At 69.0% G+C, this 57,671-nt stretch carries 45 protein-coding genes and 1 riboswitch (2 of these 46 running past the window's edge); of the genes, 22 read left to right on the top strand and 23 right to left on the bottom strand.

All coding sequences use genetic code 11. From position 1 onward, the window contains the following. Both MLE42_RS06970 and MLE42_RS06965 read left to right on the top strand, forming a co-directional pair. Positions 1-373, top strand: partial view of a quinol:electron acceptor oxidoreductase subunit ActD gene (locus tag MLE42_RS06970; protein WP_243287162.1) — the final stretch only. Its footprint begins 812 nt before the window's first position; 373 of the gene's 1,185 nt are visible here — the last part of the coding sequence; its start codon lies off the left edge, out of view; it ends in the stop codon at positions 371-373. After that, on the top strand, positions 370-1,512 hold the full coding sequence (locus tag MLE42_RS06965) for a hypothetical protein (RefSeq protein ID WP_243287161.1): 1,143 nt from the start codon (positions 370-372) through the stop codon (positions 1,510-1,512). Before MLE42_RS06970 ends, MLE42_RS06965 begins: the two co-directional genes overlap by 4 nt. 186 nt (positions 1,513-1,698) lie before the next feature. Here MLE42_RS06965 and MLE42_RS06960 read toward each other — a convergent pair whose 3' ends face one another. The 10 genes from MLE42_RS06960 to MLE42_RS06915 form a co-directional block, all read right to left on the bottom strand. Beyond that, positions 1,699-1,914, bottom strand: a complete 216-nt coding sequence (locus MLE42_RS06960; RefSeq protein WP_243287160.1) for a DUF6755 family protein — start codon at positions 1,912-1,914, stop codon at positions 1,699-1,701. Further along, positions 1,911-2,471 (bottom strand): QcrA and Rieske domain-containing protein, encoded by a 561-nt coding sequence (locus tag MLE42_RS06955; RefSeq protein ID WP_243287159.1) that lies wholly within the window; start codon positions 2,469-2,471, stop codon positions 1,911-1,913. Before MLE42_RS06955 ends, MLE42_RS06960 begins: the two co-directional genes overlap by 4 nt. Then, positions 2,471-3,052: a 4Fe-4S dicluster domain-containing protein gene (locus MLE42_RS06950; protein WP_243287158.1), complete on the bottom strand. Its 582-nt coding sequence runs from the start codon at positions 3,050-3,052 to the stop codon at positions 2,471-2,473. The genes MLE42_RS06955 and MLE42_RS06950 overlap by 1 nt, the downstream gene beginning before the upstream one ends. Continuing rightward, complete coding sequence (locus MLE42_RS06945) at positions 3,052-5,313, bottom strand: molybdopterin oxidoreductase family protein (RefSeq protein WP_243287157.1); 2,262 nt, start codon at positions 5,311-5,313, stop codon at positions 3,052-3,054. Before MLE42_RS06945 ends, MLE42_RS06950 begins: the two co-directional genes overlap by 1 nt. 2 nt (positions 5,314-5,315) lie before the next feature. Further along, positions 5,316-6,440 carry a hypothetical protein gene (locus tag MLE42_RS06940; protein WP_243287156.1) on the bottom strand — a complete coding sequence of 375 codons (1,125 nt, stop codon included), beginning with the start codon at positions 6,438-6,440 and terminating at the stop codon, positions 5,316-5,318. Between the two features lie 104 nt (positions 6,441-6,544). Beyond that, a complete protein-coding gene (locus MLE42_RS06935; RefSeq protein WP_243287155.1) occupies positions 6,545-6,991 on the bottom strand; it encodes an RrF2 family transcriptional regulator in 447 nt (148 codons plus the stop codon). Positions 6,992-7,062: 71 nt separating this feature from the next. Then, a complete protein-coding gene (locus MLE42_RS16065) occupies positions 7,063-7,830 on the bottom strand; it encodes a YwiC-like family protein (RefSeq protein ID WP_275975765.1) in 768 nt (255 codons plus the stop codon). Between the two features lie 63 nt (positions 7,831-7,893). Next, complete coding sequence (locus MLE42_RS06925) at positions 7,894-10,032, bottom strand: acetate--CoA ligase family protein (protein WP_243287154.1); 2,139 nt, start codon at positions 10,030-10,032, stop codon at positions 7,894-7,896. 1 nt (position 10,033) lies between these two features. Further along, entirely contained in the window at positions 10,034-10,633 is a 600-nt protein-coding gene (locus tag MLE42_RS06920) for an indolepyruvate oxidoreductase subunit beta (protein ID WP_243287153.1), read from the bottom strand. Beyond that, entirely contained in the window at positions 10,630-12,291 is a 1,662-nt protein-coding gene (locus MLE42_RS06915; RefSeq protein WP_243287152.1) for a thiamine pyrophosphate-dependent enzyme, read from the bottom strand. Before MLE42_RS06915 ends, MLE42_RS06920 begins: the two co-directional genes overlap by 4 nt. Before the next feature lie 530 nt (positions 12,292-12,821). Here MLE42_RS06915 and MLE42_RS06910 point away from each other — a divergent pair. The 8 genes from MLE42_RS06910 (at position 12,822) to MLE42_RS06875 (ending at position 25,508) form a co-directional block, all read left to right on the top strand. Beyond that, the gene (locus tag MLE42_RS06910) at positions 12,822-14,204 is read left to right on the top strand and encodes a hypothetical protein (RefSeq protein ID WP_243287151.1); all 1,383 of its coding nucleotides are present in this window, start codon (positions 12,822-12,824) and stop codon (positions 14,202-14,204) included. Continuing rightward, entirely contained in the window at positions 14,204-14,677 is a 474-nt protein-coding gene (locus MLE42_RS06905) for a hypothetical protein (RefSeq protein WP_243287150.1), read from the top strand. The genes MLE42_RS06910 and MLE42_RS06905 overlap by 1 nt, the downstream gene beginning before the upstream one ends. Before the next feature lie 29 nt (positions 14,678-14,706). Beyond that, a complete protein-coding gene (locus MLE42_RS06900) occupies positions 14,707-15,360 on the top strand; it encodes a hypothetical protein (protein ID WP_243287149.1) in 654 nt (217 codons plus the stop codon). 86 nt (positions 15,361-15,446) lie between these two features. Beyond that, positions 15,447-18,113: an OmcA/MtrC family decaheme c-type cytochrome gene (locus MLE42_RS06895; protein ID WP_243287148.1), complete on the top strand. Its 2,667-nt coding sequence runs from the start codon at positions 15,447-15,449 to the stop codon at positions 18,111-18,113. Between the two features lie 167 nt (positions 18,114-18,280). Next, positions 18,281-18,694 (top strand): ComEA family DNA-binding protein, encoded by a 414-nt coding sequence (locus MLE42_RS06890; protein ID WP_243287147.1) that lies wholly within the window; start codon positions 18,281-18,283, stop codon positions 18,692-18,694. A gap of 325 nt (positions 18,695-19,019) precedes the next feature. Next, entirely contained in the window at positions 19,020-21,722 is a 2,703-nt protein-coding gene (locus tag MLE42_RS06885; RefSeq protein WP_243287146.1) for an OmcA/MtrC family decaheme c-type cytochrome, read from the top strand. Between the two features lie 491 nt (positions 21,723-22,213). Then, on the top strand, positions 22,214-24,790 hold the full coding sequence (locus MLE42_RS06880) for an OmcA/MtrC family decaheme c-type cytochrome (RefSeq protein WP_243287145.1): 2,577 nt from the start codon (positions 22,214-22,216) through the stop codon (positions 24,788-24,790). A gap of 235 nt (positions 24,791-25,025) precedes the next feature. Further along, positions 25,026-25,508 carry an RrF2 family transcriptional regulator gene (locus tag MLE42_RS06875; protein WP_243287144.1) on the top strand — a complete coding sequence of 161 codons (483 nt, stop codon included), beginning with the start codon at positions 25,026-25,028 and terminating at the stop codon, positions 25,506-25,508. 31 nt (positions 25,509-25,539) lie between these two features. On the opposite strand, the gene MLE42_RS06870 is transcribed toward MLE42_RS06875, so the two are convergent. From MLE42_RS06870 to gltA, 4 genes are all read right to left on the bottom strand, one after another. After that, positions 25,540-26,085: an RrF2 family transcriptional regulator gene (locus MLE42_RS06870; protein ID WP_243287143.1), complete on the bottom strand. Its 546-nt coding sequence runs from the start codon at positions 26,083-26,085 to the stop codon at positions 25,540-25,542. Positions 26,086-26,225: 140 nt separating this feature from the next. After that, positions 26,226-27,218 (bottom strand): dihydroorotate dehydrogenase-like protein, encoded by a 993-nt coding sequence (locus tag MLE42_RS06865; RefSeq protein ID WP_243287142.1) that lies wholly within the window; start codon positions 27,216-27,218, stop codon positions 26,226-26,228. Positions 27,219-27,229: 11 nt separating this feature from the next. Then, complete coding sequence (gene nifJ / locus MLE42_RS06860; protein ID WP_243287141.1) at positions 27,230-30,790, bottom strand: pyruvate:ferredoxin (flavodoxin) oxidoreductase; 3,561 nt, start codon at positions 30,788-30,790, stop codon at positions 27,230-27,232. A gap of 150 nt (positions 30,791-30,940) precedes the next feature. Then, the gene (gltA, locus tag MLE42_RS06855; RefSeq protein ID WP_243287140.1) at positions 30,941-33,718 is read right to left on the bottom strand and encodes an NADPH-dependent glutamate synthase; all 2,778 of its coding nucleotides are present in this window, start codon (positions 33,716-33,718) and stop codon (positions 30,941-30,943) included. A 448-nt stretch (positions 33,719-34,166) separates the two neighbouring features. Here gltA and MLE42_RS06850 point away from each other — a divergent pair, with 448 nt between their 5' ends. From MLE42_RS06850 to MLE42_RS06840, 3 genes are all read left to right on the top strand, one after another. Next, a complete protein-coding gene (locus MLE42_RS06850) occupies positions 34,167-34,613 on the top strand; it encodes a hypothetical protein (protein WP_243287139.1) in 447 nt (148 codons plus the stop codon). A 316-nt stretch (positions 34,614-34,929) separates the two neighbouring features. Then, complete coding sequence (gene pheA / locus MLE42_RS06845) at positions 34,930-36,027, top strand: prephenate dehydratase (RefSeq protein ID WP_243287138.1); 1,098 nt, start codon at positions 34,930-34,932, stop codon at positions 36,025-36,027. Then, positions 36,024-37,352, top strand: coding sequence for a 3-deoxy-7-phosphoheptulonate synthase class II (locus MLE42_RS06840; protein WP_243287137.1), 1,329 nt, complete (start codon positions 36,024-36,026; stop codon positions 37,350-37,352). The genes pheA and MLE42_RS06840 overlap by 4 nt, the downstream gene beginning before the upstream one ends. A gap of 2 nt (positions 37,353-37,354) precedes the next feature. Here the strand turns inward: MLE42_RS06840 and MLE42_RS06835 are convergent, their stop codons facing one another. Beyond that, entirely contained in the window at positions 37,355-38,341 is a 987-nt protein-coding gene (locus MLE42_RS06835) for an isoaspartyl peptidase/L-asparaginase (RefSeq protein ID WP_243287136.1), read from the bottom strand. A 34-nt stretch (positions 38,342-38,375) separates the two neighbouring features. Next, positions 38,376-39,380 carry a GTP 3',8-cyclase MoaA gene (moaA, locus tag MLE42_RS06830; RefSeq protein ID WP_243287135.1) on the bottom strand — a complete coding sequence of 335 codons (1,005 nt, stop codon included), beginning with the start codon at positions 39,378-39,380 and terminating at the stop codon, positions 38,376-38,378. Between the two features lie 59 nt (positions 39,381-39,439). On the opposite strand from moaA, the gene MLE42_RS06825 reads away from it, so the two are divergent. After that, positions 39,440-40,696 (top strand): DUF1444 domain-containing protein, encoded by a 1,257-nt coding sequence (locus MLE42_RS06825; RefSeq protein WP_243287134.1) that lies wholly within the window; start codon positions 39,440-39,442, stop codon positions 40,694-40,696. A 217-nt stretch (positions 40,697-40,913) separates the two neighbouring features. Here MLE42_RS06825 and recA read toward each other — a convergent pair whose 3' ends face one another. Together recA and MLE42_RS06815 are read right to left on the bottom strand one after the other, a co-directional pair. Continuing rightward, positions 40,914-41,975 carry a recombinase RecA gene (gene recA / locus MLE42_RS06820; RefSeq protein ID WP_243287133.1) on the bottom strand — a complete coding sequence of 354 codons (1,062 nt, stop codon included), beginning with the start codon at positions 41,973-41,975 and terminating at the stop codon, positions 40,914-40,916. A 96-nt stretch (positions 41,976-42,071) separates the two neighbouring features. Then, positions 42,072-43,199 (bottom strand): glycosyltransferase family A protein, encoded by a 1,128-nt coding sequence (locus tag MLE42_RS06815; protein ID WP_243287132.1) that lies wholly within the window; start codon positions 43,197-43,199, stop codon positions 42,072-42,074. A 68-nt stretch (positions 43,200-43,267) separates the two neighbouring features. Between MLE42_RS06815 and MLE42_RS06810 the strand changes: the two genes are divergently transcribed. The 3 genes from MLE42_RS06810 (at position 43,268) to MLE42_RS06800 (ending at position 46,243) form a co-directional block, all read left to right on the top strand. Next, positions 43,268-43,900 (top strand): GNAT family N-acetyltransferase, encoded by a 633-nt coding sequence (locus MLE42_RS06810; protein WP_243287131.1) that lies wholly within the window; start codon positions 43,268-43,270, stop codon positions 43,898-43,900. Positions 43,901-43,912: 12 nt separating this feature from the next. Beyond that, entirely contained in the window at positions 43,913-44,878 is a 966-nt protein-coding gene (locus tag MLE42_RS06805) for a carbon-nitrogen hydrolase family protein (protein WP_243287130.1), read from the top strand. Between the two features lie 102 nt (positions 44,879-44,980). Beyond that, a complete protein-coding gene (locus MLE42_RS06800) occupies positions 44,981-46,243 on the top strand; it encodes a cation:proton antiporter (RefSeq protein WP_243287129.1) in 1,263 nt (420 codons plus the stop codon). A 66-nt stretch (positions 46,244-46,309) separates the two neighbouring features. Here the strand turns inward: MLE42_RS06800 and MLE42_RS06795 are convergent, their stop codons facing one another. From MLE42_RS06795 to MLE42_RS06780, 4 genes are read right to left on the bottom strand one after another with little or no spacing between them, the layout of a single operon-like run. Beyond that, the gene (locus MLE42_RS06795; protein ID WP_243287128.1) at positions 46,310-47,035 is read right to left on the bottom strand and encodes an ABC transporter ATP-binding protein; all 726 of its coding nucleotides are present in this window, start codon (positions 47,033-47,035) and stop codon (positions 46,310-46,312) included. Positions 47,036-47,090: 55 nt separating this feature from the next. Next, positions 47,091-48,077, bottom strand: a complete 987-nt coding sequence (locus MLE42_RS06790; RefSeq protein ID WP_243287127.1) for a FecCD family ABC transporter permease — start codon at positions 48,075-48,077, stop codon at positions 47,091-47,093. Continuing rightward, on the bottom strand, positions 48,074-48,928 hold the full coding sequence (locus MLE42_RS06785; RefSeq protein WP_243287126.1) for an ABC transporter substrate-binding protein: 855 nt from the start codon (positions 48,926-48,928) through the stop codon (positions 48,074-48,076). Before MLE42_RS06785 ends, MLE42_RS06790 begins: the two co-directional genes overlap by 4 nt. Beyond that, positions 48,928-50,955 (bottom strand): TonB-dependent receptor plug domain-containing protein, encoded by a 2,028-nt coding sequence (locus MLE42_RS06780; protein WP_243287125.1) that lies wholly within the window; start codon positions 50,953-50,955, stop codon positions 48,928-48,930. Before MLE42_RS06780 ends, MLE42_RS06785 begins: the two co-directional genes overlap by 1 nt. 66 nt (positions 50,956-51,021) lie before the next feature. Beyond that, a riboswitch (cobalamin riboswitch) is annotated at positions 51,022-51,220 on the bottom strand. 47 nt (positions 51,221-51,267) lie between these two features. On the opposite strand from MLE42_RS06780, the gene mtnP reads away from it, so the two are divergent. The 4 genes from mtnP to MLE42_RS06760 are packed head-to-tail and all read left to right on the top strand — an operon-like array spanning position 51,268 to position 54,432. Next, a complete protein-coding gene (mtnP, locus tag MLE42_RS06775) occupies positions 51,268-52,143 on the top strand; it encodes an S-methyl-5'-thioadenosine phosphorylase (RefSeq protein ID WP_243287124.1) in 876 nt (291 codons plus the stop codon). Then, positions 52,140-52,571 carry a hypothetical protein gene (locus MLE42_RS06770; RefSeq protein WP_243287123.1) on the top strand — a complete coding sequence of 144 codons (432 nt, stop codon included), beginning with the start codon at positions 52,140-52,142 and terminating at the stop codon, positions 52,569-52,571. Before mtnP ends, MLE42_RS06770 begins: the two co-directional genes overlap by 4 nt. Before the next feature lie 53 nt (positions 52,572-52,624). Further along, a complete protein-coding gene (locus tag MLE42_RS06765; RefSeq protein ID WP_243287122.1) occupies positions 52,625-53,452 on the top strand; it encodes a M23 family metallopeptidase in 828 nt (275 codons plus the stop codon). Next, positions 53,452-54,432, top strand: coding sequence for a DUF2268 domain-containing putative Zn-dependent protease (locus MLE42_RS06760; RefSeq protein WP_243287121.1), 981 nt, complete (start codon positions 53,452-53,454; stop codon positions 54,430-54,432). The genes MLE42_RS06765 and MLE42_RS06760 overlap by 1 nt, the downstream gene beginning before the upstream one ends. Positions 54,433-54,453: 21 nt before the next feature. Here the strand turns inward: MLE42_RS06760 and MLE42_RS06755 are convergent, their stop codons facing one another. Continuing rightward, a complete protein-coding gene (locus MLE42_RS06755; RefSeq protein ID WP_243287120.1) occupies positions 54,454-55,368 on the bottom strand; it encodes a DMT family transporter in 915 nt (304 codons plus the stop codon). 187 nt (positions 55,369-55,555) lie between these two features. On the opposite strand from MLE42_RS06755, the gene mgtA reads away from it, so the two are divergent. After that, positions 55,556-57,671: the 5' portion of a magnesium-translocating P-type ATPase gene (gene mgtA, locus MLE42_RS06750; RefSeq protein ID WP_243287119.1), read on the top strand. Its footprint extends 425 nt past the window's final position; only the first 2,116 of its 2,541 coding nucleotides appear in the window; its start codon is at positions 55,556-55,558; the stop codon falls past the right edge of the window.

Here is a 57,671-nt window from a genome sequence, read left to right as displayed (position 1 = left end):
GGCCGAGGCGGAGCGCGCCGGCCGCGAACTGCAGAACCCCTACCAGCCCACCCAGGCCCGCTTCAACCGCGGCAAGCTCGTCTTCGAGCGGGTCTGTGCCACCTGCCACGGCCGGGAAGGCGACAACAACGGCAGCGTGATCGTCGCGCGGGGGGCTTTCGCGCCCACGGTGCTCGTCTCTCCCGTGGTGCGGGACATGCCGGACGGACGCATCTTCCACGTTGCCACCTTCGGCGGCCCCATGAAGATGAAGGGCTACGGCGACCTCCTCAGCCGCGAGGACCGCTGGCAGGTGGTGCTCTACATCCGGGAGCTGCAGAAGGCCGCGAAGCCGGCCGCTGTGCCCGCCCAAGCCACGGGAGCCCAGCCATGAGCGAGACCTTCACCGTTCCCGCCCGGGACCTCACCAAGTCCGGCATCCCCACTCTGGCCGACATCGGCGAGCGCCTGCGGGGCGGCGCCTGGGCCTTCGTGCTGCTCGGCGCCGGGCTGCTGGGCCTGGGCCTCGCGCTCCAGGCGGAGCGGGGCTGGGGCAACCTGCTGCTCACGGCCTTCAACCTGGCCTGCGTGGGCCTGGGAGGGCTCTTCCTGCTGGCCATCCAGTCCATCACCGGGGCCCGCTGGAGCGATCCCATCCTCAAGGCCCACCGGGCCATGCCGGCCCTCCTGCCCGTGGCGGGGGTCCTCATGCTCCTGCTCGCCTTCGGGGCCACCACCCTCTACCCCTGGGCCCGGCCGGACGCGGCCTCCCACGAGGCGCTGCACGGCCGCCTGGGATGGTTGAACCCGCCCTTCTTCTTCGGCCGGGTGGCGCTCTTCTTCGCGGCCTGGATCTGGACGGGGCGCCGGCTCACCCGCCAGGGGAAGGGTGCAGCCCCCTTCATCCTCGTCTTCGGGCTCACCTTCTCCCTGGCCAACTTCGACTGGCTGATGTCGCTGGAGCCCGTGTGGTCCAGCACCATCCTGGCCATCTACGGCTTCTCTGGGATGTTCCTCCAGGGCATCGCCATCGTCACCTTCAGCGCCATCGTGCTGAGGCGCGTGGGGCTGCTCCCGGCGGTGTCGAAGGCCCAGAACCACGACCTGGGCAAGCTGCTCTTCGCCTTCAGCTGCTTCTGGGCCTACATCTTCCTCAGCCAGTTCCTGCTCATCTGGTACGCCAACCTGCCCGAGGAGACGGGCCCCATGCGGCTGCTGCTGCAGGGCCGCTGGATACCCCTCTTCTACCTGAACCTGATCCTGAACTTCGGCCTGCCCTTCGTGCTGCTGCTCGGGCGGAAGGCCAAGACCAGCGAGACGGTGTTGCTGGCCACCTGCGCCATTCTCCTGACGGGCCGCTGGCTCGACCTCTACCTCCAGATCATGCCGCCGGTGCTCCACGGCCTGCCCCCGGCCTTCGGCCCCGCCGAGCTGGGCGGCATCCTCCTCCAGCTGGGCCTCGGCCACCTGGCCTGCTGGCCCGTCTTCATGGAGGACGCCAACCCGGCCCAGGAGCTGCCCCAGGGTGGGTAAGGCCGCATCGTTCATCCGATGGAACCGGATTGAAGACACCACTCACGCGGAGGGTCGCAGAGGGAACAGAGGATGCGGAGAAAGCGCCCCATTCAAGGGGTTCTTCTTGGCATCCTCCGGTTTCCCTGCGCCCCTCCGCGGGAGTTTTTTTGTCTGCCTTCCCGCCTGTTGAGCCTTGGCCGGTATCTACTCCTTGGGCCCGTACTCCACGGTGCTGCGGAAGGCCAGGAAGAGGCTGATGGCGCTGAGGGCCAGGGAGACGAAGAAGGCACCGGGGAGGACGCTGCGCTGGCCGTCGAGGACGGCGCCCAGCACGGTCTCGAAGAGGTAGAGCTGGATCACCAGCAGCACGAGGATGACGCCCAGGGCGGCAGGGGAGATGCGGACGCGGGGCGTGTTCATGCGGTCACCTCCGAGGTCTCGCGGGGGCATGCGGCGCGGTGGTCCAGAGTCTCCAGGGTGGGCTTGGGCAGCTCGCCCACGGCCCAGAGGGTGCCGTCAGGGCGGACTTCCAGGGCGATGGCGGCGAGGGGCCGGCTGGGGGGGCCCTGCACGGGGAAGCCGCGGTCCGGCTCGAAGAAGCCGCGATGGCAGGGGCACTCCAGGCGCTCGCCAGCGTAGCGGACGGCGCAGCCCAGGTGGGTGCAGGTCTGCCGGTAGGCCCGCAGCTCGCCCTTGGGGGTGCGCAGCAGGATGCAGGCGTCGTGGGCATCGCGGAACTTGAAGAGGCGGCTCTGGCCGGGCAGCAGATCCACGGCTAGGCCCAGGGCCACGGGCAGTTCCGCCTGCTTGGTCTCGGGATCGGAGGCACCCTCCAGGGGCTTCTTCCGCCACCACAGGTAGCCGATGCCGGCGGTGAACCCGGCGCTCACCACGGCCAGGAAGCGGGCAAACTCGCGGCGGGAGAAGTGGCCCTCTTCGGCCAGTTCGAGGGGGAAGGCGCGGCGCCACCAGGTCATCAGAGGCCTCCGTCAATGAGCAAAGCCGCGTCCAGGTGCAGTGGCGTGTCCGGATCGGGCACCATGATGGCGTTCTTCGTCTTCACCCGCACGCTGCCGATGAGGAAGTCGCGCAGGGGCTTGTTGTGGCGCATGTTGGCCACCTCGTCCTTGCGGACGAAGAGCAGGGCCTGGCTGGGGCAGACGGTGGCGCACATGGGCTTGTGGCCCACAGAGGTGCGGTCGTAGCAGAGGTCGCACTTGAGCATCTGCTCCAGGCCTGAGAAGACGATGGGCACGCCGAAGGGGCAGCTCAGCTCGCAGTTCTGGCAGCCGATGCAGCGGGGCTTCTGCGCCGCGTGCACCACGCCGTCCTCGCTGCGCTTGATGGCGTCCGAGGGGCACACCTGGGCGCAGATGGGATCCTCGCAGTGCATGCAGACCGTGGGCACGGTCTGGGGGCTGTCGAAGCGGTCCATCTCGTCCAGGTGGATCATGGAGCGGCCGCGGTGGGTGCCGCACTCGGCGCAGGCGCCCACGCAGGAGCGGCAGCCGATGCAGCGCTGCGGATCGATGAAGAAGCCGTAGTCCTGGGGCACCATCAGAACACCTGCTCAGGCATCTGGGACTGGGTGCTGCGGGCCTCGTAGGCCATCCGCTGCAGCTCCGCCAGCTCGGGGGAGAACTGGTCCTTGGTGGTCTTCTTGAGCCGCACGGCGCTCACCTTGAACTCGGGGATCTTCGACACGGGATCCAGGTGCCGTGCCGTGAGGCGGTTGGCGGAGAGGGCGCCGGCCCAGTGGTAGGGGATGAACACGGTGTCGGGGCGGATGGTCTTCACCACTTTGGCCGGCAGCACCATGGAGCCCCGCCGCGAGGTGATCTCCACGGCGTCGCCTTCCGCCAGCCCGTACTTCTCCGCCAGGCGCGGGTGGATCTCCAGGTAGGGGTGCGGGCACTGCTCTACCAGGAAGCCGATGCGGCGCGTCTGGGTGCCGCTCAGGTAGTGGAAGACCACGCGGCCCGAGGTGAGCCAGATGGGATACTCGTCATCCACCACCTCCATGGGCGGGCGCCAGGGCGTGGGGATGAACTTCGCCTTGCCGTCGGGGTGGAAGAACTGGCCGCCTTCGAAGAGGCGGGGCGTGCCGGGGTGGTCTTCGGTGGGGCAGGGCCAGAACACGCCCATGTTCTTGACGATCTTCTCGTAGGTGATGCCCGCATAGTCCGCGGTACCGCCCTTGGAGGCCACCCGCAGCTCGTTGAAGATGGCCTCGGGGCTGGTGAAGTGGTCGAAGTACTTCCCGCGGCCCAGGCGCCTGGCCAGCTCCACCATGATCTGCCAGTCGGGACGGGCATCGCCGGGGCAGTCCACGGCCTTGTTGATCTTGATGACGCGGCCCTCGGCGCTGGTGGTGGTGCCCTCGTCCTCCTCCTGAAGGGCCGAGGGCAGCACGATGTCGGCATGCTGGGCGCTCTCGCTGAGGAAGAAATCCAGGCAGACGAAGAACTCCAGCTTGCTGAGGGCCTCGCGGGTGAACTGCGAGTCCGGCAGCGAGACCAGCGGGTTGAAGCAGAGCAGCAGCAGGCCCTTGATCTCACCGGCGTGGATGGCGTTCATGATCTCCTGGGCGCTCTGGCCCACGCCGGGGAGTTCCTCGTCCGTGCAGCCCCAGACGGAGCAGATGTACTTCCGGTGCTCGGGGTTGCTGATGTCGCGGTTGCCCGGCAGCTGGTCGCACTTGTGGCCGTGCTCGCGGCCGCCCTGGCCGTTGCCCTGGCCGGTGATGGTGCCGTAGCCACAGCCAGGGCGCCCGATGCGGCCCGTGGCCAGCACCATGTTGATGCAGCCCAGCACGTTCTCCACGCCCTTGCTCTGGTGCTCGATGCCCCGGGCGTGGAGCAGGAAGCTGGTCCTGGCCTCGCCCCAGATTCGGGCGGCCTTCTCGATGGCGTCCACGGGCAGGCCGGTGATCTGGCTGGTCCACTCCGGCGTGCAGTCCTTCACGGCCTCGACGGCCTGCTCGAAGCCGCTGGTGTGGGCGTTCACGAAGTCCCAGTCGATGAGCTTCCACTTGTTCAGCAGGTGCAGGATGCCGTTGGTGAGGGCCGTGTCCGTGCCGGGTTTCAGGGGCAGCACCAGATCGGCGGTGCGGGCCAGGGGTGTGATGCGCGGGTCCACCACGATGAGCAGGGCGCCGCGGTCGCGGGCCCGCCAGATGTAGTCGGTGGTGATGGGCGAGCACTCGGCCACGTTGGAGCCCGCCACCCAGATCACCTCGGCCAGCTCGATGTCCGCCCAGGAGTTGGCGGCGCGGTCCACGCCGAAGGCCTTCTTGTTGCCCGCGCCGGCGCTCACCATGCAGAGGCGGCCGTTGTAGTCGAGGTTCTTCGTCTGCAGGCCCAGGCGCGCGAACTTGCCGGCCAGGTAGCTCTTCTCGTTGGTGAGGGACACGCCGGACAGCACGGCGAAGGCGTCCTTGCCGTGCTGCTGCTGGATGCGCTGGATCTCGGCCACGGTGCGGTCCATGGCCTCGTTCCAGCCCATGGGCTCGAAGCCGTGCTCCGTGCGCTTCAGGGCCTTCGTGAGGCGGTCCGGGTGGTTGCCCTGGAGGTAGCGCTTCACGCCCTTGGGGCAGAGCTTCCCCTGGTTGAAGGGGAACTCCTCCCAGGGATCGAAGCCGATGACCTTGTTGTCCTTCACCTTGAGCTTGATGCCGCACTGCTGGCCGCAAAAGCAGCAGTGGGTCTCCACCACCTTGTCGGGGGTGGGATCGGACAGCCAGCCCCCCGGCGGGGCCAGGTTGAGGTGGGGGCCGAACTGGGCGCGGAGCTGGTCCTGGGAAAGGGGAAGCGTGCTCATGATCAAGCCTTCAGCGAGGTGGCGTCAGGAATGGGTTCGGCGTGGACCGGGATGGTGGCGAAGGGATCGAAGGCTCCGTGCAGGCGCTCGCCCTGGGCCTTGGCCACCAGGCGCCGCTTGCACCTGGGGCACAGGTCCAGGTGGTGGACCCCACCTTCGCCTTGGACGCTGTGTCGGGCGCCATCCAGCTCGAGCACCTTCCACAGCTCGCCGAGATCGCGGCGCTGGTTGGCCCGGATGAAGGGCGTGCCGCAGCCCTTGCAGGCCAGGCGACCCTCGGCCTCGCCTTCGGCCTTGTAGATCGTCACACCCAGCTGGGCGGGCCGCTGCACCACGTGGAAGAGCTTGCCGAAGGGCAGGCCCAGCAGCAGGAGGATGACCGTCAGCTCGTGGAGGAAGGCCAGGGTGGCGAAGTTGCGGCCCTGGAGCCACTTCTCCGAGGCGGTGAGCATCAGGCCCGTCATGCTCACGGCGATGAGGAGCACCAGGGGCAGCAGATCCAGGTCGAAGCGCTGGGTGGCGGTGTCCCCTTCGTCCTGCTTGCGGCGGATGAGGCTCAGCACGCAGCCGGCGATGACCATGACCGCCGCCAGATCCAGGATGTGGAAGCTGCAGAAGGCGATGAAGCTGTCGAGGGGGAAGGAGCCCGCGGGGAAGCCCAGCACCCAGGCCTGGTAGCGGGTGGCGTCCAGGCCCTCGCTGGTGAAGCGCACCCAGCCGAAGACCAGGGGGATGGTCACGGCGAAGCCCAGCAGGCAGCCCCAGGCCAGGAGGGCGTGGGCGCCCCAGCGCTTGATGGAGCGCTTCTCGATGAAGCGCTGGAGGAGGATCTGGTCCAGGGCCAGCAGGACCATCTTCGGCAGGGCCTTGAAGACCCGGGGCGAGAGCAGGGTCCGGAGCGTGTGCCGGAAGTACATCCGCGTGGCGGGCCGCTCGATCCAGGAGACGTAGCGGTAGGCCACGCCGAAGCAGGCGAAGAGGGTGGCCAGCAGGTAGCCCAGGAGGGCCGGATCCAGCCAGCGCCCGCCCCGGCTGCCCAGGGCCACGGCCACGCCGAGGGCCAGGGTGGCGAGGGCGGCTCCCAGCAGGGGACGGGGCTCAAGGTCGAGTTCGGCGAAGACACTCATGGCGGGGACTCCGAGGCGTCAGGCGGATCGCATGGAAAAGGACCGGAGAGTCCTAATTTAGGGCAAAACAATAGCGGTTCAAGGCTTGAGATCCGGGGCGGGGCTCAGGGTCTTTCGCAGGGAGGGCGGTCCTTCGCTTCCTTCTGGTGGCGGAGGTCCATGAGCTGCAGGTCGCGGATGGTGGCCTCGGTCATGGAGGCGGCCACCTGGGCCTTCACGGCCCCCCAGGCCTCGTGCAGAGGGCAGGGGTGGTCGCCGCCGCAGGTGGGGAAGCCCATGATGCAGCCGTCCATGGAGTTCGGGCCCTCCAGGGCCACGACCACCTCGCCCACGGTGATGCGATGGGAAGGCCGCAGCAGGCGGAAGCCGCCCTTGGGACCCCGCACGGATTCGAGGATCTCCGCCTGCACCAGGCCCTGGAGGATCTTCGCCAGGTAGGGGCCGGGGAGCTCGAGGCGCGCCGACAGGTCCTTGGCCAGGCAGAAGCTCCCGTCTTCGGGGAGTGCGGCGAGGGCCCGGAGGGCGTAGCCCGTGGCGGTCGAGAAAATCATTCCGGAATATTACTTCCGATTTGATGGGTGTGGCAGGGGATTCGGGAGTCCGGCCCTAGTTGTGACCGAGATCAGAGCAGGGCCCGCCAGAGGAGCAGCAGGCCCAGCACGCTCAAGCCGCCCTCCCGCCACCCCAGGGTGCGGGCCGGGGTGGGCCGATAGGGGACCAAGGCGCGCAGGTAGAGCAGGCCCGCCCAGCCGGTCCAGACCAGCCCGGCGACGCCACGGGGGGCCAGCAGGAGGGCGGAGACCCCGATCAGCAGCAGGTGGAGGACATGGACGGGGACCCGGCGCCGGTCCAACTCCCCCTGGGCCAGGTGGTGGGCATGGCCCAGAAGCCGCCGCACGTGGGCCAGGTTGGCGCCGCCCACCAGCGTGACCAGCAGCCAGGCCCGGCCGGCCTCGGGGAGGGAACTCCCGCCGGCCGTGAGGATGGCGGCAGCCAGACCCGCGAAGGCGCCCTGGGCCGCCAGCTCCACGGCCAGGGAACGGACGGCCCGCTGGAGGTCGGCTCGGAGGGCGAGGAAGACCAAGGGGGCCGCGAGGGCGAGGGGGATCAGGATTCGTGGGCCCGAAAGCCAGAGCGCGAGCCCTCCGAAGGCCGCTGCGAAGCCTCCAAACATCAGAAGGGCGCGGATTTGAAGGATATCCCGCTGGCCGTTGAGCACCCGCCGGAGGGGCGGCCGGGCCAGGAAGAAGGCCAGGGCTGCCAAGCCCAGGCAGAGCCCGGCCAGGCTGGGCCGGACCAGAAGTCCCAGCACCAGTGGGAACCCGAGCATGAACCAGCTCCCGTGCTCGGCGGGTAGGAGGGTGCGCAAGGGGGGGAGGATTCGGGACATTTCGGCCCTTTCAGGTCCGAAATAGAGTCTGACCCCAGATGCCCCTTCTGGCCATGCCGAAGGTCACAGCTCTGACGCGATCAGCCGCAGTCCCTCCAGGGCCTCCTCCATGGTGAGGAAGACGGGCAGGCCGGCCTCGCGCAGGCCCTGGCGGTAGGCGTCGTAGATGGCGCCGCCCTCCACCGCCACGCCCACCCACTTGCCGCTTTCGCGGGCCAGGTCGGCCAGGGCCTTCGCGAAGGGGCCGAAGTCCGCCGGATCGGCGGTGCCCAGGCGGCGGGTGAGGGGCACCAGGCCCACCACCACGGCATCGGCCTCGGAGGCCAGGAGCAGGCGCGCGCCGGCCAGGTAGGCGGCCTCGTCGGCCATGGGCGTGAGGTCCAGGGGCAGGCGGGCGCTCACGAGGCCCGTGAGGCCGTGGGCCTCGATGGCGGCCGTGAGGGCCGCTGTCTCGGCCTCGGTGAGCTTCGCCCCCCGAAAGGGGCCAGTCAGCAGGTCGGCGGAGGCCACGGACTCGAAGCCCGCATTGGTCACGATGGCCACGCGGCGGGGCGTCCCCTCGGCGTAGGCGGCCAGCCAGGAGAGGGCGGCGTCGAAGGCCTCGATGCGCTCGGCCAGCATGGCGCCCGCCTGGCGCAGCACGCTGGCCTGCAGGGCGTGGTCGCCCGCCAGGGCTCCGGTGTGGCTGCTGGCGGCGGCCATGCCCTCCTGGCTGCGCCCGCCCTTGTAGAGCAGGACGCGGCGGCCCGCGGCGCGAAGCTGCTTGGCGGCTTCGGCCGTGGCCTGGAGGTCACCGGGGGCGAAGCCCTCCAGGTAGGCGCCCACCACCTTCACCGCCGGGTCCGAGCCGAAGCCCGCCAGGAAGTCGGAGCAGCGCAGGTCCATCTGGTTGCCGATGGCCACGGCGGCGCGGAGGCCCAGCTCGGGGCGGCGGCTCAGGCGGGTGATGAGGAAGGCGCCGCTCTGGCTCACCAGGGCCGCGTGGCCGGAGTGGGGCCGCAGGGGCAGCTTCTCGTCGGGGATGAACAGGGTGTTCAGGTCCAGGTCCGGACTGTAGAGCCCGAGGCCGTTGGGCCCCACCAGGGCGGGGGTCCACTTCCCGGCGCGGCGGTGCTCGTCGAGACAGGCCACCAGCCGCTTGCCGAGGCCCTCGCAGTCGGCGCCGTCGCCCAGGCCGCCGGCCACCACGTAGACGACGGTGGCGCCGCCTCCCTGCCGGCAGAGCTGCTCCACCACCTCCAGGGTCAGGGGCGCGGGCAGGGAGAGGATGAGCTGGTCCGTGGGGGCCGCAGCCAGGTCGGCGACCGAGCCGAGGCAGGGCAGGCCCAGGAATTCAGTGGCGCCGGGCTTGATGAGGCGGATGGCTCCGGCCGGGAGGCTCGAGCGCTGGACGTTCTCCAGGATGATCCGGCCCACGGTGCCCTCCCGGCTGGACACGCCGGCGATGACCAGGTCCCGGGGCGCCACCAGGGCCCGGTACCAGGCCGGATCCGGCGTGGCGGGCGGTTCGGCCGGGCCCGCCTCGAGGGTGCCCACGCCGTCCAGGGCCGTGGGCAGGCCTTCACTGTCCAGCACCACGGGGTTGAGCTCCAGCAGGGTGACGCCTTCGCGGGCCAGGCCCTCGGCCGCTTTCCACAGCCCCTGGAGGAAGGCCAGGAGCTTCGCTTCGTCCGTGAGGGCCTCGGCGCCCCGCTGGCGGCCCAGCCAGGTGCGGCCCAGCCAGTGCTCGCGCAGGTCCGCCAGAGCCTGCTCCGGCGTGCAGAGGCCCAGGGGCCAGATCATGGGCGGGGCCAGGGCGGCCCAGGCGTCGGCCTGGAGGCCGCCGATGCCGCAAACCACCAGCCAGCCCGCCTCGGGATCCCGCTTCAGGGAGACCAGGGCCTCCGTGGGCAGGCCGGCCAGACGCTTGAAGGCGACCTTCTCGCACACCAGCCCGCCGATCCAGGGATGGCCGGAGACGCGCTGTTTCATGGCGGCCGCTTCGGCCTTCAGGTCCTCCAGCTCGAAGGGCCCGAAGTGGACGGCGCCCTGGTCGGACTTGTGCCAGAGCTGGTCCGCGATGCCCTTGAGGACGATGGGCTCGCCGGGGGCGAAGGGCAGGGGCCCGGCCTCCAGGAAGCCGTGGCGGGGGACCCGCAGGCCCGCGGCGGCGAGCAGGCCATAGGCCCGCCCCTCGTGGAGGAATCCCGTGGTCGTGTGCATGTCAGGCTCCCACTGGGTCGTGGATCAGGCCGCGGCCGGCCTCGAAGGCCTCGAGGTTCTTCTCGGTGACGCGCGCGCCCTTGGCTTCGAAGCGCTGGGCGATGACCTCGCGCCAGACGCCGTCCTCGATGGGCAGGAACCGGGAGGCCATGCCCAGCAGGGCCATGCCGGCGGCCTGGCGGTGGTTGAGGCGCCGGGCCAGGTCCTCGGTGTCCACGAGGTGGGCGCCGCGCACGGCCTTGAGGGCCGCATAGACATCGTCCAGGGGCGGGTAGCCCGCCATGTCCATCTGAGGCTCCTCGGAGACGGCCAGGTGCCCGTCCATGCGCAGCATCGACACGTAGCGCAGGGCCTCCAGGGGCTCGAGGGCGATGAGCAGGTCGGCGCCGCCCTCATCGAGGATGGGCGAGGTGAGGGGTACCTTCGAGTAGCAGACCTGGGCGTGGACGCTGCCGCCCCGCTGGCTCATGCCGTGGATCTCGGACTGCAGGGCGTGGAGGCCGCTGCGGCGCAGGGCCTCCAGCAGGATCTGCGCGAGGGAGAGCACGCCCTGGCCGCCGACGCCGGACAGGACGATGCCGTGGATGCGGGACTCGCTCATGGACGGACCTCCGTGCCGCAGCAGGCCATCTCCTGCCGGGCCTTCTCCTCCCGGTCGTGCTCCTTCAGCACGCCCCGGCGGATGGACTGGATGCACTCGCGACGGAACACCACCACCGAAGGGCCGGGGTGTCGCAGGGCCGCCTCCATGGCGGCCACGTTGGCCTCATGCTGCTTCGGGACGGGCAGCAGCACCTGGAGCTGGTCCTCCGCGATGCCCATGCCGCGCACCATGCGCTCCACCTGGTCGAGGGCCTGACTGGGCTGCTGGCCCGTCATGCCCACCACGCGGTTGTCGAGGATGACCACCGTGACGTTCACGCCGGCGTCCGCCGCGGTGAGCAGGGCGGGCAGGCCGCTGTGGCCGAAGGTGGAATCGCCGATGACCGCCACCGCGGGAGTCTGCCCCGCCAGGGCGGCGCCCACGGCCATGCTGATGCTGGCGCCCATCTCCACCACCGCGTGGATGGCGGCCATGGGCTCTTGGGCGGCCAGGGTGTAGCAGCCGATGTCCCCGAACACGCGGGCATCCCCGGCGCCCACGTTGGCCAGGGCCTGCTGCACGGCCCCGTAGGCGTCCACGTGGCCGCACCCGTCGCAGAAGCGGGGGGCGCGCACGGGCAGCTCCAGGCTGATGGCCGCCTTCCCCGTGGGGGGCTCCAGGCCCAGGGCCTTCTTCAAGAGACGGGGGGACAGCTCCCCGGTCCGGGGCAGGGTCCCGTCCAGACGGCCGCGGACGGCGGCCGTGCCGCGGAGGCCCAGGCGGTCCTCCAGCACCGGGTAGTCCTCCTCGAAGACCAGCACCTCATCCACCTGGCCGAGGAAGGCCTGCTCCAAGGCGGGGTCCACGGGATAGGCGGCGATCTCCAGGCGGGGCAGGGCGGAGAGCCCGGGGTTCTCGTGCAGCAGCTGGCCGAAGTAGGCCCGCCCCATGCCGGCCAGGGCCACGCCACGGCGGACGGTGCCGGGGACCAGACGGTTGAGGGGGGTGGTCTCGGCCATGAGGCGGGGCTGCTTGTCGAGCAGGTCCACATAGCGGCGGCGGGCATTGGAGGGGATGAGCACCCAGTCCTGGATGGTGGCTTCGGGCGCCAGGCCGAGGCTGGTGGGAGTTTGCGTGGCCCGGCGGGTCAGGGCGGCCCGGCAGTGGGCCAGACGCGTGACGATGCGGAGCATCACGGGCACCTGGAGGGCCTCGGACAGCTCGAAGGCCCGGAAGGTGAAGTCATAACATTCCTGGACCGTGGAAGGTTCCAGGCAGGGCAGCCAGGCGAACTCCGCGAGGCGGCGGCTGTCCTGCTCGTTCTGGCTGCTGTGCATGCCCGGGTCGTCCGCCACCAGGAGGACCAGGCCGCCCCGGACGCCCGTCAGAGCCGAGTTGGCGAAAGCGTCCATGGCCACGTTCAGACCCACGTGCTTCATGGTCACCAGGGCGCGGTGCCCGGTGTAGCTCAGGCCCAGGGCCAGGTCGTAGGCCACCTTCTCATTGGCCGCCCACTGGGCCACCCGGCCGTCCCGGGCGCCATGGATGAGCAGCTCGACGGCTTCGAACCCCTCTGTGGATGGCGTGCCCGGGTAACCGAACGCGCCCTTGATGCCGGCATCGAAGGCGGCGCATCCCACCGCCTCCACCCCCAGCGCGAGGGTGCTCTGGATCATGAAAACCTCCAACCTTTTCCAAGCCGGAAGTATGCAGAATCGCGCCAGTGCCCAGGGTCACAGGGAGCGTGGTCCGACCAGAACCGCAGACCGGGTTCCCGGGAACAAATGCCCGGCCCTCGTTTTCCGCGAACCAGGGGTTCCCATGCCAGAAATCAGGCCTCGAAGGCGGGAACCTTCCTCCAGTGGCAAAGGTCACAACTTTGTCTGCTGAGGGTAAATCTGTTGAAACCGAAATCCTTTCAAAGTCTCCTTTTTGGAGATCATTTATGACGTAAATAATTAATTTTAGATTGCTTATTGAGATGCGAAAATTGCCAATAAATGTCATAATTAACCATACATTCATAAATGAATCGAGCATTTTCACCCTTGAGGTAGCCAGAGTGGGGACTATAGTTTTGTTTCTGACGCCAGGATCAGCTTTCACCTGCGTCCCAGCTCGCGCTGGCAGGCTTTTCCCAAGATTCCGCTCCTGTTTCTTCTGCCATTCCACCCCGGTCCATTCACGCCACCGCATGAGGCGAATCATGAAGCCACGAACCCAAGTGGTCCTGCTTGCCACACTGATGTCTGCCACGGCCTGGGGCCAGGAGGTGAGCCTCTACGGCACCACCATGGCCCAGATGTGGAAGCAGGAGACGCCGGGCTTTGACAAGGCCACCTTCACCCCGGCCACCCAGTACCTGGGCATCGATGCCACCAAGCTGGGCACCGACAACCTCTCCCTGCACCTCTTCGGCTGGGGCCGGACGGATCTCAGCGACGCGAGCAACTTCGATGGTTCGAAGTCCGGCGGCTATCTGAACTACGGCTACCTCCAGTACCGCTTCGACCAGGCCAACGCCGAGGTCAAGGCCGGGCGCTTCACCGCCAACCAGGCCACCGGCTTCGAGCAGGTGGACGGCGTCAGCGTCCGGACTGATCTGCGGGGCGGCTTCTCTGTGTCGGCCTTCGGAGGGAAGCCTGTCTACTACAAGACGGTGGATCCCCGGAACCAGTCGGACTACGAATTCCAGGGCGATTTCATCTTCGGGACCCGGTTCGCCTGGCGCATGCCGAAGGTCGGCGAGATCGGCGTGTCCTACCTGCAGGATGGGACGAAGGCGGCCAAGGATCTCGACATCCCGTCCCCCATCGATTACACGCGGAAGCAGCTGGGCGTGGATGTCCGGATCACCCCGGCCTCCGTCTTCGACCTCCGCGGCCGGACCATCTTCGACGTGGCCAGCCATCCGGATCAGCTTCCGGGCACCCGCGAACGGTCCCGCATCGCCGAGCACGACTACACCGCCACCGTGAAGCTCGGCGGGCAGGTCACCGTGACCGGGAACTACGCGGAGCGGAACTTCTTCGCCTACTTCGCCGGGACCAACCTCCCCTCCCTCTTCCGCCAGGACGACAACGACATGTTCCGCGGCTTCGGGGGCAGCATCACCTGGAACGCCCCCACGGGCGTCCAGCTGGTGGCCGACTACCGCCACATGCACCGCGAGACCTTCGGCGACGTGAACCGCGCCGGCGGTGAGATCCGGTGGTCCACCAGCGAGCGGACCTTCCTCGGCGGCATCGGCGCCCACTGGGTGAACGCCGCCAACACCAAGTTCGTGGATCCCGCCACCCCCTACCGGAGCCTCAGCCACAAGGAGGCCCGCATCTGGGGCATGGTCAACCGGGGCAAGCTCTCCGCCAGCCTGGACGGCATTCTCCAGCGCTACGAGAACGACAACCCCTACCTCGTCGGAATCCGGAACCTCTATGAAGTGGTGGGCTCGCTCGGGTACCAGGCCACCTCGAACGTGAAGGTGTCCGGCGACGTCAGCTACGGAAGCACCGCCGTCGCCAAGCACGAGACCCGCGGTCTGCTGCGGGCCGAGTACCGGTTCGGCTTTGCCAAGAAGGGAGGCCGCTAATGGCCCGGAAGACCGTATTCCAGATCATCGGCATCGCCCTGGGGCTCGGCGTCCTGATGGCGTGCAGCCTCATCTCGCCTGAGGCGAGCTTCGCGGCGACCCACCCCCAGGAACTGGGCGCGGGCCGTCCCATCTGCTCCGAATGCCACAGCAACGACCTGGCCAAGGGCGCGCAAAAGCCCTTCGCCGCCTTCGACCACACGCCCACCTTCGTGAAGGACCACCGCTTCCAGGCGAACCAGGATTCCAACACCTGCGCCGCCTGCCATGCCCAGTCCTTCTGCGCGGACTGCCACGGCGGCAAGGTCCCCATGAAGCCCGCCACCCGCTTCAGCGACCGGCCCGACCGGGAATCGCCGCACCGGGGCGACTTCATGACCCAGCACCGCATCGAAGGGAAGATGGATCCGTCCAGCTGCTACGCCTGCCACGGCCGAGCCAACAACGACAAGTGCGCAGCCTGCCACCGGTAGAGATCCGCATCGCGTCCAAGGGGAACACCATGAGCCGAATGAAACTGATGGTCGGAAGCTGCTTCGCGATGGCCCTCGCGCTCCTCGCCTGGGGATGCGCCGGGACCGCCGGGAAGGCCGCTCCGTTCAACGCCACCACGGGGCAGCACCCCGCCAACTGGCTGCAGATCCACTGGTCCGAGTACGTCAAGGCGCCTGACCAGTGCCGGAGCTGCCACGGCTCCACCTCGGATCCGGCCCAGGCTGGCGGCATCTCCAAGGTGAGCTGCTTCAGCTGCCACACCAGCGGCGTGAACCACCCCGCCGGCTGGGCTGACGCCAGTCAGCACGGCCGCCTCGGAGCCCAGGCCGTTCCGGCCGTGACCCAGGTGATCGGCGGGACCGTGGTCAACGGCTCCGGCTTCGCCTACTGCACCAAGTGCCACGGCCCCAACTACACCGACGGCCTCGCCATCTCCTGCAAGTCCTGCCACACCAAGGCGCCGCATCCCGACGCCCCCTGGCGCGGCCCCACGTTCACGTCGCCCAGCCACGTGAACACCGACGATCGGAATGCCCCGGCGTGTGCCCAGTGCCATGCCAATGGCGCCAACTCCTCGCTGAAGCCCGTGACCCCGGCCCCTGCCGGCACCGCGCCCGGCTGCTTCAACAACACCCTGTGCCACGGCACGAGCTTTCAGTAAGGAGGTGCCTATCCAGCCAAGCCGACAGACACCTTCATCCACCGTCCACCCAACCGCAGTTTGACTCCCCATAAGGAGAATGCAGCATGCAACACCGACCTTTGAAACAGCTCTGCGGCCTCATCGCCACCGCAGCCGTCGCCCTGGTGCTGATCGGCTGTAACGGCAAGACGGGCCCCGCCGGTGCGAACGGCACCAACGGCACCAACGGCACCAATGGCACCAACGGTACCAATGGCACCAACGCCGTCATTACCGTGAACGCCGCCCAGCTCACCCCCGATCAGTGGGGTCAGCTGTCCCTCAACGGCACCGTCACCAGCGTGACCATGGGCACCACGCCCGTCGTGAACTTCACGGTCACCGACAGCAAGGGCACCCCCGTCAGTGGTCTCGGTTTCACCACCAAGACCTCCACGGCCCTGGTCCCCAGCTATGCCAACTTCGCCTTCAGCATCGCGAAGCTTGTGCCCGGCACCGACGGCAGCCCCAGCAAGTGGGTGAACTACATCGTCACCACGATGCCCACCACGACGACCGCCGCGGCTCCTTCCAAGCCCAGCACCGACAACACGGGCACCCTGGTCGACAACGGCGACGGTTCCTACAAGTACACCTTCTACCGCGACATCACCGCGGCCCAGGCGTTCCTGAACAACTACACCTACGACGCCACGAAGAACCAGGTCCGTGATGATCTCGGCGACGTGACCTACCAGCCGAATCTGGTCCATCGCGTCAGCATCCAGATCGGCGGCAACGCCCGCGGCACCAGCACCAACACGCCCGATGGCTCCAACACCGGCATCACCGGCGTGCCCATCCTGAATCCGGCGAACATCACCTACGATTTCGTGCCCGCCACCGGCGCCGCTCCCGCGGCCACGGACGTGCAGCGCAACATCGTGGACATGTCCTCCTGCAACTCTTGCCACACCCGCCTCGAAGTCCACGGCGGCAACCGTGTCGATCCCCGCTACTGCGTGGTCTGCCACACCGACCAGCGCAAGTACGGCAACCCCGAGGCCACCACGACGGCCACGGGCTACACCGGCAACACCTACAAGATCAACGGCCTGGGCGTGGCGGACTTCCCCGCCTTCATCCACCGCCTCCACGCGGGTGAGTTCCTCCAGAAGACCGGCTACCTCTACGCCGGGATCCCCTTCAACGAGACCACCTACCCGCAGGACCTCCGGAACTGCAGCAAGTGCCACACCGCTTCCATCGCTGCCACCCCCCAGGGTGACGCCTGGAAGACCAATCCCAGCCGCATGGCCTGTGGCGCCTGCCACGACGGCATCGACTGGGTGGCCGGCACCAACCACGCCGGTGGCCCTCAGACCAGCGACCTGAAGTGCACGAGCTGCCACGGCGCCGACGTGATGCAGGTCATCCACACCCCGATGGTCGTGCCCAACCCGGGCTATGTCGCCGGCAGCCACACCAACGGTTCCTACATCGCCGACTACAAGAACATCCTGCCTGATGGTGCCCACAAGATCACCTACGATCTGAAGAGCGTCACCCTGACCGCCACCGGACAGCCGGTCCTCACCTTCCGCTTCATGAAGGACGGCACCGCGGTGGCCTTCAACCCCGCGCCTGCTGCGGCCGACGCCACCGCCGAGCTGATGACTGGCTACATCGGCAGCCCGAACGCCTATGTGGCCTTTGGCGTGGCCCAGGACGGCATCAACACTCCGGCCGACTGGAACGCGACGCTCAGCGCCACCATCCGGAACGTCTGGAACAAGACCGCCACGGCCGCGACCATGGTCGGCCCCGACTCGAACGGCTACTACACCCTGACCTTCGCGGCGTCGGTTCCTGCGACCGCCACCCAGATCACCGCCGGCATCGGCTACAACTACAGCTACGGCAACCCGCCGCTCACCCAGATCGACCTGCCCGCCTTCCCGTACTCCGGAGGCACCACCGGCACCGGCGGTCTGAGTGTGCCCGCGCCCAACGTGGCCAAGCTCGTCAGCGGCACTCTGCCTGCCGGCTTCACCGCCCAGAGCGCCCGCCGCGCCATCGTCAGCAACCAGAAGTGCAACGACTGCCACGCCGTCCTGGGCGTGTTCACCGACAAGACCTACCACGCCGGTGAGCGCAACGACGCCCCCACTTGCACCTTCTGCCACAACGTCAACCGCGTGAACAGCGGCTGGGGCGTGAACATCAAGGATGCGATCCACTCCATCCACGCCGCCGACAAGCGGGTGAACAAGTTCTCGTGGGAAGTCTCCGCGGGCGACACGTACTGGAACGTCACCTACCCGGCCATCCTGAACAACTGCGAAGCCTGCCACGTGCCCGGCTCGTACGACTTCAGCAACAGCACCAACGCGGCCGCCATTCCCAACCTGCTGTGGACCACCGTCGCCACCGGCACGACTCCGACCCCCGTCAACGCCATCGTGACGGGCAACGAGACCGTTCCCGGCGTCTACTGGTCGCCCTTCGCGGCCGCCTACGGCTCCGGTTATGTCTTCGGCAGCGGCTTCTCCTACGCCGCCAGCACCCAGGCGATCACCAACGCGGCACCCACCACGCTGGTGAACAGCCCGATCACCTCGGCCTGCTCCAACTGCCACGACACGCCGGCTGCCATCGCCCACTTCAAGGGCAACGGCGGTGCGTTCTATGAGGCTCGCGCCACCGCGCTCCTCAAGGTCGAGCAGTGCATGGTCTGCCACGGCTCCGGCCGCACGGCTGACATCAAGGCCGTCCACATGAACTTCAAGTAATGTCCCTGCCGGGGCGCGGTTCCGCGCCCCGGCGACCAGCACCTGCGAAGAACGAGGACCCGGATGCCTTCCAGCTCCGGGTCCTCGTTCTGATCAATCCGGCCGATCCGGCCGATGGACTATACTGCCGCGCAGGCCGGATCCCGGCCCCGGCCCATGAGGTTCCCATGAAGACTCCCCTCCTGAAGATGGCCCTGGCCACCCTAGCCACTCTGGTCCTGCTGGCTCCCGCCACCCCCCTGCGGGCCCAGGAGACCGAGCCGCCGCGAAAGGCTGAATCCAAGAGCGCCAAGGCCGCCAGGGAAGCCAAAGCCAAGACCAATGCGGCCAAGGTCAAGGCCCGGACCAAGGCCAAGGCCGAAGCGGAGGCGAAGGCCATCGACATCAACAGCGCCACCAAGGACCAGCTGAAGGCCCTTCCGGGCATCACGGACGCCTATGCCGACAAGATCATCGCGGGCCGTCCCTACCTCTCCAAGGCCTTCCTGGTGACGAAGAACGTCCTGCCGAACGACCTCTTCCAGACCCTCCGGAAGCGCATCGTGGCCCGGCAGCCCGGGGTGAAACCCCAGACGCGTTAGGCTCAGGCACCACCCCCAGCCAGGCCCCCGGGATCGTCCCGGGGGCTTTTTCATGCGGGGACTTTCCGAAGTCGGTCCATTGTCACGGATCGTGTGACAGAGGTCACAAGGTCGGTTGACTTCATAAATTACCGGTGGATCCTCATTGACGAAATCCTGATGGAGTTGCTGCTCAGGAGGTGTGTGCTCCCCATGCCACAGACCACCGGCCATGCACTGACCGCGACCCTCCCCTATCCGGAGGATGGCGGTCAGTACATGCCCGGCTGAACCCTCCCGGCAGCTCATCCATTCACACATCCGATTCCCTCAAGGAGGATGAACCATGCAACACCGGCCCCTGAAACACCTCTGTGGCGCCATCGCGGCCACCACCCTGCTCCTGGCGCTGATCGCCTGTGACGGCAAGACGGGTCCGGCCGGTGCCAACGGCACCAACGGCACCAACGGCGCGAACGGTACCAACGGTACGAACGGCACCAACGCCGTCATCACCGTGAATGCCGCCCAGCTGACCAGCGACCAGTGGGCCCAGCTGACCCTCAAAGGCACGGTCAACAGCGTCACCATGGGCAGTGCGCCCGTGGTGAACTTCACCATCACGGACGGTGTGGGCACTCCCGTGAGTGGCCTCGCCGCCAAGGCGGCGAGCGGGAACTACACCAACTTCGCCTTCGCCATCTCCAAGCTGGTGCCGGGGACCAACGGCAGTCCCAGCCGCTGGGTCTGCTACAACGTGGTGACCACCCCGGCCGAGGGCCAGGCGGCCGTACCTGGTTTCACTGAGCCTGAGAACAACGGGACCCTGAAGGACAACCTGGACGGCACCTATACCTATACCTTCGCCCTGGACCTCACGAAGGCCAAGGACTACGTGGACGGGGCCGTCTATGACGCCAGCCACCTCAAGTCCGATCTCGACGACCTGACCTACGATCCGACCCTGACCCACCGCATGATGGTGACCGCGGGCGGGGCCCAGCCAGGTACCACCACTCAGGTGCTCAGCTCGGCGAACCTCTACTACGACTTCATCCCCTCCACCGGGAAGCCGGTCGCGGCCACCGATACGGAGCGGGTGATCGTGGATACGGCCTCCTGCAATGCCTGCCACACCAAGCTGTCCATGCACGCCAACTTCTTCCCGGCCATCACCGACACCCACCTTTGCGTGGTGTGCCACACGGATCAGCTGAAGTACGCCAGCGGCGATTCCCTGCCGTCCTCCGGCAACGTCCTGCTGGCCAATGGCGTCTACGGCAGCACCCAGAAGCTGCAGGGCATGGCCCTGGCCAACTTCCCCAACATGGTCCATCACATCCACACGGGCGACCTCCTCTACTACCAGGGCTACAACCAGTTCCTGCCCTACAACGAGGTCACCTACCCGCAGGACCTGCGGAACTGCACGAAGTGCCACACGCAGACCACCACCACGCCCCAGGGCGACAACTGGACCGCTGTACCCAGCCGCCTGGCTTGCGGCGGGTGCCATGATTCCATCATCTGGGTCAGCGGTGTCAACCATGCAGGGGGCGCACAGACGAACGACCAGAAGTGCGTCAGCTGCCACGGCGCCTCTCAGATGCAGGTGATCCATACGCCGGTGGTGGTGCCCAATGCCAACAACGGCTGGCTCGTCTCCGGGGGCAACAACAACACCAACGCGTCCTACGTGGCCGGCTACACGGGCATCCTGCCCAGCGGCGCCCACATCGTGACCTGGGATTTCAAGTCCGTCAGCCTGAATGCCAGCAGGCAGCCGGTCTTCGTCTTCCGGTTCCTGGAGGACGGCCTCCGGAAGGACTTCAAGACCTTCGTGGACACCACCACCACGCCGGAATTCTGGGACAACTACGCGGGTGGGCCGAGCGTCTACCTGGCCTTCTCCGTGCCCCAGGACGGCATCGCGACTCCGGCCGACTGGAACGCCACGGTCAGCACCTATGTCAAGAACATCTGGCGGGGGGACGGCAAGGACCAGTACGGGAACGCCCTCGCGGCCACCCAGGCCGGGACTCTTGCCGGACCTGACACCGATGGCTACTACACCTTGACCATGACGGGTGTGGCCATCCCCGCCACGGCCATCAACCTCACCGGCGGCATCGGCTACACCTACGGCCTGAGCTCCACCCAGCCCCTGACCCAGACCAACGTGGCGGGCTACGCCTACATGCCCCTGCAGGTGACCTTCAACACGACCACCAGCAAGTGGGTCCAGGTCCTGGGCACCGGCCAGGGCGGTGTGAGCGTCCCGGCGCCCAACGTCATCAAGCAGGTGAGCGGAAGTGCGGCCCGTCGCGCCATCGTCAGCAACCAGAAGTGCAACGACTGCCACGCCACGCTGGGCATCTTCACCGAGAAGGTGTACCACGCGGGCCAGCGCAACGACGCGCCGACCTGCACCTTCTGCCACAACGTGAACCGCGTGAACAGCGGGTGGGGCGTGAACATCAAGGATGCGGTCCATGCCATCCACGCCGCCGACAAGCGGGCCAACAAGTACTCGTGGGAAGTCTCCGCGGGCGACTACTACTGGGAGGTCACCTACCCGGCCATCCTGAACAACTGCGAGGCCTGCCACGTGCCCGGCTCCTACGATTTCAGGAACAGCGCCAGCCAGGCGGCCCTGCCCAACCTGCTGTGGACGACCGTCGCCACCGGCACCATGCCTGCGACGATCAACTACGTGAAGGGCGATGGCACGGATGTCCTTCCGGGCACCTACTACTCGCCGTTCGTGACGGCCGGCACCGCCTATGGCTCGGGCTTCGCGACCAACTTCGCGACCGGTAGCGCCACGCCTTATACGGACGCGGCCCCGACCACCCTGGTGAGCTCGCCGATCACCGCGGCCTGCTCCAGCTGCCACGACTCAACGGCGGAGATCGCCCACTTCCGGGGCAACGGCGGGGCCTTCTATGAACCCCGCGCCACGGCGCTCCTCAAGGTGGAGCAGTGCATGGTCTGTCACGGCCCCGGCCGTACGGCCGACATCAAGGCTGTCCACATGACGTTCAAGTGACGCGAGGGACCAGGGCCTCGGTCCTGGTCCGCCGTCCCACCCCTTCCGGGACCCGGCGCCTTCAGGCTCCGGGTCCCGGTTTTCCGATGGCCGGCCGGGAAAGGGCGCGTTTGAGTCTCAGCGGAAGGTTGGAAAATCTGCTGCCGTGGAGGTCCACTATGCAGCTTATTGCTACATGGGAAGAGATCTATGGTTTCGGTGAGCTCCATTTAATTTTCCAAACAGGAATCAGGCGGTGACTCGAGTCACAAGGGTGGTTGACTCATTAAATTACCGTTAGATCATCATTGACGAATCCCTGACGGAACATTCCTACCGGGAGGTGTGTGGTGTCCGTGTCACAGGCCATCGCCCGTGCGGGGCACGCCCTTCCCGGGAGGCGTTCTCCAGTGTTCGTGCTCGCAGGAGGCGACGACTGCGCTGATACGACGGAATCCCTCTCCAACCCCTACCCCACAACGCAGCTCGACTCCCTGAAAGGAGCATGAAGCATGCAACAGAGACCTCTGAAACAGCTCTGCGGAGCTCTCGTCACGGCCGCGGCGCTTCTGGCGCTCATCGCCTGCGACGGCAAGACAGGTCCTGCCGGCGCGAACGGCCTCAACGGCACGAACGGCACGAACGGCACGAACGGCACGAACGGCACCAATGCCGTTCCGCTTGTCGACATCGCCAAGCTGGCGCCGGAGCAGTGGGCCGCCCTCAAGCCGGTGGGCCAGATCACCGGTGTCACCATGGGCGCCGCCCCGGTGGTGAGCTTCAAGCTCACGGACGCCGCCGGCACGCCCATCGTGGGCCTCGGCGCGGCCACTTCGAAGAGCTCCACCGCCGTGGCGGCCAGCTATCCCAACCTGGCCTTCGCCATCGCGAAGCTGGTGCCCGAGGATGCCACCACCAAGGCCCCCAGCAAGTGGGTCAGCTACATCGTGACCAGCACTCCGACCACGACCGCCGCGGCCGCTCCCACACGGCCCACCACCGACAACACCGGCACCCTGGTGGACAACGGCGACGGCACCTATCAGTACACCTTCTACCGTGACATCACCAAGGTCCAGGCGGCCCTGGACGCGGCGACCTATACGGCTCCCAGCGCCAAGGCCGACCTTGGTGATGTGACCTACGCGCCCACCCTCGTCCACCGCATCGCCCTGCAGTTCTCCGGCAACGCGCGCGGCACCGGCAGCAACACGGCCGACGGCGTGACGCTCACCCCGGGTGTCGCGTTGGAGAACCCCATCAACGTGATCTATGACTTCGTGCCTTCCACCGGCGCCGCTGTGGCGGCCGGCACGGACATCCGCGATGTCGTCTCCATCAACCGCTGCAACGAGTGCCACGGCAAGCTGGCCTTCCATGGCGGCGGCCGCGTCGAAGCCCGCTACTGCGTGGTCTGCCACACGGACCAGCGCAAGTTCGGCCGCGCCGAAGCCACCACCACGGCCACCGGGTACACCGGCAGCACCTACAAGGTCAACGGCGCCGCCGCTGGCGACTTCCCCACGATGGTGCACCAGATCCACATGGGCAAGGAGCTGACCAAGACCGGCTACAACTACGCGAACGTGCTCTACAACAACATCGGCTACTCCATCCTCGATGGCGGCCAGAAGATGTGCCTGAAGTGCCACTCGAATGTTCCGCAGTCCACCAACTGGAACACCAAGCCGACCCGGCTGGCCTGCGGCTCCTGTCACGATCAGGTGGACTTCGCCACCGGCGTGAACCACATGCCCGGGACCAACGTCCCCGTGACCGACGACCAGGCCTGCACCATCTGCCACACGTCGGACGCGATCACGACCTATCACATGGCCAACAACGTGACGCCCAACAATCCGTCGATCCCCGCCGGGCTCAAGAACGTCACCTACGAGATCAAGTCCGCCGCGGCCACCGACACGACCGCGACCGTGGTCTTCAAGGTCAAGGTGGACGGCGCCGACGCGACCTTCCTGGCCCCCGCGGCCGGCATGGCCAACCCCCTGGACGGCTTCACGGGCTCCCCCAGCTTCCTGCTGGCCTACGCCCAGCCCCAGGACGGCGTGGCCGCCCCCGCCGACTACAACAACCTCGGCAGCGGCTCCTCCAACTTCCAGCCCATCAGCGTCTCCATCGCCAACCTGCTGGATCCCAACTACGCCGCCACCCGCGGGACCCTCTCCGGCCCCGATGCCAGCGGCTACTACACCGCCAACCTGGTGGGCACGAAGATCTTCCCCGTCGGGGCGAAGATGCGGTCCGTGTCCCTGCAGGGCTACTTCACCCAGATCATCTCCACGGGTAACGTCGCCCGCCACGCCATCTCGGTCATCAAGACCGTGACCGGCGACACCGCCCGTCGCACCGTCATCGATTCCGCCAAGTGCGCCAAGTGCCACGAGTGGTTCGAAGGCCACGGCGGCAACCGCGTCTACGAAGTCCAGGTCTGCGTCCAGTGCCACGTGCCCGGCCTGACCACCAGCGGCCGCGGCATCTCGGACACTGCCATCCAGGCTTATGCCTTCACGGCCGCGGACCAGGCCATCCTCACCGCCTGGCAGTTCGACAAGACCCTGCCGAACGCCGCCCTGGCGCTTCCGCAGGTCACCAACAACTTCAAGGACATGATCCACGGCCTGCACGCCGGGAAGGATCGCAACGACTCCATCAAGATCGCCCGCGATCGGACGCCGTCCGCGATCAACCTCATCGACGGGGCGAACATCGGCTTCCCTGGCATCCTGAACAACTGCCAGAGCTGCCATACCCCCACCGGCTACAGCGGCGTGCCCGCCAACGCCCTGGCCTCCCGCCAGGAAGCGGACAACGGCGTGTTCCTCAACGGCACCAACCGGACCCCGGCGGACGCCAAGGCCGCGCTGGCCACCAACAACGCCAATGACCTGGTGACCACGCCCTTCACGGCCGCCTGCGTCAGCTGCCACGACAGCGCCATCGCCAAGGCCCATATGAACCAGCAGGGCGGGCAGGTCCTGGTGCTCCGCAGCGGCCTCAACCTGGCCGGGGAGTCCTGCGGCACCTGCCACGGGGCCGGCGCCACCTTCGACCCCGCCAAGGTGCACTAGCCAGCCACCACAGCCTGGAAGGGGCGGGACTCCCCGTCCCTTCCACCACCTCCTTCGACCCGGAATCCGCCAAGGATCCGGGTCGAATTCTTACGAAGGGGGGTGAGATGGGTCTGTGTTTTTTTACAATCTCCATCCAGATGGTGACGAAGATCACAAGGGTGGTTGACTCGTTAGATTACCGACGGATCCTCATTGATGAGGCCTCAAGACAACCCTCTCTATGGAGGTGCGTGTGCTCCCCTTGTCACAGACCACCGGTTACGCGCTGCGCGCCATGCGATGCCTCCAGGAGCCCGGTGGGCAACCGGTCCTGGTGGAATCCGTGGCGGACTACACCGGCATCCCGAGATCCTACCTCTCGAAGCTTGTCCACAAGCTCGCCAAGAAGGGGCTGGTGACCGCCCGCCGCGGCCATCACGGCGGCGTCGTCCTGGCCAAGCCCTCGGCCGAGATCACGCTGGAGGACCTCTCCGAGGCCATCGACGGCGTGGCCTGGCGCAAGCGCTGCCTGATGGGGCTGGCCGGATGCACGGAGGAGACGCCCTGCGTGCTCCACGATTACTGGAAGCAGACCTTGCAGGAGATCCTGGTGCGGCTGCGCTCCGTCACCCTGGCGGACATGGCCCGTCATCAGGATCCGGGCGTGGAGCGCTTCCGCGCCGACCATGGCTTCCTGACCACGGTCGAGGCGGAGCGGGATCACGCTCACGCCTGAAGATCAGGGGCGGACGATCAGGATCGAGTGATCAGGCCTTCTTCGCGGTGGCCTTCGCGGCCGCGGGCTTGCGGGCAGGCGCCTTCGCCCCGGCCGGCTTGGCGGCCTTCTTGGGCTTGGGCTTGAGCTTCTTCTCCGGGAGCGCATCCGCCAGACGCCAGGTGCGGCTCTGCTGCTCGAAGGCGCGGATCTCCTCCAGGGAGATGTCCTTCAGGCAGCGATGGATGTGGTCGCGCTCGGACTTCCAGAAGGTGTGGGCGGGGCAGGCCCGCTCGTCGCTGCACTCTTTGAAGCCCAGCAGGCACTGGTTCCGCCACTCGGAGCCATCCACGGCCTCGGCGATAAGGTCCAGGGTGATCTCCTTGGCGGGCAGGGCCAGCACCACGCCGCCCTTGTTTCCGCGCTTGGCCAGCACCAGGCCCACCTTGGCGAGCTTGTGGATCATCTTGGAGAGGTAGGGCCGGGGGAAGCCCGTGCGGGCCGCCACGTCCACCACCAGCGTGGGCTTGCCACCGGGATCCTCGAGGCAGCTCATGGCCAGGACTGCGTAACCGGAGGACTGGGACAGTGGGAGCATGGTCACCTACACGGAAATGGAAGATGATTCGATCAAGAATGATAGACGATCTTCAGGTCAATCACATCCAAAGAGTGTGATTTCTTTCACAATGGACAAGGCCCCCGGTTCTCCGGGGGCCTTGTGGGTAAAAGAAGGCATTAAGCCTTCCAGCCATTGAGAATTCGCATGTAGTTCGCGCGGGTGAAGGCCTGGGTGCTGGGGCACTTCTGGAGGCTCATGCTGCCGCGGGCCTGGGCCAGGGACTCGTATTCGTGTTCGTCCAGCCACTCCTCCAGGGCGGCGCGGGACTGGGCCAGCCGCTCGGGGCCATGGATGAGGAGGGCGGAGACCATCTGGACGGCATCCGCGCCCGCCATGACGGCCTTGAGGGCGCCGATGCCATCGTGGACGCCGCCGGTGACCGCGAGGCTGCCCTTCACGTGGCTGCGCAGCACGGCCAGCCAGCGAAGCCGCAACAGCAGCTCCTCGGGACTGGACAGCTGGAGGTTCGGCTCGGCGGTCAGCTCCTCCACATTGATGTCGGGCTGGAAGAAGCGGTTGAAGAGCACCAGTCCGTCGGCGCCCGCGGCCTCCAGCTCGCCGGCGAAGTGGGCCAGGGAGGAGAAGAAGGGCGAGAGCTTCACGGCGACGGGGATCTTCACCTGGGACTTCACGACCCGGATCACGTCGAGGGTGCGCTTCTCCACCTCGGCGGCGGATTCCCTGGGATCCGTGGCCAGGTAGTAGACGTTCAGCTCCAGGGCGTCCGCGCCGGCCTGTTCCATGAGCCGGCTGTAGTGCAGCCAGCCCGCGGGGGTGGTGCCGTTCAAGGATGCGATGACCGGGACCGAGACTGCCGCCTTGATGCGGTGGATCTGCTCAAGGTACTTCTCAGGCCCCAGGCGGAAGTCGTCGGGCTGCGGGAAGTAGGACAGGGCCTCAGCGCTGGAATGCGAGCTGAGCTGCATGTCCATGATGGTGCCCTCTTCCTCGCGGGTGATCTGCTCCTCGAAGAGCGAGTGCATCACGATGGCGGAGGCACCGGCATCTTCGAGGCGCTTGACCATGCCCATGTCGTCGACCATGGGCGAGGCGCCCGCCATCAACGGATGGGCCAGCTTGAGGCCGAGGTAGGTGGTGGAGAGGTTCATGGATTCCCCCTTCAGCTTTCCTTGCCCTTGATGGAGAGCTTCGCGAGCTGTTCATAGACCGAGAAGCGGTTGCTGGTGTCGTGCTGCGACTGGGCGAGCAGCTTCTTGAAGTGTTCGGGGTTCTGCTGCTCAATCATGCGGTAGCGGGTCTCGTTGCGCACGTACTGGCCGAGCTCGATCTTGGGCGCGCCCGAGTCCATCTGGAGCGGGGTCTCGCCCTTGTCCATGCGACGGGGGTCGAAGCGGAACAGCGGCCAGTGGCCGGAGTCCACCGCCAGCTTCTGCTGGTCGGCGCCGTGGGCCAGGTCGTAGCCGTGGGCGATGCAGTGGCTGTAGGCGAGGATGAGGCTGGGGCCGTTGTAGGACTCGGCCTCCTGGAAGGCCTTCACGGTCTGCATGTCGCGGGAGCCGAAGGCCACCTTGGCCACGTAGATGCCGCCGTAGGTCATGGCGATCATGCCCAGGTCCTTCTTGGGCATGGCCTTGCCGGCCATGGCGAACTTGGCGCCGGCGCCCATGGGCGTGGACTTGGAGGCCTGGCCGCCCGTGTTGGAGTAGACCTCGGTGTCGAGCACCAGGACGTTCACGTTGCGGCCGGAGGCGAGGACGTGGTCGAGGCCGCCGTAGCCGATGTCATAGGCCCAGCCGTCGCCGCCCACGATCCAGACGCTCTTGTTGACCAGGTAGTCGGCCAGGTCGTAGAGCATCTTGGCCTCGGGCTCCTTGAGGCCCGCCAGCTTCTGCTTGAGGGCTTCCACCCGCCCGCGCTGGGCCTTGATGCCGGCCTCGGTGGTCTGGTCGGCGGTGGCGATGCCCGTGATGAGCTCGTCGCCGAGCTTCGCCGCCAGGCGGTGCATCAGCTCCAGGGCGAACTCCTGGTGCTTGTCTACGGAGAGGCGCAGGCCCAGGCCGAATTCCGCGTTGTCCTCGAAGAGGCTGTTGGCCCAGGCGGGGCCGCGGCCGTCCTTGTTCACGGTGTAAGGCGTGGTGGGCAGGTTGCCGCCGTAGATGCTGGAGCAGCCCGTGGCGTTGGCGATGAGCGTGCGGTCGCCGAAGAGCTGGGTGAGCAGCTTGATGTAGGGCGTCTCGCCGCAGCCGGAGCAGGCGCCGGAGAACTCGAAGAGCGGCTCCAGGAACTGGGTGCCCTTCACGTCCAGCTTGACCGTGGTGCGGTCAGCCTCGGGCAGGTCGAGGAAGAACTTGAAGTTCGCCGCCTCGGGTTCGCGCAGCGGGGCCTGGGGCACCATGTCGATGGCCTTGTGCTTGGGGTTGCTCTTGTCCTTCGCGGGGCAGACCTCCACGCAGAGGGTACAGCCCGTGCAGTCCTCAGGGGCCACCTGGATGGTGTACTTCTGGCCCTTGTACTCGGGACCCTTGTAATCCACACCCTTGAAGGTGGCCGGCGCGCCCTCCAGCTCGGAGGGATCGTAGACCTTGGCGCGGATGGCGGCGTGGGGGCAGGCCATCGCGCACTTGTTGCACTGGATGCAGATGGAGGCGTCCCACTCGGGGATCTCCAGCGCGATGTTGCGCTTCTCCCACTTGGTGGTGCCCACGGGCCAGGTGCCGTCCACGGGGAAGGCGCTGACGGGCAGCAGGTCGCCCTTGCCCTCCATCATCACGGCGGTAACGCGCTTGACGAAGTCCGGGGCCTCGTCGGCCACCATGGGCGGCCGCTTGCGGGTGGCGGTCACCTTGCCGGGCACCGTCACCTGGTGCAGGTGGGCCAGGGTCTCGTCCACGGCCACGAAGTTCTTCTGGACGATGGCGTCGCCCTTCTTGCCGTAGGTCTTCTTGATGGCCTTCTTGATCTGCTCGATGGCCTCCTCGCGGGGCAGCACGCCGGAGATGGCGAAGAAGCAGGTCTGCATGATGGTGTTGATGCGCACGCCCATGCCGGTGTTCTTGGCCACTTCATAGGCGTCGATCACGTAGAGCTTGAGGTTCTTCTCGACGATGGCCGACTGCACTTCCACGGGCAGGGTGTCCCAGACCGTCTCGGCGCTGTGGGGCGTGTTCAGGAGGAAGGTGGCGCCCTCGACGGCGGTCTCGAGCATCTCGTACTTGTCGAGGAAGCTGGTCTGGTGGCAGGCGATGAAGTTGGCCTTGGTCACCAGGTAGGCGCTCTTGATGGGGCGGGGCCCGAAGCGCAGGTGGCTGATGGTGATGGCGCCGGACTTCTTGGAGTCGTAGACGAAGTAGCCCTGGCCGAAGTTCGGGGTCTCCTCGGCGATGATCTTGATGGAGTTCTTGTTGGCGCCCACCGTGCCGTCAGCGCCCAGGCCGTAGAAGAGGGCGCGGGTCACGTCGGCGGGTTCCACGTCGAAGCTGGCGTCGTAGGTGAGTGAGCTGTGGCTGATGTCGTCCATGATGCCGACGGTGAAGTGGTTCTTCGGCGCATCCTTGGCCAGGTTCTCGTAGATGCCCTTGACCATGGCCGGGGTGAACTCCTTGGAGGAGAGGCCGTAGCGGCCGCCGATCACCATGGGATCCAGCTTGGTGTGGCCCAGCTCCCGGCCCTCGCGGAGGGCGGCGATCACGTCCAGGTGCAGGGGATCGGCGGGGGCGCCGGGCTCCTTGCAGCGGTCCAGGACGGCGATCTTCTTCACGGAGGCGGGCAGGGCGCGGACGAACTCGGGGATGGCGAAGGGCCTGAAGAGGCGGACCTTGAGCACGCCGACCTTCTCGCCCTGCTTCATGGCCCACTCGACGTACTCGTGGGTGACGTCGCAGCTCGAGCCCATGGTCACGATCACGCGCTCAGCCTCGGGATGGCCGAAGTAGTCGTAGAGGCGGTACTGGCGGCCGGTGAGGGCGGCGAAGCGGTCCATCTCCTGCTGCACGATGGCCGGGAAGGCCGCGTAGTAGGGCGTGCAGGCCTCGCGGGCCTGGAAGAAGGTGTCGGGGTTCTGGGCGGTGCCGCGGATCATCGGGTGATCGGGCGTCAGGGCCATCTTGCGGAACTCGGCCACCAGCTCGTCGGGCACCATGTGGCGCAGGTCCTCGTCATTGAGGATCTCGATCTTGGCGACCTCGTGGCTGGTGCGGAAGCCGTCGAAGAAGTGGAGGATGGGCACCCGGCTGCGCAGCGTGGCGGCGTGGCAGATGGCCGCGAAGTCGTGGGCCTGCTGGACGCTCTCGGAGCTCAGCATGGCGAAACCGGTCTGGCGGCAGGCCATCACGTCCGAGTGGTCGCCGAAGATGCTGAGGGCATGGGCGGCCAGGGTGCGGGCGGTGACGTGCATGCAGAAGGGCGTCAGCTCGCCGGCGATCTTGTACATGTTCGGGATCATCAGGAGCAGGCCCTGGGACGCCGTGAAGGTCGTCGTGAGGCTGCCGGCCTGGAGGGCGCCGTGGACGGCGCCGGCGGCGCCGCCTTCGGACTGCATCTCGATGACCGAGGGAATGGTCTTCCAGACGTTGGTCTTCCCCTGGGAGCTCCACTCGTCCGCCCACTCGCCCATGTTCGAGGAGGGCGTGATGGGATAGATGGCGATGACTTCGCTGAGGCGATGGGCGACCGAGGCGGTGGCCTCGTTCCCATCCAGGGTCTTCATGACTCGCTGGCTCATGGTTTCGCTCCTTCCGGGGTGGTACGCGGGGCGTATTCGAGAACAGATCTCACGACAGGTAATGCAGTGGAGAAGGGGGCCGGTACAGACGACACGGCAGGCTCATCATATCTGATGGCTGGGTCAATTTCATCACAGTTGGTCCGGTGGTCAGACCGCAGGCTGGGGTGCTCCCACGAGGCGGCGGTGGATGGCGGCGGCGGCCCGGCGGCCCTGACCCATGGCCAGGATCACGGTGGCGCCGCCGGTGATGACGTCCCCGCCGGCGAAGACGCCGGGGAGGGAGGTCTCGCCGGTTTCGTTGTCGACGACAACAACGCCGCCCTTGAGGGTCTTGAGGCCCTTGTCGGTCTGGGCGATGAGGGGGTTCACATCGAAGCCCAGGGCCACCACCAGGGTGTCGCAGGGGATCATGATGCGCTCGTCGGTCATCTTGGGGCTGCGGCGGCCGTCAGGGCCGGGCTCGCCCAGCTCCATGACCGCGCACTCGGCGTGGGTCATCCAGCCCTTGTCGTTGCCGTGGAGCTGCACCGGTGTGGTGAGGTACTTGAATTCCACCCCCTCCTCCATGGCGTGCTCCAGCTCCTCCTTGCGGGCGGTGGATTCCTTCACCGTGCGGCGGTAGACCACCGTGACCTTCTCCGCGCCCATGCGGCGGGCGGCGCGGGAGGCATCCATGGCCGTGTTGCCGGCGCCGACGATGATGACGTTCTTGCCGACGGTCACCGGCGTGCCGTACTCCGGGAAGAGGTCGGCGCGCATGAGGTTGATGCGGGTGAGGAACTCGTTGGCGGTGTAGACGCCCTTGTACTCCTCGCCCGGGATGCCCATCATCTTGGGCAGGCCGGCGCCGGTGCCCATGAAGATGGCGTCGTGGTCCTTGCGCAGGTCATCGAGGGTCATGCTGCGGCCCACGAGGGTGTTCATGATGAACTTCACGCCCAGGCGGCGGAGGGTCCCCACTTCCTGGTCCACGATCTTGTTGGGCAGGCGGAATTCGGGGATGCCGTAGAGCATCACGCCGCCCGGCTTGTGGAGGGCGTCGTAGACCGTGACCTGGTGGCCCTTCTTGATGAGCTCGCCGGCCACCGTGAGGCCCGCGGGGCCCGCGCCGATGACGGCCACCTTCTTGCCCGTGGGGGCCTCGACCGGGGGCAGCTCGTCCGAGCCCAGCATGGAGTCGGAGGCATAGCGCTCCAGGCGGCCGATGGAGACGGGCAGGCCCTTGATGCCCACCACGCACTTGATCTCGCACTGCTTCTCCTGCGGGCAGACGCGGCCGCAGACGGAACCCAGCGAGGAGCTCTCCTTGATGATGCGGGCGGCGCCCTGTGGATCCTCGTGGACGATCTCCATGAGGAAGGCGGGGATGTTGATGTTGACCGGGCAGCCCTCGATGCAGGCGGGGTGCTTGCACTGGATGCAGCGGGCGGCCTCGAGCCGGGCCTGCTCGGGTGACAGCCCCAGGCTCACCTCGTCGAAGTTGCACACGCGCAGCTCAGGCGGCTGGCAGGCCATCTCCTGGCGGGGGATCTTCATCTTCTGGCTGGGCTTGATGGTGTTCAGATCCAGGTTCTGCCAGTCCAGCTCGGTGACGGGCTCGTTCAGGTACTTGGAGTAGTCCACGGGGCCCGTGGCGGCCACGCGGCCGATCTTGCACTCGGAGGGATCGCAGGCGTCGTGCTCCTCCGCCTTGTACCAGTCCTGGCGCATGCGGAGCATGTTGAAGTCCACCTGGTGGCCGTCGAAGTCGGGGCCGTCGAAGCAGGCGAACTTGGTCTGGCCGCCCACGCTGACGCGGCAGCCGCCGCACATGCCCGTGCCGTCCACCATGAGCGCATTGAGGCTCACCAGGGTGAAGATGCCGTGGGGCTTGGTCAGGTCCGAGACGGCCCGCATCATGGGCAGGGGGCCCACGGCCACCACCTGGGCGACCTTCTCGCGGGCGATGATGTCCTTGAGGGCGTCGGTCACCAGGCCCTGGCGGCCCAGGGTGCCGTCGTCCGTGGTGACGATGAGCTCGGCGGAGGCGGCGCCCAGCTCGTCGGCCAGCAGCACGCGCTCCTTGCTGCGGCCGCCCAGGATGGTGATGACCCGGCGGCCCTGGGCGTGGAGTTCTTCGGCGGCGGGCAGGATGGCGGCGGAGCCGTAGCCGCCCGCCATCAGCACGATGGTGCCCTCCTCCATCAGCTCCGTCGGCGTGCCCATGGGGCCAGCCACGGCGAAGAGGCGGTCGCCGGCGCTGAGCCTGCCCATGGCCTTCGTGGTGGCGCCCACCTCCTGCATGATGAAGTGGATGTAGCCCTTCTTCGCGTCGCCACCCGCCAGGGTGAGGGGGATGCGCTCGCTCTCGGGGAAGGGGGCCACCATGAAGAACTGGCCGGGCTTGCGGCCGCGGGCCACCTGGGGCGCCTGCACGATGAAGGACCAGGTCTCGGGGGCGATGAGCTTCTTCTCGAGGATGAGGTAGCCGTCCTGGGTCTCCTCGTCGGACCAGTACATGGACCTGCCCTTCAGGAGGGGCAGCATGAGCCGCTCCTCCATCTCGATGTGGTCGCGGACCAGGTCCACGAGCCGCTGCCCCTGGAGCGTGAGGGCCTGGGGCGCCCGGACCTGGCCTTCGTCGATCTCGGAGAGCAACTGGAGGGTGAGGTCCCACATCTGGCGGTGCTCGTCCTGGATGCGCTGCACCAGGGCCTCGGCCCCGAGCTCCTCCAGCAGGGGCAGCAGCTCCCGCTCCTCGGCCTCGTTGTGAGGCTTGAGCTCCTCGTAGACCCAGCGTGCACCCTGATCCACGCGCTTCCAGTCTCCGGCCCCGATGGCCTTGGCCATGTCGGTCAGCTGCTTCTGGGCTTCCTGGTGGGTGGCATGCCAGTGCGGCGCGGGCAGGTTCTCGGCGGTGATGAGCGGGCGGGCCGGGTCGGACATGGATGCCTCCAGATCCGTTCAGCATGCGATGACCGCCCGGGGATTTCTGTGTCTAAAAACCTAATCGGGGACACTTGTGACTCATGCCACAGGGGCCTGGAATCATAAGGACTTAGCTAGGGTATCAATCATTCTGTATGGATTATTTGGTTGTTAATATCCGGCCCCTGCCACCAGGGGGCCACCGCACCCGGGTCACCAACTGGCCCCTTCGGAAGGGCTTCCGGAGAACACCTCCAGGCAGTGGGACCGCAGGGGCCATCGGGACCTCCTTCTGGGCCCGGCGGGGGAGCGGCGGGAGGTGATGTGGCCGGATCGAGACTCTGAATCGATTCCGCCACATCGCCCTCGTCCAAGAGGGGGCGTCCTCAGCCGCGGCAGGTTGCGTGGAATGGCGTCCCGGGTGAGACCGGGCCTGCGGTAGGGTGGAGGCCCCGGAGGCCTCCCTGTGGACCTGCTCGACGAATTCCTGCCCTACGCCCAGAGCTGCCTGAAGCATGCCTCGGAGCGGGCCCGGCTGGCCGCCATCCTCACCCTCTGGGCGGCCAAGTGGCGGGGGAAGCACCGGGTGTTCGACTATTCCCGCAGCCACCACGGGGCCTTCTTCCACTTCAACCAGCTCATGGACGGCAAGTGGGTGCAGGTCTTCACCTTCGTGGCGACCCGCCGGGAGGGCGTCTGCCTGCGCGGGCCCGATCCCGACCGCACGCGGAAATCCCACAAGCTCCGCCGCAACGCCCTGGACGCCGCCCCCCTGGACGCCCTCTTCGAAGCCTGGTCGCAGCACCCCGAGGCCCGGCCCGCCGGCCATGCCGTGGAGTTCTTCCTGGACGAGACCCCCGACGAGGTGTGGACCGCCTGCCTGGCCGAGGTCCTGGCCTGCCTCGGGGCCTGAGGCCAGGAATAGCAAAGGCGGAACGCGAAGGGCGCTAAGAAAAGCGCGAAGGCTGAAAAGGTGTCCTCCTTGGGCCGAACTTCTGTCCGCGGTCTTCGCGCCTTCATTCGCGCCCTTCGCGTTTCCCCTGAATTCCCTTGCAGGCCAAGGCCTTTTCCGGCAAGGTGTCTAGACCGTGATGACCGCCTCCCGCGCCTTCTTCTTTAGCTTTCGCACCTCGGGTGCGAGGGTAGGCGGCGTCTAGAACCGGAACCGCTTCGAACCATCGCCCCCGAGACCGCAAGGCTCGGGGGTTTTCGCATTTCAGGAGGACCCCATGACCGAGATCCCGTCCCTCCCCGGCCTCCGGCAGGCCATCGATGCCGTGGACGACCAGGTGCTGGCCCTGCTGAACCGCCGGGCGGCCCTGGCGGCTGAAGTGGGCCGCCTCAAGACCGCCGCCGCGCCGGAGGCCCCCTTCCATGCCCCCGCCCGGGAGCGGGAGGTGCTCGCCCGCCTGGAGGCCGCCAGCGCCGGGCCCTTCCCGGCCCCGGCCGTGCGCACGGTCTTCCAGGAGATCATGAGCGCCTGCCTCAGCCTGGAGAAGCCGCTGCGGGTGGCCTTCCTGGGGCCCGAGGGCACCTTCACCCACCTGGCGGCGCGCCACCAGTTCGGCGGCTCCGGCCAGGCCCTGCCCCAGGGCACCATCCAGGCGGTGTTCCAGGCCGTGGAGCGCCAGCGGGCCGACTACGGCGTGGTGCCCGTGGAGAACGCCACCGAGGGTGCGGTGGATTCCACGCTCGATGCCTTCCTCGACAGCCCCCTGGCCATCTGCGCGGAGATCCTCCTGCCCGTGGACCAGGCCCTGCTGCTGCGCCCCGGCCTGGACATGGGCGGCGTGCGGCGGGTCTACTCCCACCCCCAGGCCCTGGGCCAGTGCCGCCGCTGGCTGGAGGCGCACCTGCCCAGGGCGGACCGCATCGAGGCGCCCTCGACCTCGGAGGCCGCCCGCCTGGCCCGGGAGGACGCCGAGGGCGCTGCCGTGGCCTCGGAGCTGGCGGCGGACCTCTTCGGCCTCCGCGTAGCCGAGACGAAGATCCAGGACCTGGCCGCCAACGCCACGCGCTTCCTCGTGCTGGGGCCCAAGTCCGCCGAGCCCACGGGCCGGGACCGCACCACCCTGTTGGCCATGGCCCAGGACGGTCCCGGCGCCCTGCTGCGCCTGCTGGAACCCCTGGCCCGGCGGGGCCTCAACCTCAGCCGCATCCAGAGTCGGCCCACCCGGCGCAAGCTGTGGGAGTACGCCTTCTTCCTGGATGTGGAGGGCCACGCGGAGGAGCCCTCCATGGCCGAGGCCCTCGCCGAACTGCGGGGCGCCTGCGCCTCCCTGAAGGTGCTGGGCAGCTACCCGCGGGCCACGGAGGTGGCGCGATGACGGGAATGACCTGGGCCCCGGATTCCTGGCGCGGCCTGCCCGCGGCCCAGCAGCCGCGCTACCGCGATGCCGCCGCCGTGGATGCCGCCCTGGCGGAACTGCGGGAGCTGCCGCCCCTGGTGGTGGCCGAGGAGGTGGACCACCTCCGGAGCCTGATCGCCGAGGCCGCCGCAGGGAAGCGCTTCCTCCTCCAGGGCGGCGACTGCGCCGAGGCCTTCGCGGACTGCCGCGGGCCCCTCATCCAGGACAAGCTGCGCGTGCTGCTCCAGATGTCCGTGCTCATCACCCACGGCGGCCGCACGGGCGTGGTGCATCTGGGCCGCATCGCGGGCCAGTACGCCAAGCCCCGCAGCGGGGACACGGAGCTGGTGGACGGCCGCCGGGTGCCTGTCTACCGCGGGGACCTCATCAACGGGCTCGATCCGGACCAGCGCGAGCCCGACCCCCGGCGCCTGCTGGAGGCCTACCACCGCGCCGCCGCCACCCTCAACCACCTGCGGGCCCTGGTGGATGGCGGCTTCGCGGACCTGCACAACCCCGAGCACTGGGACCTGCCCTGGAGCCGCGAGGACGCGGGCCACTACCTGGAGACGCTGGAGCAGGTGCGGGCCTCCCTGGACTTCGTGAAGTGCCTGGGCGGCCTCCCCGAGCACCTGCGCACCGGCGAGCTGTTCACCAGCCACGAGGCCCTGCACCTGCCCTTCGAGACGGCCCTGACCCGCTGGGTCCCGGAGAAGCAGGCCCACTACAACCTGGGCGCGCACTTCCTCTGGATCGGCGAGCGCACCCGCCAGCTGGACGGCGCCCACCTGGAGTACATCCGCGGCCTGGCCAACCCCATCGGCCTGAAGGTCGGCGCCTCCATGACGCCGGAGCAGCTGCGACAGGTGCTGTCCAAGCTGGATCCGGAGCGCCAGCCGGGCCGCCTCACCCTCATCACCCGCTTCGGCGCCGGCAAGGCCGGGCGCGTCCTCCCGGCGCTCATCGAGGCTGCGAGGGCCGAAGGCCATCCCGTGCTGTGGAGCTGCGACCCCATGCACGGCAACGGGCGGACGACCAAGGGGGGGCTCAAGACCCGGGCCTTCGGCGACATCCTCCAGGAGCTGCAGGAGGTGGCCGACGTGCACCGCGCCCACGGCTCGCGGCTCCGCGCCGTCCACTTCGAGCTCACCGGCGAGCCCGTCACCGAATGCACCGGCGGCGTGGAGGGCCTCGACGAGGCCGACCTGGAGCGCGCCTACAAGAGCGGCTGCGACCCCCGCCTCAACCGCAGCCAGAGCCTGGAGATGGCGTTTCTCATCGCGCAGATGATGCGGAGGGCCTGAGGCTATTCCCGGACGCTCCACGCCATCTGGTTCCGGTAGTCGGTGACGAAGGCCTTCTTCTCAGCGCTGTAGTTGCAGCCGCCGCCGGTGGTGGCGGGGCCGACGGCGACGAGGCCGAGGTCGATGGTGGGCGGGAAGGCCTTGAGGGCGCGGTCCACGGCCTCCTGGGCGGGGAGGCCCTGGGCCAGCAGGTCGTACGTGGTCTTGGCCACCAGATGCTTGATGATGTCCTCGCCGTTGCCGGTGCAGGCCACGGCGCCCTTGGGTCCGGCGTAGATGCCGGCGCCGAACATGGGCACGTCGCCCACGCGGCCGTAGAAGGTGATGGTGGTGCCGCCGGTGCTGATGGCGGCGGCGAAGTTCCCCTTCGCGTCGCGGGTGACGCAGCCCACGGTGTCGGGCGAGCCCAGCGCCTCCTTGAGGGGCGTGGGGAAGTTCCAGGCCTTCTTCCAGTCGTAGCGCTTCCAGGCCTCGATCTGGCGGGGGTCGGAGCCCTTGAGGATGGCCTGCACGCGCTGGAAGCGGGCCTTGTTCTCGGCGCAGGTGGGGTCGTAGTCGGGGAAGCCCATGGCCCGGGCGAAGCGGGTGGCGCCCTCGCCCACGATGAGGAGGTGGGGCGTGTCCATGACCTTGCGGGCCACCAGCACGGGGTTCTTCACGCGCTCGATGGCGGCCACGGCGCCGTAGCCGCCGGTGGCGCCGTCCATGCACGCGGCGTCCATCTGGATGGTCTTGCCATCGAGGCGGATGTTGGCGCCGGTGCCGGCGTTGAAGCGGGGATCGTCCTCCAGCGCCACCACGCCGGCCAGGGCACCGTCCAGGGCGCTGCCGCCGGCCTTCAGGGCCGCCAGGGCCTTCGCCGCGGCCGGATCCGTGCCGTCCATGCGAGCTCGGGGGCTGCCGGCGCCGCCGTGGACGACGGCCGCAGGCGGCGCCGCCAGCAGGCCCGCGGCCAGGAGGAGGATCGCGAAGGGGGGACGGATGCGCATGGGGAACCTCGGGAATCGGTTCGAAGGCCGGGCGTCATCCCCCCATGCGGGACATTTCCACCTTGGGGAGGCCGGGCGTGGCGGCGTGACGGATCTCTGAATAGTGATCGCTCCGCCGCTTCCAGTGGAAGCCCAGCAGGGCCGTCAGGCCCGGATCGTCGTGCCCGCTCCGGAGGAACCCCTTCAGGTCGAGGCCGTCCCCCGCGAAGAGGCAGGTATAAAGACGGCCTTCCGCCGAGAGGCGGGCGCGGTCGCAGCCGCGGCAGAAGGGGGCGGTGACGGAGGCGATGAGCCCCACCTCGCCTTTCCCGTCGCCATAGCGCCAGGTGCGGGCCACGGCGCCACCCTCGGCCTCCACGGGCTCCAGAGGCCAGTGGGCATGGAGAAGGGCCCGGACCCGGGAGGCGGGCACCACTTCCTCCATCCGCCAGCCGTTGGTGGTGCCCACGTCCATGAACTCGATGAAGCGCAGGGTGTGGCCTTCCTCGCGGGCGAAGGCGGCCAGGTCGAGGATCTCGTCGTCGTTCACACCGCGCTTGAGCACGCAGTTCAGCTTGACGGGGCCGAAGCCGGCGGTCCGGGCGGCGGCCACCCCCGCCAGCACGCGGTCGAGGGGCAGGTCCGTGTCGCTGATAGCCCGGAAGCGGTCGGGGCGCAGGGTGTCGAGGCTGACGGTGATCCGGTTCAGGCCGGCTTCCTTCAGGGGACGGGCCAGATCGGGAAGGAGGACGCCATTGGTGGTGAGGGCGAGATCCTCCAGCCCGGGCAGCGCCGAGAGCATGCGCACCAGGACCGGCAGCTCCCGGCGCATGAGGGGCTCTCCACCCGTGAGGCGGATCTTGGTGACGCCGAGGCCGATGAAGATCCGCGCCAGCCGGGTGATCTCCTCGAAGCTGAGCAGGGCCTCCCGGGCCAGGAAGGGGTAGTCCGGCCCGAAGACATCCTTGGGCATGCAGTAGGTGCACCGGAAGTTGCAGCGGTCGGTGACCGAGATGCGCAGCGCCTTGAGGGGGCGGCCCAGGGTGTCGCGGGGCTCCATTCCCCAAGCATAATTTCATTTAATGCGTCAGAATGGACTGTTTGATTGGACCGCTGAAAATGGGCTTTTTCGATCGCTTCCGTTCCCGCGCCGACGAGGCGCCCCTGCCGTCGCTGGCCACCCTGCTGGAGACCCGGGGCCTGCCCGCGTCCCTGCCGGGGCTGGAGGCGCTCATCCCGACCTTCGAGGCCCACCGGCGGGCGGAAGAGCGTGAAGCCTGGGCAGATGCGGTGGCGGAGACCCACCGGCTGGGCCTGCCCCTCCCGGAGCCCTGGATCGACGCCCAGGACCATCTCCTGCCGGAGCTGGTGCCCACCTGGCGGGCCGAGCGCGAGGGTCGCTGGAGCCACGCCTTCATCGACGGCCTGACGGCCCGGATCCGCGTGGGTGGGGTGGTGATGCCCACCGCCTGGCTGCGGATCTGGGACCAGCCCGCCGAGGACGTGCTGGATATGGCCCTGGACCACCTGCGCCACCGCAGCGAGGGCGCCTTCGTGCGGCTGCCCTCGGGCATCTACAAGGCACCCTGGCACGACGGGGCCGACGCCGCCCGCCTGCTGCTCCCCGAGGTCTGGCACGGCCTCTTCAAGGACCAGCATCCCTTCCTGGCCATCCCCACGGCGGATACCCTGCTGGCGGCGCCCCAGATCCTGCTGCCCAAGCTCATGGAGGAAGTGGGCCGGGTCCTTCAGGCCGGGGGCCAGGCCGGTGCCCCGGTCCTCCAGCTCGCGGTGCTGGAGCGCATCGGCGACAAGCTCATGACCGCCCGGCTCCAGGAGCCCCACCCCATGTCGGCCCCCCAGCGGGAGCTGAAGAACATGGACTTCCTGGAGGCGCTCCGGAACCAGGAGAAGGACCTGGATCCCAGTCTGGGACGCCCGGCTCCGGTCCTCCTGCTGAAGACCGCCCAGGGCAAGCCGCTCACCATGGCCACCTGGACCGGCGGGGTCCCGACCCTGCTCCCCGAGGCCGATCTCATCGGCTTTGCCGATCCGGATGGCGAGCCGCTGGGGATCTACTGGCGCCAGTCCCTGCCTCGCATGCACGAGGTCCGCGGCACCGCCGTGGACATCTGGGGGCCTCGGCGCGTCCGCTACGAGAGCTTCCCCACCACCGAGCAGATCGCCCGCCTGGAGCCCTTCGCCACGGCGGAGCAGATGAAGTCCCTCCAGGCCCAGCCCGGGGCGCAGCCAGGGCCCCGGCCCTCCGCGCCGAAGGCCGCGGCCCCCGCCGGAGCCCCCTTCAGCGCCCAGGGCGCGGCGCCCCTGCCGAAACATCTGCAGGGAGCCGGATTGGGCGTGCAGGACAAGGACTAGCACGGCGCCCGGTCATCGGAAAGATCGGGAACGCGAGGGGTGCCAAGATGTCCTGCGTCGGGGCCATGGAGCCGCCTTCACGTCCTTGCCTTTCCCCTTCGCGCCCTTCGCGTTCCGGTCTTTCGTCTTTGACTGGGCCACATCAAAAAACGGCGGCGGCCTTTGGGGACCGCCGCCGTCTGCCGACCCCTTCCAAGGGCGCGCAGATCGATGGTGCTTACACTTCCACGGCGGCGCTCTTCATGCCGAGGCGCTCGCGGATGAGGCCTTCCACCTCGTCCGCCAGCTCGGGGTTGTCCGTGAAGAGCTTCTTCACGTTCTCGGCGCCCTGGCCCAGGCGGCTGTCCTTGTAGCTGTACCAGGAGCCGCTCTTCTGGATGATCTCCAGCTGGGTACCCAGCTCCACCAGCTCGCTGGTGCGGCTGATGCCCTCGCCATACATGATGTCGAAGGTGGCGACCTTGAGGGGTGGGGCGACCTTGTTCTTGACGACCTTCACCTTGGTCTTCTTGCCCACCACGGAGGAGTCCTCGTCCTTGGCGGCCACCAGGGGATCGCCCGTGTTGCCCTTGATGCTCTGGATGCTGCGGACGTCGAGGCGCACGGAGGCGTAGAACTTCAGCGCGTTGCCGCCGGTGGTGGTCTCGGGATTGCCGAACATCACGCCGATCTTCATGCGGATCTGGTTGATGAAGACGACGCAGCTGTGGGTCTTGCTGATGGTGCCGGTCATCTTGCGGAGGGCCTGGCTCATGAGGCGGGCCTGGAGGCCCACGTGGCTGTCGCCCATCTCGCCGTCGATCTCGGCCTTGGGCACCAGGGCGGCCACGGAGTCCACCACGATGATGTCCAGGGCGCCGCTGCGCACGAGCTGGTCGCAGATCTCCAGGGCCTGCTCGCCGCTGTCCGGCTGGCTGATGAAGAGGTTGTCCACATCCACGCCCAGCTTCTTGGCGTATTCGGGATCCAGGGCGTGCTCGGCGTCGATGTAGGCGGCGAGGCCGCCCTTCTTCTGGGCCTGGGCCACCATGTGCAGGGCCAGGGTGGTCTTGCCGCTGGCCTCCGGGCCGTAGACCTCCACGACGCGGCCCTTGGGCACGCCGCCGACGCCCAGGGCGGCATCCAGGGCGATGGAGCCGGTGCTGATGACCTCGATGCCCTCGGAGGGGCTCATGCGGTCGCCCAGCTTCATGATGGAACCCTTGCCGAAGGCCCGCTCGATGTCGGCCACGGTGCGGGACAGGGCTTTCAGGCGGTCATCTTGTTCGGCTGCGGCCATGGGGTCCTCCGGAAGGGGTGCTTTCCAGGATGGATTCAAAAAGCGAAAAAAACAAGAAAATCTTTTGGGCCGTCCGCGAGGGGCGGGTCCACCAGCCTAGCGCAGCTTGACGTCCCGCCCACGCCAGTGGTTCACCCCCCGCAGGCGGTCCGCGAAGGCCCAGGCCGTGCCCGCCGCGAAGACCAGCGTGTCCAGGGGCCAGAGGGCCCAGAGCAGGTCCATGGGCCGGCCGGTCATGCGCTGCTGGACGTCCCCCGCCAGGGCCGGGACCAGCAGCCACAGGAGGAGGGCCAGGCCCGGGTGGCCCGCGAAGGGCAGCCAGAGGGGGGCGAGCCCGACCCATGCCAGGAGCGGGAGCAGCAGGGGCAGGAGGCCCCAGGCGGGCACGGCGGCGGCGTTCTTCCGCATGGCCCGCACCAGCTCTCCCAGGCCGTGGTACATCCGCAGGTGCAGGTCCGGGCCGCCCCGGGCCACGCGGTTCACGAAGCCGGCCCGTTTCATCCGCCAGGCCAGCATCATGTCATCGATGGCCTCCAGGGGGGCGGCGGCGTGGCCACCGGCGGCCGCGTAGGCCTCCCGCCGCACCAGGGTGAAGCCGCCCACGCCGCAGAAGGCCGGGTGGCGGGGGTTCGGCACCTGGTGAGGTGGCACCAGCACCTGGAAGGCCGAGGCCGCCAGGGGCAGCACCACCCGCTCCGCCGGGCTGACCGCATCCACGCCGGGGATCAGCGCGAGGATGTCCGTGGGCTGGGCCAGGGCGAAGGCCACCGCCCGGCGCAGCAGGGTCGGGGCGGCCTGGACATCGCCATCCGCGAAGAGCAGCCACTCGGCGCCCTGGGCTTCGGGTTGGCGGGCGGCCAGATCCAGGGCGTGGTTCTTCCCCAGCCAGCCGGGGGGCAGGAGGTCGTTGCGGACGATCCGGAGGCGGTCCGGCCGGGCCTGCGCGCGGGCCTGGAGGACTTCCGTGCTGCCGTCCGTGGAGCCGTCGTCCACCACGACGATGCGCAGGGCCGGGTAGTCCTGGGCCAGCCAGGAGTCGATGGCGGCGGGCAGCTCGAGGACCTCGTTCCGGACGGGGATGCAGAGGCACACGGGCGGCGGGTCGGCGGGCAGGGCGGGGTCCGGCTCCAGCGCAGGCAGGCGGGCCCAGTGCCGGCGCAGGAGGATCAGTCCCGCCAGGAGCAGGGCGGCGGCAGTCCACGCGGCGAGGTCGGTCCAAAGCATGCCCCAGGCTAGCCCGAACGGACAGGCTGGCGGGGTGGGTTAACCTGGGGAGCCTCTCCGGGAGCGTCATGGACGACCTCGGCCCATCCACCCCCGTGCTGCGCCGCCTCCGGCGCCCGGAGGACGTGCCGGGGATCCGGGACCTGATGGCCCGCGTCTACCCGCCGCCCCATGGCCCCGAGGCCGTGTGGTCCGCCGAGAACCTCCTGCGCCACATCGAGCGGTTCCCCGAGGGCCAGATGGTGGTGGCGGTGGGCGAGCGCCTCGTGGGGACCTCCACGGCCCAGCGGGTGTCCCTGGCCGCGGCGCTGGCCCCCCACACCTGGTCCGTGATCACGGGGCGGGGCAGCCTGTACACCCACGACCTGGAGGGGGACGCCCTCTATGGCGTGAACATCGCCGTGGATCCCGCCTGGCAGGACCAGGGCATCGGGCGGCTCCTCTACCAGGGCCGCATCGAGCTGGGCCGGCACCTGGGCTGTCGCGCCTTCGTGGCCGGGGCCCGCATCCCCGGCTACCACCTCGTGGCCCACGAGATGAGCCCCGAGGCCTACGTGGAGGCCGTGGTGGCCGGCCGGATCTTCGATCCCACCCTCTCGAAGCAGCTCCGCGTGGGGTTCCAGGTCCGCGGCGTGCTGCGGGACTATGCTCCGGATCCGGAGACCCTGGGCCACGCGGCCCTCATCGTCATGGAACTCTGAGGAGGCGACGGCATGCGCTTCAAGGCCCCCACCCCGTTTCTGTCCCGTCCGGTGCGGGTCTGCGGCATCCAGTACGCCCTGCGCCCGGTGGCCGACTTCGCCGCCTTCGCCACCCAGGTGGAGAACTACGTGGATGTGGGCGACGACTACGACGCCGACGTCATCGTGTTCCCCGAGCTGCTGGCGGTCCAGCTCCTGAGCTGCCTGCGGCCCGGCTTCCCGCCCCCGGAGGCCATGCGGGAGCTGGCGGAGCGTTTCACCGTCGACTACGAGGGCTTGTTCCTCCACCTGTCGCGGAAGTACGACCGCATCATCGTGGCGGGCACCCATCCGCGCTTCGTGGACGGGAAGCTGCAGAACGTGGCCTCCACCTTCGTGCCGGGCCACGGGCCCGTCCACCAGCCCAAGCTCCACCTCACGCCCACGGAGCGGAACGTCTGGCACTTCGAGCCGGGCCAGGAGATCCACATCATCGACACGGACTTCGGCCGGATGGGCGTGTCCATCTGCTACGACGTGCAGTTCCCCGAGGTGGCCCGGATCCAGGCGGAGCAGGAGGTCCAGCTGCTGGTGGTGCCCTACCTCACGGACGACCGGCGGGGCTACAGCCGCGTCACCACCTGCGCCCGGGCCCGGGCCGTGGAGAACCAGATCTACGTGGTGACCGCGGGCATGGTGGGGAGCCTGCCCCTCATCACGGACCTCACGGCCCAGTACGCCCAGAGCGGTGTCTACACGCCCTCCGACTTCCCCTTCCCCATGGATGGCATCGCCACGGAGGCCGCCCCGAACTCCGAGATGGTGCTGGTGGGCGACATCGACCTGGCCATCCTGGACCAGACCCGCGCGCGGGGCTCGGTGCTGAACCACCAGGACGCCGCGCGGGACGGGCTCCACGTGACGTTTGACGGGCGGATCCACGTGCACCATCTGCCCTGGCTGAAGCAGACCGAGGGAACCGGAACGGCGGAGAGCTGAAGGGCCCCACTCGGAGGTGGCGGCCTGTTGCGGCTCTGGCTGTGCGCGGACGGCCATGAACCGTGGAGTATCCTCGGGCCAGACGTTTCCCCGAGGCATTGGATGACCCTGGCCTTCCTGGTCCACGATCCCCTGGCCGGCACGCTCATGCTGCTGGCGCTGCTGTGGCTCTCCGCCAAGGTGGGTGGCGAGCTGGCCGTGCGCCTGAAGCTGCCCGCGGTCACCGGCGAGCTGGCCGTGGGCCTGGCGCTCACGGCCCTGCACCGGGCCTGGCCCCTGGTGCCGGAGGTGGCTGCCTCTCCCGCCGCCGAGCTGCTGGGGGGCCTCGGGGTGGTGGTGCTCATGTTCGCCGTGGGGCTGGAATCCACGGTGGCGCAGATGATGAAGGTGGGCATGGCCTCGCTGCGGGTGGCCTCCGTGGGCGTGGTGGCGCCCATGGCCGTGGGCCTGGCGGGGGCCTGGCTCCTGCTGCCCGAGGGCGCGCCTTTCGTGCTGGACCTCTTCATCGGCGCCTGCCTCTGCGCCACCAGCATCGGCATCTCCGCTCAGGTGCTGCGGGAGAAGGGCGCGGCGGATTCGGCGGAGGGCCGCATCATCGTGGGCGCCGCCGTGGTGGATGACGTGCTGGGCCTGCTGGTGCTGGTGGCCGTGTCGGGCCTCGTGGGGGCTTCCGCCACGGGCGCGCCGGACGGGTCGGGCGGATCACTGGGCTCGGAGCTGACCAGGACCCTCCTCCTCGCCCTGGGCTTCCTCACGGCGGCACTCACGCTGGGCCGCCTCGCGACGCCGCGCCTCTTCCGCCTGGCCAGCCGGTTCCGGGGCGAGCAGGTGCTGCTGCCCCTGGGCCTCGGCTTCGCCTTCCTGCTGGCCTGGCTGGGCAGCCTGGCGGGCCTGGCCTCCATCGTGGGCGCCTACGCCGCGGGCCTCATCCTGGAGCCCGCCCACATCGTGGACCTGGAGCACCGGGAGAAGCATTCCCTTGAGGAACTGGTCCACCCCCTCGTCACGGTGCTCTCCCCTCTCTTCTTCGTGCTCATGGGGGCCAAGGTGGATCCCACCGCCCTCTTCCGGCCCAGGACTTTGGGCTTCGCGGCCGTGTTGGCCCTGCTGGGCGTGGCGGGGAAGTACGTGGCGGGCTACAGCGGAGGCCGGGGCGCCCGCGCGGCCGTGGTGGGCTGGGGCATGGTGCCCCGCGGCGAGGTGGGCCTCATCTTCGTGGCCACCGGCGCCCAGCTCCAGTGGCACGGCGCCCCCCTGCTGAGCCCCGACATCCAGGCCGGCATCATCGGTGCCCTCCTGCTCACCACCGTGGCCGGGCCCGTGGGGCTGGGATGGGTGCTCTCCCGGAAGGCGCCGAAGGCATGAAAAGTCCGCTTTCCGCGCGCGCTTCGGTGAATCCACGGCTCGGGCTTTCTCAGGTTGGAGTCCGGCTCAAACCGGCGGCAGCTCCGGCACGAGGGATTCCACGAACGTGGCCTCCACGCGGAAGACCTGGCGGATGAGGTCGGCGGTGAGGACTTCATGGGGTCCGCCGTTGCCCACGAGGCGGCCCCGGTCCAGGACCAGCACGCGGTCGAAGCGGTAGGCGGCGCGCAGGTCGTGGAGGCTCACCACCACGGTGCCGCCGCCATCCGCCAGCCGCCGGGCCAGCCGCATCACCTCCAGCGCGTGCCGCACGTCCAGCTGGGCCACAGGCTCGTCCCAGAGCTGGATGGGCGCCTGGGTGGCGAGGGCCCGGGCGAGAGCCACGCGGTGGCGTTCGCCGCCGGAGAGCCGGGTGGCGGGCCGGTCCGCCAGGAAGGTGAGGTCCAGCTCCGCCAGGGCTTCAGCCACGCCTGTGGGATCGTCGCCCCAGGCGTAGCGGCCCTGGGCGACCACCTCGCGCACGGGGAAGGCGAACTCGAAGTGGGCCTCCTGCCCCACCCAGGCCAGGCGCCGGCCCCGCTCCGCGGCCGGGATGTGCGACAGCGATTGTCCATTCCACTGGATGGCCCCATGGGCCGGCAACAACCCCGCCATGGCTTGGATCAGCGTGGACTTGCCCGCCCCGTTGGGTCCCACCATCGCCACCAGCTCGCCGGGGCCGAGATCCAGCGACACCGCCTCCAGCCGGCCCGATACGGACAGCCCGGCGGCATGAAGGGCCGGAAGGGTCATGGCCGGCCCCCGAGGCACACCCTGGGGACCGGAGGCTGGAGACCGAGGACTGCCCTCATCGCGGCCTCCGCAGAAGCCAGAGGAAGAAGGGCCCGCCCACGAGGGCGGTGACGACACCCAGCCGCAGGCCGATGGGGAAGGTGCGGGTGACGAGGTCGCAGGCCAGGAGGAAGGCCGCGCCGCCCAGCATGGAATGGGGCAGCAGGCGCCGGTGGGCGGGGCCGAAGGCCAGGCGAAGGATGTGCGGCACCACCAGGCCCACGAAGCCGATGATGCCGCCCACGGCGGTGGCCAGGGCCGTGAGCACTGTGGAGAGGACGATGAGCTGGCGGCGGAGGCGGCGCACGTCCACCCCAAGGCTCTGGGCGCTCTGCTCACCCAGGCTCAGCAGATCCATGGCCCGGCCCAGGGGCAGCAGCAGGAAGCAGCCCAGGAGGATGGCCGGGACGCCCATCCACACGTGCTCCCAGCTGCGGCTCTCCAGCCCCCCCATGAGCCAGAAGAGGATCTGGGCGTTCACCTCGAAGTGGCCCGCCGTGGTGGTGAGCAGGAAGCTGGTGCCCGCGCCCAGCAGCGCGTTCAGGGCCACCCCGGAGAGCAGCAGCCGCTCGGTGCCCGCGCCGCGCTGGGCGAGCATCAGCACCGCTCCCGTCGCGCCGAAGGCGCCCAGCACCGAGGCCACGGGCAGGGCCCACAGCGTGGCGGAGGCGAAGCCCAGCATAGGGCCCATGGCCAGCACGGCCACAGCGCCCAGGGCGCCCCCGCTGCTCACCCCGAGCAGGCCGGGGCTGGCGAGGGGGTTGCGGAAGAAGGCCTGCATGACCACGCCGCTGGCGCCCAGGGCCGCGCCTGCCGCCATGCCCACCAGGGCGCGGGGCAGGCGGAAGTCTCGCACCACGGTGCGGGCGATGTCATCGCCCCCGCCCACCAGCGCCGAGACCACCTGGCCGAAGCTCAGCCTCAGTTCGCCGAAGGCCAGGGAGGCCAGGAAGGCCAGGGCCAGCAGCGCCGCGAGGATGGGAATGGCCAGACGGGCTCTCACCGGAAGCGCTCGGGATGCAGCGCCCGGGCCAACAGCTCGTAGGCATCGATGCGATGGTGGGAGACGCTGGACATGAGGGCGCCGGGGATGACCACGAAGCGGCTGGCCTTGAAGGCTGGCAGGACGCGGTAGTGGGGGATCTCCGCCAGGCGGGCGCGGGTATCCGAGCCATCGGCGCGGTCTCCGGAGATCACCAGCACCTCGGCGTTCCAGGTGAGCAGCTTTTCCGAGGGCGTGGGCGCGTGGCCCTTGAGCCCGGCCTCGGCCGCCACGTTCACGGCGCCCGCGTGGTCGCAGAGGTCCTGGAAGGTCGTGCCGGAACCGGCGGTGAAGGGGTAGGCCCCGGCCGTGAGCACGCGGACGGGATGGACGCCCTTGAGGCGATCCGCGAGGGCCTGCACCCGGGTTCGGCACTGGGCGATGAGGGTTTCGGCGCGGGCCTCCTGGCCCAACTCGTGGCCCAGGATCCTGAGGCTGGCGTAGACATCCTCCAGCGTGTCGAAGCGGTCCAGCACCACGAGCCGGACCCCGGCCCGCCGGAGCAGGGCCAGGGTCTCAGGACGGGTGAAGCTGGCGGCCAGCACCAGGTCGGGGCGGAACCGCAGCACGCTCTCCGCGTCGCTGTCCTTGAGGGCCGGGAACCGCTGGGCCTCGCCGGCCGCGGCGCTGAACCGCGCGTCCCGGCCGATGTGGCTCAGGGCGGCGATCTGGCCGGGATCCGCCAGGGCCAGCAGCAGCTCGTCCGTGCCCACGGTCTGGCTTACCACCCGCTGCGGCCGCCCTGCGGACAAGGGCAGGCCTGCCGCTGCCGAAAGGATGGCCAGCAGCAGGAAGGCAAGCCAACGTCGCATCACCACCTCCAGGTCGCGGCGAGGGTCCAGCGGGGCCCGGGGGCGGGAAATCCGTAGACCAGGCTGGCATCACCGTCCTGATCGTAGCGGCCGCTGAGCCAATCCTCGACACTCTGTTTCCGCTGCAGCAAGTGCTCGCCGCGCAGCGACACGGTCAGGTGCTTGGTGGGCTCGTGAGAGAGGCCCAGGCTGAGGTCCCGGTAGGGCTTGCGCGTGGAGGTCACCTCGTAGGTGGTGTCGTTCAGGTCGTAGCGGGGCCCCACCCGGGCGAGGCGCACGTCGGCGCGCCAGGCCCCCGACTGGGCGAAGCCCGCCACGGCGGCGGTGAAGAAGGGGTGCCGCAGGATGGCGGTGTTCTGGGCGCCGAAGCGGTCCGCCTCCGTGTTGTGGTCCAAGTCGCGGGTCTCCTGGCTGCGGAGGATCACGTCCCAGCCATAGGCCACGGCCTCGCCGCCGCGCCAGCCCAGGGCGCCTTCCAGGCTCTGGGCCCGGATGGAGCCCTGGTTCGCGTAGTGGGACGTGAAGAGGGGCGGCCAGGCGAAGCTGGTGTCGTAGACGTAGGCCAGCAGCTCCGAGACTCGGGTTCGCTGGGCCTCCAGCCGGTACTCCCAGTGCCCCGCGAACTGGCCTGTGGCGCCGATCTGCACGGTGCGGCTGCGCTCAGGCAGGATGGGGTAGGCCACGCCATCCTGGTTTTCCGCCTGGGCGTTCAGGGCGAACTCGGTGGTATTGGGCATGCGGAAGCCCTGGCCCGCGCTGGCGTAGAGGCGCAGCGCCGGTGCCACCACCCAGTTGAGGCCTGTGCGCCAGGTGCCCGCCTCGGCGCTGCCCGCGCGGCTGCGCAGGCCGGTGTCCGAGCGGGTGAGGTCCCGGTGGCCGCCGTCGCGGCGCAGGCCCGCGGTCCAGTCCAGACCTTCGGCCAGCGTCCAGCGCAGCTCCAGCGCTCCGGCCACGTCCGTGCCCTCCCCCCGGTACTGCACGGCGGCGAAGGTGTCGGGGTCGTAGTAGTTCCGGGCATGGCTGGTGTCCTGGCGGCCCTCCAGGCGGCCGGAGAGGCGGAAGCCAAGGGCCGGCGTCCAGTGGAGCGTGAGCTGGTCCTCCACGCGGCGAAAGTCGCGGTCCGTCTGCTCGCGATGGGGCCCACTGGGATCGCCCGTGCGGCCCTCCAGGGCCTGGAGCGTGTTCTCCAGCGCCAGCGTGGGTGCCAGGGCCCAGCGCAGGCTGGCGCCCCAGCTCTCCTGGCGGGTGTGCATCTCGCGCTGGGGTTCGTAGCTGCGGGTCGCGGGCCAGCCGGAGGTGGTGAAGGGGATGGTCGCGGTCTGGCCGCTGTTGCGGTAGAAGGCGGTCAGGTCGGCCCCGCCCAGCTTCGTGCCCATGCGCAGGAAGCCACCCGCCTGTCGGAAGGCGTCGTCGGGGAAGCCGCTCTCCTGCTTCTGGGCCTCGGCGCCGGCGGCGATCCAGCCGCGGTTTCCTGTGACCTGCACTTGGGCTGTGCCACCCAGCAGCCCGTCCGTGCCCACCTTCAGGCCGGTCTGGCCATGGCAACCTTCCGCGCCGCGGCCGGTACTGGTGAGGGCGATGACACCGCCGATGGCGTCGCTGCCGTAGAGCACGGAGGCGGGTCCGAGGATCAGCTCCACGCGCTCGATGCCCACGAGGCTGAGGGCGCCCAGGTCGGGCGAGAGGGCCGTGGGGTCGTTCAGGCGCAGACCGTCCAGCAGGACCACCAGGTTGCGGCTCAGGGTCCCGTTGAGGAAGGCGGAGGCCTGCTTGCCGGTGCCGCCGGTGGCCATGACGGCGCCGGGCTGGAGGGCCTCGAGCAGATCCGCCAAGGTGCGGCTGCCCAGGCGGGCCAGCTCGTCGGCTTCCACGATGCGCACGGGGCCCGGAGTCCGGGTGACCTCCACGGGCTGGGCCTCGGCGTTGACGGTGACCGTGGCCTCGGCGGGCTTGCGGTCGGCTTCGCCGGCCACGGAGAGGGCGGACACGGCCGCCAGGGAGAAGAGAATGCGGGCAGAACCCATCATGCCTCCACGCATGAGGTCGCGGCGGCTGGGCGTCCCGCAAGGGAATGGCCCGGCCCGTTCCCGCGACGGGGGGTGAGGTGCAGGACCGGTCTCCGGGCTCGCACGCGACAGGGGCCTTTCAGCTCCCTCCGAGCCTTCCCGGGACGATCCCAGTGACTCGGACTTGAGGTCTCACACCCGGTGACGCGTGGGCGTGGTGCATACCGTTGCGGGGCAGCGCAGGAGTCTCACCTGCTTCCCGTGCATCCAGCACGAAATTGTCAAACTTCAGAGAACCACGGCGCTGGTGGATTCCGCAAGTACAATGGCCTCATGCGAGCACCCATCGGCATCATCGGCGGCAGTGGACTCTACCGGATGGAGGGGCTCTCCCTCGACCGGACGGAGCTGGTGCAGACCCCCTTCGGCGCCCCCTCGGGCCCCGTGCACCTCGGCGCCCTGGACGGCACCCCCGTGGCCTTCCTGGCCCGCCACGGCGAAGGCCACCGGTTCACGCCGAGCGAGGTGAACTACCGCGCGAACCTCTGGGCCCTGAAGTCCCTGGGCGTCGAGCGCCTCATCTCCGTGTCCGCCGTGGGCAGCCTCCAGGCCCGCCACAAGCCTGGCGAGCTGCGCCTCGTGAGCCAGTTCATCGACAAGACCCGCCACCGGAAGGACACCTTCTTCGGCGAGGGGCTGGTGGCCCACGTGAGCTTCGCGGAACCCGTCTGCGCCCACACCACCGAGGCCCTGCTCAAGGCTGGACAGGCCCTGTCCATTCCCATCAAGGGAGGCGCCACCTACGTCTGCATGGAGGGGCCGGCCTTCTCCACCCGCGCCGAGAGCCGTCTGCACCAGAGCTGGGGCGCGGACCTCATCGGCATGACCCAGGTGACCGAGGCCCGGCTGGCCCGCGAGGCCGAGCTCTGCTACGCATGCATCGCCCTGGTGACGGACTACGACGCCTGGCGCGAGGAGGAGGAGGGCGTGGACGCGGCCTCCGTGCTGGAGGTCATGCACGCCAACGTGGACAAGGCCCAGCGCCTGCTCCGCGCAGTGTTGCCCGCGCTGTCCCCGGCCCCGCGGGCCTGCGCCTGCGGCGACGCCCTGAAGGCGGCCCTCTTCACCGCCCCCGAAGCGGTCACCGAGGACGCCCGCAAGCGGCTGGACCTGCTGGTGGGGCGGTACGGATACGGGACCCGCGGGTGAGCCCGGCCCAGGCCAGCCCCAAGCTCCAGGCCCTGCTGAAGGACTTCCAGCAGATCGCGAGCATGTCGGGCTACCTGAACCATGCCTTCGACCCGCCGCAGCTGCGGCTGTTCTTCACGCTCTACGGCCGGGTGATGGTGACCTCCCCCGACGAGGGCCTGGCGCTTACGCCGCGGCTCCAGGCCTGGTGCGAGAGCCTGGCCGTCAACCTCCGGGAGGCCAGCTCCTCGGCCATCATGCCCCCCCAGGTGCAGGTGAGCGCTCCCCAGACCCTGCCGGATGGCCGCGACTACCTTGTGGCCACCCTGACCTTCAACACCAAGGTCACCGACACCTCGTACCTCCGCGTCCGCACGGCCGTCCTGGCCGCCTACCAGGAGGCGGTGAAGATGCGGGAGGCGGGGCTGGGGGCGGACCTCGCCGGCTGAGTGCCATGGCCAGCTATCCTGGGGATCTCCCAGGCGGGAGCCCCGGAGGGCCCATGCCCCGATGCTTTAGTGCGCCAGGCGCCGCGATCCTGCTGGTTTCGGCGGGGCCTCTGCTGCTCGGCATGGAACGCGCGCCGCTTCCCTTCAAACCCTCCCCCGTCCCCGGTGGCGTGGCAGTGGTGGCTCTCGCGGGCGGGAAGACCGCGCCGAAGGCGACCTTCCGCGGGGAGCCCGTGCTGGTGCGGTGGAGCGGCCGGGGCTGGGTGGCGGTGGTGGGCATCCCGCTCAGCGCGAAGCCGGGCCGGCAGGAGATCGAGGTGGAGGGGCGGTCCATCCCCTTCACCATTCGTCCCAAGCGCTACCCGGAGCAGCGCATCCGCCTGAAGGACGAGCGCCAGGTGACGCCGAACGCGGAGGACGAGGCGCGCATCGCCCGGGAGCAGGCGCTGATGGGACCCGCCTGGAAGGCCTGGCCCGAAGGGCTCGTCCCGACCCTGCGATTCCAGCAGCCCACGCCCGGCGGCCTCACCAGCTCCTTCGGCCTGCGGCGGATCTTCAACGGCCAGCCCCGGGCGCCCCACGCGGGGCTCGACATCCAGGCTCCGGCGGGCCAGGCCGTGCGCGCCCCCGCCGCGGGCATGGTGGTGCTCACGGGCGACTTCTTCTTCAGCGGCAACGCCGTGTTCCTTGCCCATGGCGAGGGCGTGGTGAGCCTCTTCGCCCACCTGTCGAAGATCACGGTGACCCAGGGCCAGGTGGTGAAGCCCGGCGACCTCCTGGGCGAGGTCGGCATGACCGGCCGGGCCACGGGTCCGCACCTGCACTGGTCCCTCAGCCTCAACAACGCCCGCGTGGATCCGCGGCTCTTCCTGGAGCGCTGATGATCCATCGGGTGGGGACGGCGGACCTTCTCGCTTCGGCCTTCGCGGGTCCGGCGCTGGCGGGCGAATCGCCAGCTTCCCCGGCGGCGGCCTTCCAGGCGTTCTGGGCCAGGGCCGAGGGCCAGCCCTTCGACGTCCAGGCGGCCCTCTGGGACCGGATCGTCGAGGCGCCGCGCCGAACCCTCTACGAGGCGGCCGTCTGGGAGATGCGGGACCACCCCGATGGAGGGCCCCGGAAGGCCCGGCTGCTCCGGCAACGGTTCGACGCCTACCGGCGCCTCGCGGCCCGGATTCCGGTGGAGGAGCGGGCGGTCGAGCAGGCGATCCCCGGCACGCTGGCCCGGTTCAAGGCCCTCTTCCCCGACGCGTCCGCTCGCCCGACAGTCCACCTGGTGCTGGCTCCCGGCTTCGACGCCAAGAGCGCCGTGGGACCGGACGGCGCCCCGGTGCTGCTGCTGGCGGTGGATTCGCTGGCCCTCGAAGACGCCGACCTTGGCATCCTCCTGCCCCACGAGCTGTTCCACCTCTACCATGCCCGCCGCGCCGGGGTGCTCAACGACGGGGTGATGCCCGGGGCCACGCTGCTGCTGCCCCTCTTCGCCGAGGGGATGGCCACCTTCGTCAGCGCGACCCTGGCCCCCGGCCGCACGGAAGGCCAATGGCTGCTCCAGGAAAACCTGGGAGCCCTGCCCCTGGACCGCCTGCCCGAGCTCAGCCGACGCTTTCTCGCGGATGCCGACCGGCTGGCGGCCGACCCGGGACATCCGGAGGCCTTCCGCCGGTGGTTCAATGCCTCGCCGGCCGGGGTCCACGGCGACCTGCCGGACCGGATGGGGTATTGGCTGGGACTCCAGGTGGTCCGCCACCTTTCGCGGACCCGCTCCCTGCAGGAGATGGCCGCCTGGCCGCCCGCGCGGGCCGAGGCGGAGGCGCGGGCGGCGCTGAGGACCCTGGCGGGGCTCCCGCAGACCGCGCCCTGAACCTCGCCTGACCGGGCCGGATCACCCCGCGGCGGGGCGGTACCCCTTCGTCTGCACGAGGATGACGCCCAGGATGGCGATGGCGCCGCCCAGGATGGTGAGCAGGGAGGGCACCTCGCCGAGCCACACCCAGGCGATGAGGCTGGCCAGCACCGGCGAGAGGTAGAGGAAGCTGGAGAGCAGGGAGGCGGGCATGCGGGAGAGGGCGAGGTTCCACAGCACGTAGGCGATGGCGCCCGGGAAGACGCCCAGGTAGACCACGGCGGCCGTCGCCGAAGGCGCGGCCTGGGGCATGCGGTGGATGAGGCCCGGCAGGAACACGAGCATGGGTAGGGTGCCCGCCCAGATGGAGTAGCAGGTGAAGGCGAGCGCGGAATGGCGCCGGAAGCTCCGCTTCGACAGGATGGAATAGACCGCGGCCACCGCGGCGGACAGCAGGATGAGCAGGGCGCCGGGCGTGAAGCGCAGGCCCCTGCCGCTGCTGAGCGCGATGAGGGCCACGCCGGTGAAGGCCACCAGGATGCCGCCCCAGCCGAGGCGGGTGAGGCGCTCGCCCAGGAAGAGGGCCGAGAGCAGGGCGGTGAACACGGGGCCCGCCGCGATGAGCAGGGAGGCGGCGCCGGCCTGGACGGTCAGCTCGCCGAAGTTGAGGGCCACATGGTAGACGCTGATGCCCAGGAAGCCCGCCAGGGCGATCATGGGCAGATCGCGCCGCTCCGGCCGCCGCATGCGCGTGGCCAGCGCGTAGCCGGCCAGGACGATGGATGCGGTGCCGAAGCGCAGCAGAGCCAGCTCGCCGGGGCCGTACCCATCCGCGGCCGGCAGCCCCGCCGACGTGATCCGCAGGCCGGCCCGGATGCCCGCGAAGGCCGAGGACCACAGCAGCAGCACGCCGGCGATGGCCAGCCAGGTTCGGGGATCACGCTTCCAGGTCATGTCTTCCACCCTATCGGAGCGCGGGAAGAATGCACCCCCGCCGCTCGGTGGCCGGGCACTCCCACCGGGTGTAGGCCGATGGCGCCCCGCCTGGGGGATTCGTGGCCATGGCTCCGCCAGGTGAATACACTCGATTCGCGGTCCAGGGAATACCAGGCGATCCAAGGCCGCAGAAGGGGGGTCCGCCATGCCGACACCCGCAGCCCCACCAGAGATCGCTTTCTGGCGCCTCCCCATCACCGGCCTGCTGGAGCAGTTGGGCGCGACGCCCGATGGGTTGAGCCGCGCCGAGGCCACGGCGCGCCTGGCGAAGTTCGGCCCCAATGTGACCAGTGGCGAGCGGAAAAGGGCCGTGGTCCTCCAGTTCCTGGCGAAGTTCCTCAACCCCCTGGTGATCATCCTGCTCGTGGCCAGCGCCATCTCGGGCGCCACCGGCGACCGGGTCAGCTTCATCATCATCAGCGCCATCGTGCTGATGAGCGTGACCCTGGATTTCGTCCAGGAGCACCGGGCCGGCCAGGCGGCGGAGCGGCTGCGGAATTCGGTGGCGGTCCGGGGCCGGGTCCTGCGGGACGGCCAGACCCTCGACATTCCTCTGGCCGAGATCGTTCCGGGAGATGTGGTCCTCCTCGCCGCCGGGGACCTGATCCCGGGCGATGGCCGCGTGCTGGAGGCCAGGGACCTGTTCATCAATGAGTCCCTCCTGACGGGCGAGCCGTATCCCGTGGAGAAGGCGCCGGCGGAGCTGCCGGATCAGGCGGAGGTGCTCCGGGCCGGGAACACCGTGCTCATGGGCACGTCCGTGATCAGCGGCTCGGCCAAGGTGCTGGTGTGCCGCACCGGTCAGGGCACGTCCCTCGGGGAGATCGCCGACACCCTGGCCGCCAAGGCCCCGGCCAACTCGTTCCAGCTGGGCACGCAGAAATTCGGCCTTCTCATCATGCGCATGACGATCCTCCTCGTCCTGTTCGTGCTGCTGGCCAACGCCCTCTTCCACCGCCCGTGGCTGGAGTCGTTCCTGTTCGCGGTGGCCCTGGCGGTGGGGCTGACGCCTGAGCTCCTGCCCATGGTGGTCTCGGTGACCCTCGCCCGCGGCGCCCTGCGCATGTCCGCCAAGAAGGTGATCGTCAAGCGCCTGGATTCCATCCAGAACCTCGGCAGCATGGACGTGCTCTGCACGGACAAGACCGGCACTCTCACCGAGGCCAGGATCCATTTGGAACGCCATGTGGATGCGAGCGGCAAGGAGAGCCAGCGGGTGCTGGGGCTGACCTACTTCAACAGCTTCTTCGAGACGGGGCTGAAGAGCCCGCTGGACGACGCCATCCTGGAGCACCGGGAGATCGACGCCAAAGGTTGGCACAAGATCGACGAAGTGCCCTTCGATTTCGAGCGCCGGCGGGTGTCCGTGCTCCTGGAGAATGCCACCGGTAGGCTGCTCGTGGTGAAGGGGGCGCCCGAAGACGTCCTGCGGCTGTCTGAAACCTACGAGGTGGAGGGGGGTGCCCGCACCCTGGATCCCGCCGCCCGGGCTGGCATCACGGCGGTGTTCGAAGGCCTCAGCAAGGACGGTTTCCGGGTCCTGGGGATCGCCTCGCGGTCCGTGGGGATGGACCATCCACATGCCGTGGTGGGTGACGAATCGGCCCTGATCTTCGCGGGCTTCGCGGCCTTCCTGGATCCCCCGAAGGAGAGCGCCAAGCACGCGTTGGCTGAGCTTGCCGCCGGTGGCGTCACCGTCAAGATCGTCACCGGCGACAACGAGCTGGTGACGCAGCACATCTGCGCCGAGCTCGGCATGCCCGTGACCGGCGTGCTCACCGGCACGGAGATCCAGGAGCTGGATGATCATGCCCTGCAGGCCAAGGTGGAGCAGGCGAACCTCTTCTGCCGGGTGGCGCCCGCGCAGAAGAACCGCGTCATCCTCGCCCTCAAGCAGCGGGGCCACGTGGTGGGCTACCTCGGCGACGGCATCAACGATGCCCCCGCCCTCCACTCCGCGGATATCGGCATCTCCGTGGAGAGCGCCGTGGACGTGGCCAAGGCGTCCGCGGCCATGATCCTCCTGGAACAGGATCTGGGCGTGCTCCAGGCCGGTGTCCTGGAAGGCCGCCGCACCTTCGGGAACATCATGAAGTACATCATGATGGGCACCAGCTCCAACTTCGGGAACATGTTCAGCATGGCCGGAGCCGCATTGTTCCTGCCGTTCCTCCCCATGCTGCCGGTGCAGATCCTGCTCAACAACCTCCTCTACGATGTCTCCGAGATTCCCATCCCCCTGGACAACGTCGACGAGGAGT

It is taken from the genome of Geothrix terrae, from assembly GCF_022808775.1.
GTDB classification, from domain to species: domain Bacteria; phylum Acidobacteriota; class Holophagae; order Holophagales; family Holophagaceae; genus Geothrix; species Geothrix terrae.
This window is presented reverse-complemented; position numbering and strand designations above follow the sequence as displayed.

Excerpts from the sequence above, each read along its gene's own strand:
- MLE42_RS06965 (WP_243287161.1), top strand. The coding sequence starts at position 370 with ATGAGCGAGACCTTCACCGTTCCCGCCCGGGACCTCACCAAGTCCGGC.
- MLE42_RS06960 (WP_243287160.1), bottom strand. The coding sequence starts at position 1,914 with ATGAACACGCCCCGCGTCCGCATCTCCCCTGCCGCCCTGGGCGTCATC.
- MLE42_RS06955 (WP_243287159.1), bottom strand. The coding sequence starts at position 2,471 with ATGACCTGGTGGCGCCGCGCCTTCCCCCTCGAACTGGCCGAAGAGGGC.
- MLE42_RS06950 (WP_243287158.1), bottom strand. The coding sequence starts at position 3,052 with ATGGTGCCCCAGGACTACGGCTTCTTCATCGATCCGCAGCGCTGCATC.
- MLE42_RS06945 (WP_243287157.1), bottom strand. The coding sequence starts at position 5,313 with ATGAGCACGCTTCCCCTTTCCCAGGACCAGCTCCGCGCCCAGTTCGGC.
- MLE42_RS06940 (WP_243287156.1), bottom strand. The coding sequence starts at position 6,440 with ATGAGTGTCTTCGCCGAACTCGACCTTGAGCCCCGTCCCCTGCTGGGA.
- MLE42_RS06935 (WP_243287155.1), bottom strand. The coding sequence starts at position 6,991 with ATGATTTTCTCGACCGCCACGGGCTACGCCCTCCGGGCCCTCGCCGCA.
- MLE42_RS16065 (WP_275975765.1), bottom strand. The coding sequence starts at position 7,830 with ATGTCCCGAATCCTCCCCCCCTTGCGCACCCTCCTACCCGCCGAGCAC.
- MLE42_RS06925 (WP_243287154.1), bottom strand. The coding sequence starts at position 10,032 with ATGCACACGACCACGGGATTCCTCCACGAGGGGCGGGCCTATGGCCTG.
- MLE42_RS06920 (WP_243287153.1), bottom strand. The coding sequence starts at position 10,633 with ATGAGCGAGTCCCGCATCCACGGCATCGTCCTGTCCGGCGTCGGCGGC.
- MLE42_RS06915 (WP_243287152.1), bottom strand. The coding sequence starts at position 12,291 with ATGATCCAGAGCACCCTCGCGCTGGGGGTGGAGGCGGTGGGATGCGCC.
- MLE42_RS06910 (WP_243287151.1), top strand. The coding sequence starts at position 12,822 with ATGAAGCCACGAACCCAAGTGGTCCTGCTTGCCACACTGATGTCTGCC.
- MLE42_RS06905 (WP_243287150.1), top strand. The coding sequence starts at position 14,204 with ATGGCCCGGAAGACCGTATTCCAGATCATCGGCATCGCCCTGGGGCTC.
- MLE42_RS06900 (WP_243287149.1), top strand. The coding sequence starts at position 14,707 with ATGAGCCGAATGAAACTGATGGTCGGAAGCTGCTTCGCGATGGCCCTC.
- MLE42_RS06895 (WP_243287148.1), top strand. The coding sequence starts at position 15,447 with ATGCAACACCGACCTTTGAAACAGCTCTGCGGCCTCATCGCCACCGCA.
- MLE42_RS06890 (WP_243287147.1), top strand. The coding sequence starts at position 18,281 with ATGAAGACTCCCCTCCTGAAGATGGCCCTGGCCACCCTAGCCACTCTG.
- MLE42_RS06885 (WP_243287146.1), top strand. The coding sequence starts at position 19,020 with ATGCAACACCGGCCCCTGAAACACCTCTGTGGCGCCATCGCGGCCACC.
- MLE42_RS06880 (WP_243287145.1), top strand. The coding sequence starts at position 22,214 with ATGCAACAGAGACCTCTGAAACAGCTCTGCGGAGCTCTCGTCACGGCC.
- MLE42_RS06870 (WP_243287143.1), bottom strand. The coding sequence starts at position 26,085 with ATGCTCCCACTGTCCCAGTCCTCCGGTTACGCAGTCCTGGCCATGAGC.
- MLE42_RS06865 (WP_243287142.1), bottom strand. The coding sequence starts at position 27,218 with ATGAACCTCTCCACCACCTACCTCGGCCTCAAGCTGGCCCATCCGTTG.
- nifJ (WP_243287141.1), bottom strand. The coding sequence starts at position 30,790 with ATGAGCCAGCGAGTCATGAAGACCCTGGATGGGAACGAGGCCACCGCC.
- gltA (WP_243287140.1), bottom strand. The coding sequence starts at position 33,718 with ATGTCCGACCCGGCCCGCCCGCTCATCACCGCCGAGAACCTGCCCGCG.
- pheA (WP_243287138.1), top strand. The coding sequence starts at position 34,930 with ATGACCGAGATCCCGTCCCTCCCCGGCCTCCGGCAGGCCATCGATGCC.
- MLE42_RS06840 (WP_243287137.1), top strand. The coding sequence starts at position 36,024 with ATGACGGGAATGACCTGGGCCCCGGATTCCTGGCGCGGCCTGCCCGCG.
- MLE42_RS06835 (WP_243287136.1), bottom strand. The coding sequence starts at position 38,341 with ATGCGCATCCGTCCCCCCTTCGCGATCCTCCTCCTGGCCGCGGGCCTG.
- moaA (WP_243287135.1), bottom strand. The coding sequence starts at position 39,380 with ATGGAGCCCCGCGACACCCTGGGCCGCCCCCTCAAGGCGCTGCGCATC.
- MLE42_RS06825 (WP_243287134.1), top strand. The coding sequence starts at position 39,440 with ATGGGCTTTTTCGATCGCTTCCGTTCCCGCGCCGACGAGGCGCCCCTG.
- recA (WP_243287133.1), bottom strand. The coding sequence starts at position 41,975 with ATGGCCGCAGCCGAACAAGATGACCGCCTGAAAGCCCTGTCCCGCACC.
- MLE42_RS06815 (WP_243287132.1), bottom strand. The coding sequence starts at position 43,199 with ATGCTTTGGACCGACCTCGCCGCGTGGACTGCCGCCGCCCTGCTCCTG.
- MLE42_RS06810 (WP_243287131.1), top strand. The coding sequence starts at position 43,268 with ATGGACGACCTCGGCCCATCCACCCCCGTGCTGCGCCGCCTCCGGCGC.
- MLE42_RS06805 (WP_243287130.1), top strand. The coding sequence starts at position 43,913 with ATGCGCTTCAAGGCCCCCACCCCGTTTCTGTCCCGTCCGGTGCGGGTC.
- MLE42_RS06800 (WP_243287129.1), top strand. The coding sequence starts at position 44,981 with ATGACCCTGGCCTTCCTGGTCCACGATCCCCTGGCCGGCACGCTCATG.
- MLE42_RS06795 (WP_243287128.1), bottom strand. The coding sequence starts at position 47,035 with ATGACCCTTCCGGCCCTTCATGCCGCCGGGCTGTCCGTATCGGGCCGG.
- MLE42_RS06785 (WP_243287126.1), bottom strand. The coding sequence starts at position 48,928 with ATGCGACGTTGGCTTGCCTTCCTGCTGCTGGCCATCCTTTCGGCAGCG.
- MLE42_RS06780 (WP_243287125.1), bottom strand. The coding sequence starts at position 50,955 with ATGATGGGTTCTGCCCGCATTCTCTTCTCCCTGGCGGCCGTGTCCGCC.
- mtnP (WP_243287124.1), top strand. The coding sequence starts at position 51,268 with ATGCGAGCACCCATCGGCATCATCGGCGGCAGTGGACTCTACCGGATG.
- MLE42_RS06765 (WP_243287122.1), top strand. The coding sequence starts at position 52,625 with ATGCCCCGATGCTTTAGTGCGCCAGGCGCCGCGATCCTGCTGGTTTCG.
- MLE42_RS06760 (WP_243287121.1), top strand. The coding sequence starts at position 53,452 with ATGATCCATCGGGTGGGGACGGCGGACCTTCTCGCTTCGGCCTTCGCG.
- MLE42_RS06755 (WP_243287120.1), bottom strand. The coding sequence starts at position 55,368 with ATGACCTGGAAGCGTGATCCCCGAACCTGGCTGGCCATCGCCGGCGTG.